General features: G+C 40.2%; 12 protein-coding genes and 3 rRNA genes (1 of these 15 only partly in view). 1 reads left to right on the top strand and 14 read right to left on the bottom strand.

Annotated elements, in window-relative coordinates:
- The 7 genes from rrf to VCHSUH04_RS09015 all read right to left on the bottom strand — a co-directional run.
- Nucleotides 1-109 (bottom strand): 5S ribosomal RNA (rrf, locus tag VCHSUH04_RS09045); the annotation flags it as partial.
- A gap of 75 nt (nt 110-184) precedes the next feature.
- Nucleotides 185-3,119: ribosomal RNA gene (locus tag VCHSUH04_RS09040) — 23S ribosomal RNA — on the bottom strand.
- A gap of 424 nt (nt 3,120-3,543) precedes the next feature.
- Nucleotides 3,544-5,106 (bottom strand): 16S ribosomal RNA (locus VCHSUH04_RS09035).
- Nucleotides 5,107-6,176: 1,070 nt separating this feature from the next.
- Nucleotides 6,177-6,977, bottom strand: a complete 801-nt coding sequence (locus VCHSUH04_RS09030) for a hypothetical protein (RefSeq protein WP_105086288.1) — start codon at nt 6,975-6,977, stop codon at nt 6,177-6,179.
- Between the two features lie 117 nt (nt 6,978-7,094).
- Complete coding sequence (locus VCHSUH04_RS09025) at nt 7,095-17,414, bottom strand: ESPR-type extended signal peptide-containing protein (protein WP_105086287.1); 10,320 nt, start codon at nt 17,412-17,414, stop codon at nt 7,095-7,097.
- 760 nt (nt 17,415-18,174) lie between these two features.
- Nucleotides 18,175-18,963 carry a hypothetical protein gene (locus VCHSUH04_RS09020; protein ID WP_105086286.1) on the bottom strand — a complete coding sequence of 263 codons (789 nt, stop codon included), beginning with the start codon at nt 18,961-18,963 and terminating at the stop codon, nt 18,175-18,177.
- A 165-nt stretch (nt 18,964-19,128) separates the two neighbouring features.
- On the bottom strand, nt 19,129-27,606 hold the full coding sequence (locus VCHSUH04_RS09015; protein ID WP_105086285.1) for an ESPR-type extended signal peptide-containing protein: 8,478 nt from the start codon (nt 27,604-27,606) through the stop codon (nt 19,129-19,131).
- Nucleotides 27,607-28,360: 754 nt separating this feature from the next.
- On the opposite strand from VCHSUH04_RS09015, the gene VCHSUH04_RS09010 reads away from it, so the two are divergent.
- On the top strand, nt 28,361-30,019 hold the full coding sequence (locus VCHSUH04_RS09010) for a class I SAM-dependent methyltransferase (RefSeq protein ID WP_105086284.1): 1,659 nt from the start codon (nt 28,361-28,363) through the stop codon (nt 30,017-30,019).
- A 234-nt stretch (nt 30,020-30,253) separates the two neighbouring features.
- Here VCHSUH04_RS09010 and VCHSUH04_RS09005 read toward each other — a convergent pair whose 3' ends face one another.
- The 7 genes from VCHSUH04_RS09005 to VCHSUH04_RS08975 form a co-directional block, all read right to left on the bottom strand.
- Complete coding sequence (locus tag VCHSUH04_RS09005) at nt 30,254-32,962, bottom strand: S-layer homology domain-containing protein (RefSeq protein ID WP_105086290.1); 2,709 nt, start codon at nt 32,960-32,962, stop codon at nt 30,254-30,256.
- A 586-nt stretch (nt 32,963-33,548) separates the two neighbouring features.
- Complete coding sequence (locus tag VCHSUH04_RS09000; protein WP_105086283.1) at nt 33,549-34,592, bottom strand: inverse autotransporter beta domain-containing protein; 1,044 nt, start codon at nt 34,590-34,592, stop codon at nt 33,549-33,551.
- A gap of 225 nt (nt 34,593-34,817) precedes the next feature.
- Nucleotides 34,818-36,197: a YadA-like family protein gene (locus VCHSUH04_RS08995; RefSeq protein ID WP_105086282.1), complete on the bottom strand. Its 1,380-nt coding sequence runs from the start codon at nt 36,195-36,197 to the stop codon at nt 34,818-34,820.
- A 260-nt stretch (nt 36,198-36,457) separates the two neighbouring features.
- Nucleotides 36,458-37,027 (bottom strand): hypothetical protein, encoded by a 570-nt coding sequence (locus VCHSUH04_RS08990; RefSeq protein WP_105086281.1) that lies wholly within the window; start codon nt 37,025-37,027, stop codon nt 36,458-36,460.
- A 359-nt stretch (nt 37,028-37,386) separates the two neighbouring features.
- Entirely contained in the window at nt 37,387-39,750 is a 2,364-nt protein-coding gene (locus VCHSUH04_RS08985; protein ID WP_105086280.1) for an autotransporter domain-containing protein, read from the bottom strand.
- A gap of 534 nt (nt 39,751-40,284) precedes the next feature.
- The gene (locus VCHSUH04_RS08980) at nt 40,285-41,493 is read right to left on the bottom strand and encodes a hypothetical protein (protein ID WP_105086279.1); all 1,209 of its coding nucleotides are present in this window, start codon (nt 41,491-41,493) and stop codon (nt 40,285-40,287) included.
- Nucleotides 41,494-41,799: 306 nt separating this feature from the next.
- On the bottom strand, nt 41,800-42,563 hold the final stretch of the coding sequence (locus VCHSUH04_RS08975; protein WP_105086278.1) for an autotransporter domain-containing protein. It continues 1,510 nt past the right edge of the window; the window shows 764 of its 2,274 coding nt (coding positions 1,511-2,274); its start codon lies beyond the right edge, outside the window; its stop codon occupies nt 41,800-41,802.

The raw sequence follows: 42,563 nt of genomic DNA, 5'->3' as shown, positions 1-42,563 counted from the left end.
GCTTCCTATCCTCCCAGGCCGTCTCCAGCCAAGTACTTTCGGCGTTTATGAGCTTAACTACTGTGTTCGAGATGGGAACAGGTGGATCCTCATAGCCATCGCCACTGAATCTGTCAGAGTTTGTACTCTGAAAACCACATAGAAGTTATATATATTTGTTTGCACATTCTGCTTAATGTTTATTTAAGTAAAGCCCTCGATCTATTAGTACCAGTCAGCTCCAAACCTCACGGCTCTTCCACACCTGGCCTATCAACCATGTCGTCTACATGGGATCTTACTAGCTTATGCTATGAGAAACCTCATCTCAAGGCTGGTTTCACGCTTAGATGCTTTCAGCGTTTATCCGTCCCGAACGTAGCTACCCAACTGTACCCTTGGCAGGATAATTGGTACACCAGCGGTTCGTCCACTCCGGTCCTCTCGTACTAGGAGCAGCCCCCTTCAAGTTTCTTGCGCCCGCGATGGATAGGGACCGAACTGTCTCACGACGTTCTGAACCCAGCTCACGTACCACTTTAATCGGCGAACAGCCGAACCCTTGGGACCTACTTCAGCCCCAGGATGTGATGAGCCGACATCGAGGTGCCAAACCTCCCCGTCGATATGGACTCTTGGGAGAGATTAGCCTGTTATCCCCAGGGTAGCTTTTATCCGTTGAGCGATGGCCCTTCCACTCGGCACCACCGGATCACTAAGCCCGACTTTCGTCCCTGCTCGACCTGTCCGTCTCGCAGTCAAGCTCCCTTCTGCCTTTACACTCTTCGAGCGATTTCCGTCCGCTCTGAGGGAACCTTTGGGCGCCTCCGTTACTCTTTAGGAGGCGACCGCCCCAGTCAAACTGCCCGCCTAAGACTGTCCGGCCGGTCGTTACTCGGCCCGTTAGAAATCAATTAATGAAAGGGTGGTATCCCAACAACGACTCCTCTAAAACTGGCGTCCTAGATTCTACGTCTCCCACCTATCCTGTACATTCATTAACTAAGTTCAATCTTAGGTTGCAGTAAAGCTCCATGGGGTCTTTCTGTCCAGTCGCGGGTAACCTGCATCTTCACAGGTACTTCAATTTCACCGGGTCCCTCGTTGAGACAGTGCGCAAGTCGTTACACCTTTCGTGCGGGTCGGAACTTACCCGACAAGGAATTTCGCTACCTTAGGACCGTTATAGTTACGGCCGCCGTTTACTGGGGCTTCAATTCAGAGCTTCGACCGAAGTCTAACCCCTCCTCTTAACCTTCCAGCACCGGGCAGGTGTCAGCACCTATACATCAGCTTTCGCTTTAGCAGGCACCTGTGTTTGTGGTAAACAGTCGCTTGCGCCTCTCTTGTGCCACTCATTCATGCTCCATGCGTTGCTGCACTTCACACTACATGAGTCCTCCTTTTCCCGAAGTTACGGAGGCATTTTGCCGAGTTCCTTAACGAGGGTTTTCCCGCGCACCTTAGGATTCTCTCCCCGCCTACCTGTGTCGGTTTTGGTACGGGCGATGTGTCTCTACCTAGAAGCTTTTCTCGACAGTGTAGGATCAATCACTTCGTCACTATCGCTAGTAACTCGTCATCACATCTCAGCTTTTAGAGCTACGGATTTGCCTATAGCTCAACCTACCTGCTTAAACACGCACTTCCAATCGCGTGCTGACCTACCTTACTGTGTCACTCCATCGATCAAACGATTCACACCGGTACAGGAATTTCAACCTGTTGTCCATCGCCTACGCTTTTCCGCCTCGGCTTAGGTCCCGACTTACCCTGAGACGACGATCGTTGCTCAGGAACCCTTAGGCTTTCGGTGGAATGGATTCTCACCATTCTTTTCGCTACTCATACCGACATTCTCACTTCTCATCAGTCCACAACTCCTTACGGTACTGCTTCAACCCAATGAGAACGCTCCCCTACCCATATACATTGCTGCATATGACACGACTTCGGTTTTACACTTTAGCCCCGGACATTTTCGGCGCAGAGTCTCTCGACCAGTGAGCTATTACGCACTCTTTAAATGGTGGCTGCTTCTAAGCCAACATCCTGGTTGTTTTGGAAATTCCACATCCTTCGCCACTTAGTGTAACATTTGGGACCTTAGTCGGTGTTCTGGGCTGTTTCCCTCTTGACAATGGACCTTATCATTCACTGTCTGACTCCCGAGTATAAGTATAGCCATTCGTAGTTTGACTAGGTTCGGTAACCGGTATGGCCCCTAGCCCGATCAGTGCTCTACCGCCTATACTCTCAACCTCGAGGCTAGCCCTAAAGCTATTTCGGGGAGAACCAGCTATCTCCGTGTTCGATTGGCATTTCACCCCTATCCACAACTCATCCCAAAGCTTTTCAACGCTCACGAGTTCGGTCCTCCACACAATTTTACCTGTGCTTCAACCTGGCCATGGATAGATCACTACGGTTTCGGGTCTACTATTACTAACTGAACGCCCTGTTCAGACTCGCTTTCGCTGCGGCTCCGTGTTTTCCACTTAACCTCGCTAGCAACAGTAACTCGTCGGTTCATTCTTCAATAGGCACGCCGTCGTCCTGATATATATACAGACTTCGACTGTTTGTAGACATACGGTTTCAGGTTCTCTTTCACTCCCCGCCAGGGGTTCTTTTCACCTTTCCCTCACGGTACTATGCGCTATCGGTCGATATCAGTATTTTGGCTTGGAGGGTGGTCCCCCCTGCTTCCCACAAGGTTTCACGTGTCTCGTGGTACTCTGGATACAGTCCCATGTATGCAAGGTTTCGATTACAGGGCTTTCACCTTCTGCGGCTGAGCTTTCCAACTCGATTCTTCTACCTCATTTACACTTGATGACTGTCCTCAACCCCGGTGCGGTTGCCCGCTCCGGTTTGGCCTCTTTCCCGTTCGCTCGCCGCTACTAAGAAAATCTCGTTTGATTACTTTTCCTCTGGGTAATTAGATGTTTCAGTTCCCCAGGTGCCCTCCTCATACTCAAAGGTATGGGTGACAGTGCATAACCACTGCCGGGTTCCCCCATTCGGAAATCTACGGGTCAAAGGTTGCTTGCACCTCTCCGTAGCTTATCGCAGCTTACCGCGTCCTTCTTCGGCTGATATCGCCAAGGCATCCACCGTACGCCCTTAAAATCTTTACTTATTTTACGCCATAATTTGCGTCTATCTTCGTTGTACTGCATTCAGCTCATCTTGCGTATACAAATACGCGGCGATTTCGCTTCATTGGTACGCCTCGATATCCATCAAATTCTGACGAAAATCAATTTGATTTTTAGACATGCATTAGATACATTGTCGTTTTTTGTAGCCGTACATTTTCATGTACGTCACCATTAAGTCAGAGAATTATTTCCTATGTGCTCGGGTCAACCTACTTAGAAATTCTAAGAGATGACCTTACAAATATATAATAATTATCTTCTATGCAGTTTTCAAAGAACAAAACTCCTGTATGGAGTTGTTTGAGAGTCTATACAGATCTCTCAAAACCGAACAATGTTAGGTGCCAAAGTGTCGACCTAAGTGACATCCAAGCTCTTGGCCTAGTGTATGTCTCCCTAGAAAGGAGGTGATCCAGCCGCACCTTCCGATACGGCTACCTTGTTACGACTTCACCCCAATCATCGACTTTACCTTAGACGGCTGGCTCCCGAAGGTTACCCCACCGGCTTTGGGCACTTCCGACTTTCGTGGTGTGACGGGCGGTGTGTACAAGGCCCGGGAACGTATTCACCGCAGTATGCTGACCTGCGATTACTAGCGATTCCGACTTCACGTAGGCGAGTTGCAGCCTACGATCCGAACTGAGAGAGTGTTTCTCGGGTTTGCTCCACCTCGCGGTATTGCTTCCGTCTATTAACTCCCATTGTAGTACGTGTGTAGCCCAGGTCATAAGGGGCATGATGATTTGACGTCATCCCCGCCTTCCTCCGCATTGTCTGCGGCAGTCTCTCATGAGTTCCCACCCGAAGTGCTGGCAACATAAGATAGGGGTTGCGCTCGTTGCGGGACTTAACCCAACATCTCACGACACGAGCTGACGACAACCGTGCACCACCTGTTTTCTGGCTTCCGAAGAAGAGGAACCATCTCTGGTTCTGTCCATCAATGTCAAGACCTGGTAAGGTTCTTCGCGTTGCGTCGAATTAAACCACATACTCCACCGCTTGTGCGGGCCCCCGTCAATTCCTTTGAGTTTCAACCTTGCGGTCGTACTCCCCAGGCGGGGTACTTATTGCGTTAACTCCGGCACAGAAGGGGTCGATACCTCCTACACCTAGTACCCATCGTTTACGGCCAGGACTACCGGGGTATCTAATCCCGTTCGCTCCCCTGGCTTTCGCGCCTCAGCGTCAGTTTTCGTCCAGAAAGTCGCCTTCGCCACTGGTGTTCTTCCTAATATCTACGCATTTCACCGCTACACTAGGAATTCCACTTTCCTCTCCGATACTCTAGATTGGCAGTTTCCATCCCATCACGGGGTTAAGCCCCGAACTTTTAAGACAGACTGACCAATCCGCCTGCGCGCGCTTTACGCCCAATAATTCCGGACAACGCTTGCCACCTACGTATTACCGCGGCTGCTGGCACGTAGTTAGCCGTGGCTTTCTATTCCGGTACCGTCAATCCTTCTAACTATTCGCAAGAAGGCCTTTCGTCCCGATTAACAGAGCTTTACAACCCGAAGGCCGTCATCACTCACGCGGCGTTGCTCCGTCAGACTTTCGTCCATTGCGGAAGATTCCCCACTGCTGCCTCCCGTAGGAGTCTGGGCCGTGTCTCAGTCCCAATGTGGCCGTTCATCCTCTCAGACCGGCTACTGATCATCGCCTTGGTGGGCCGTTACCCCTCCAACTAGCTAATCAGACGCAATCCCCTCCTTCAGTGATAGCTTATAAATAGAGGCCACCTTTCATCTATCCTCGATGCCGAGGTTAGATCGTATGCGGTATTAGCAGTCGTTTCCAACTGTTGTCCCCCTCTGAAGGGCAGGTTGATTACGCGTTACTCACCCGTTCGCCACTAAGATTGATAGAAGCAAGCTTCCATCGCTCTTCGTTCGACTTGCATGTGTTAAGCACGCCGCCAGCGTTCGTCCTGAGCCAGGATCAAACTCTCCAAGATATCTTGAAGCTATTTGAATAGCTCATTATTTGTTGTCGTTACATGTAAGTAACTTTGAATTATGGTTGGTTTTGACTTTGTCAAAACCCGCACTCTGGCATATGTTCAATCATATGATTGATTACCTATCATTGTTCAGTTTTCAAAGATCTGTACCAGTTAGACTAGATTTTATCTAGCTCCGAAGCACTTTCATAAAAAGTGTTTCGCCAACTGGCGACTAGATTATAATAACATGTTGTCACTTTCATGTCAACACCTTTTTATAATCTTTTTTAGAATTTTGTAATTTCTGTTTTAACCAGGAATTACATTTTTATTCTAAAACGATTATCAACAAACATAGATTTTATCTAGTGTTTGCTAACTAATAAACAGTCGCTTCGAACGACTGTATAGCTATTATAGTACAAAGAACCGAGGGGCGCAACCCCTAATTTTAAAATTTTGCAAACTTTTTTCTGAATCTATATATATTGTATATTTCGCTACTATATATACCATATACGGTAGTTATTAATAATATATATAATCGTTTTTACTCTATATATCCATCAATGCTTCTATCTAATCATTTATAATGTTTTCCTACTATACTTAGCCTAATTATAAATAGCTTATCCATAGATAGCTTATCTATAGACAGATAAATACTTAATAAGGCCTATATGTTTAACAGACTAATGCTTCAAATAACCTATATAGATATATAAAGCACATAATACCTCTTTAGGCACAATTATTTTTTAATGGTATATAATGCAATTGTCATTTAATAGTATATATACATATTGAGTGCACAAAACTAATTATATAGAAAATTAACAACTATATAGATATAAAAACAACGCCATCCAACCGGATGGCGTTGTTTAATAAGGATTTGTGTTCCCTAGTCGGGGGTCCAGGGTACAGGGCCCTCATAAACTCAATATAAGGGCCAATGTGTCATTTTAGATATATGTGTATGTAAGGGATACATCATATATCATCAGTATGTATTAGAGATCAACTAAGCCTTTTAACGAGAGAAGAAAAGGCTACAATATCTACATTACTATAGATATCGTTTATTGTTGAATTGCACTGCGCAAATCAACTTTGTTGTAGTCATTGCTACCCATTGGTTCGTTGATAGCTTTGCGAAGGTCTACTACGTGCTCATCAGCAGCAGTTGGTTCTTCGCTTGCTTTGTTTTTAACGGTTTCTTTAGCAGCGAACCAGATTGTTTCGTTCATGTAGTGACGAAGTTCTTCGTTAGATACATGTTCTTGCTCTTGCGCAAGGATATCCAAGATTGCATCTTCTAATGCTTGTGCTTCGTCGTCAGTCATAGGACCGCCTACTTGTTTTTGCTTTTGTACAACTTCGTTAACACGATCTACCATACCGCGCAATACATTAAATCCATAGCTATTTACAAAGCCATCTTTTTCATTGTATTTAGGCATTTCAAAGTATTCGTATTCATTTTTGTTGCGGTTTTCACCGTTCCAATTTAAAGCTGTTTCAAAGCCATGTACACGACCTAAAGAATGTGTACGGAAGTAATCAGCATAGTTATGTTTATCTTTGGAATGTAACCATTTTTTATCAGCTTTAGTCAATTGTTCATGATTGTTGCGTTTAGCTTCTGCTAAAGCAATTTTTTGTTCAGCATTTTCCCATGCTTTTACGTAATCATGAAGGGATTGTACTACTTGTGGGCTGGCCACAGGTACCAATACAACATTGCTCAAACCAGGTGCGGATGCAGGGTTAGGCAAGATCAAGTTGTCATCATATGTTGGTGCGCTTGCTGCGTGACCAGTGATGGATGCTGCGCTCATTAAAAGTGCCGCTGTGAAAGCAAGCATTGTAGATTTTTTCATATCTATTCCTCTTTTCATAGTCGAATTAATGTGCTGGTTCAGGGCTCCCGAAGGAACCCATACCAGTTGTATCCATTAGCAAACTAGGATTCCTAGTTATTTTGAAAGTTTAACTAATTACATACCCATTTTCGCCATCATTGCAGCCATTTGAGCTTTCAATACTTCTACTTCACTTTGTAGACCAGCGTTTTGAGCTTTAATTTGTTCGTTTTCATATTTCAAGTCAGATACTTCACCTTTTAATCCGGCATTTTGAGCTTTCATTGCTGCCATTTCAGTTTGTACTGCGTATGCAGAGCTGATAGGGCCTTTGCGGTAGCGATCTGCTACAGCTGCTTCAGCATCTCTGTTACCAACTTTCCAAGTTACACCAGCATTCGCCATCATATGGCTAGAACCGCCAGCCCAGGACAAGCCACCATGGAACATTGTGGATTCGTTTTTGTAATGAGCTACGCCCACTGCAATCGCGGAGTTACCACGGTAGTTACCATAACCAGCCATAATTTGAGTTGGTTCCAATGGATCGTATTGCATAGGTTTCAATGCGGACAATGCTGCACCTTGAGCACCTACACGGCCGATTTCTTCGTTCAATTGATCAACGCGAGGGTCAACTGCGCCTTTTACAGAAAGGTCATAGTTCAAGCCACCGTCAGCAGATTCAGTTTTCTTCAATACTACGGAATGATCATCAGATGTCAATGTAGTACGGGAATCTTTCAATTGTTTAACGTTTACTGCATCAGTATCATTAGTGCCTTTTTGAACATTAGTGATTTTGTTACCACCCATGTTGAGGTTGCCACCAGTGATATTTACAGTATCGCCACCGAAGGATACTTTAGGACCATTGGAGTTATTGGAAATGGAAGTGATGTTAGTGAGGTCACCTTTCACGTCGAAGGATACTTTACCGTTCGCATCAGTGTGAGCAGTAGTATTTACACCATTAGAGAAGTCTAAACCATCAGATAACATTACTGTTCTAGCGTTGCCACCATTTTCTTTATAAGTCAATGGAATTTGTTTAGCTGCTTCCTTACCATTGAAGTTAACTTGGTAGTTAGTTGTATGGTTAGTAGCATTTGGTTGAACGTCTACAGTGATCGCTTTGTTGTCACCTGTTACAGTAACTGCTTCACGAGCTGCATCTTTAACGTCATTTTTATCTACAGATACTTCGTATGTTGCACCAGCTGCACCGAATGTATCGCCAGCTTTAGGAGCTACTTTAGCGATGTTATTAGCATCAGCTTTAGCTTGTACTTTTTCAGTAGATTTTTTAGCTGCTTCTTGTTGAACAAGTTTCAATTGTTCTTCAGTTGCTGCACGACCTTTAGTTGCGAAGTCAGCGGAATCAAGAGTTTTGTTAGTTAAGCCAGTGATATCACCAGTTTTACCATCAAACTTGATTGTATTGTCGCCAGCTACGTTAACTACTTGGTCACCTTTGAATTCTAATTTGCCGTCGCCTTCGTTGTTAGTGATGGAAGTGATTTTATTCAAATCGCCTTCAACATTAACTTTGTAAGGGTTAGCTTTAGAACCGTCGCCAGTCACTTTAGTATTTTGACCGTCAACAAGGTTAGTTTTAGCTGCTTTCAATTGACGTACGTTAACCGCATCAGTGTCGTTTACACCATCTTCAACGTTAGTAATTTGTTTATTACCAGCATTGATGCCGTCTTTAGTTACGGATGGGCCGTTGTTGATTACCAAGCCACCATCAGTGATCTTAGTATCGCCAATTGTCAGGGAACCTTTATTTGTAAGATCTACATTGTTGCTCAATGCATATTCTACTTTAGCGCCGTTTTCGTCGCTAGTTTGTTTTACAGTGAGGTTTTTACCGCCGGAGAATTCAACAGTTTTACCATCAGTAATGTTCTTAGCTGTTGTTTCAGAATCAGCAGTAGTATTACCAGAAGTTTTAACGTTGAAGCTGTTCATTGTACCAAGGCCAGCACCGCTAATTGTCATTTCGCCATTAGCAGATTTGGATACTGTGATACCGTCAGCACCTTTAACATTTACTTTACCGCCGTTAGCTGGAACATCTGTGCCATTAGCTTGGATTGTCCAAATATCGTCAGTGTTAGCGAATGTTTTATCGCCGTATTTAATGCGGTCTCCATCTTTCTTAATTGTTGTGTAGTTATCAGGTGTACCTAAGTGGATTTCCTTAGTTTGGATGGAGTCGATGCCTTTGATGTTTTTATTCAAGCGAATGTTCAAAGTATCGTTACCATCAGCAGTTACAGCGATGTTACCTGCAGCAGATTCAAATGTTTTTTCTTGCTCTTCAGTAACGCCTTCACCTTTAACTTTAACTGTGGAGTTAAGTTTGTTTTTGTTTACAACGCTTTCGTTGTTACCAGTGAATTTCAAGCCGTCATCAGTAGTAGCAACTTCGTGTTTGTTGTTGTTGCTATCTTCGTAAACGATACGAGTCATACCGTTTGTACCGTTTTTACCGTCTACGCCGTCTTGACCGTTAGCACCTTTGAAAGTAAGACCATCTTTACCGTCTTTACCATTCAAGCCGATAGATCCGTCTTTACCGTTGATTACAACAGCAGAACCATCTTTACCGTTTACACCGATCTTACCGTCAACACCTGGTTTACCGTCTTTACCATCATTACCAACTTTGATATCGTCGGACAATGCATAGTTGTAAGTATGGTTACCAGTTACTTTATCAACGATTTGTTCAACAGTTAAGTTTTTACCTGCACCGAAGTTTACAGTTGTGCCAGGTTTTACGATTGTTGCACTGTGATCGCCTACTGTGTTACCAGTAACGTCACCTTTCCAACCGGAGTTGTTGATTGTATCTACTACAGTTTTAACTGTTGCGATACCATTATCACCATCCACGCCTGGTTTGCCGTCAACGCCGTCTTTCACTTTACCAAGTGTTACGTCGTATTTAACAACACCGTTTGCATCAACGGAAGCTTTAGTGTAGTTACCGTCAACGAAGTTCAAGCCTTCGGACAATTTAACTTTTTGTTTAGTACCGTTGTTAGCTGTGTAGTTAAGTTCAGCATCGCCAAGGTTAGTTGCTTTTGCATTTACTGTGTAAATGTTTTGACCATCAGCACCAATTGTTTTATCAACTGTTACGTTGTCACCAGCTTTAACTTCTGTCTTAGCGGATTTCAATTGTTTTACGTTGACTGCATCAGTGTCATTTACGCCAGCTTTCACGTTAGTGATGTTCAAGTCACCAGCATTGATGCCACCTTTAGTAATGGATGGACCATTGTTGATTACTAAACCACCGTCAGTGATCTTAGTATCGCCAATTGTTAAGGAACCGGATGGAGTTAAGTCAACTTCTTTGGACAATTGAACTTTCAACTTGCCATCTACGTTGTTCACGCCGATGTTACCATCAGTCAATTTAGACTTATCTGCACCACCAGTGATATCCAATGTTTGGTTCAATTTCTTAGCGATAACTTTAGTAGAATCAGTTTGGCCATCATCGCCAGCATATTTCATGCCGTCGTCAGTAGTTGCCACTTCGTGTTTATTGTTGTTTTTGTCTTCGTATACGATACGAGTCATGCCGTCTTTGCCGTTTTTACCGTCAACGCCGTCTTGACCGTTAGCGCCTTTAATAGTAAGACCGTCTTTGCCGTCTTTACCATTGAGACCGATGGAACCATCTTTACCATTGATTACAACAGCGGAACCATCTTTACCGTTTATGCCGATTTTACCATCAACACCATCTTTACCATCTTTGCCATCGTTACCAACTTTGATATTGTCGGACAATGCATAAGTGTAAGTATGGTCTTTAGTTGTTGGATTGATAGTTTGTTCAACAGTCAAGTTTTTGCCTGCTGCGTAGTTGATTGTACCACCGTTTTCAACAGTTGTTGCAGTTGCAGTACCTTCTACTTTACCGCCGTTAGCAGTTGCATTTGCTTTGAAAGTGAAACCATCTTTGATTTGATCTGCCAAACCGGACAAGTCGATTTTTGCTACTGTACCAGCTTGGTTAGTACCATTGCCATCGTTGTATTTCAATGTAACGGATTTGTCTGCTGCATCATAAGAGTAAGATGTAGTAGTTTCACCTGCACGATTAGTTGTAGTAGGTGCAATGTGTAAATCGTTAGCTTTAGAAATACGAGTTACGTCGCCAATGTTAGCTGCGTTATCGATTACATCGCCGCCAGATTTAAGGTTAGTGATGTTGTTGCCACCCATGTTCACGTTGCCGCCATCGAATTTGAATTCGTTGCCGCCAATTGTCATAGTTGCAGGGCCATCATTCTTAATGGAAGTGATGTTTTTCAAATCTTTGTTCAATTGAACTTCGAGAGTATCAGTACCATCAGCTTTTACGTTGATGTTACCAGAAGCGCTCTTGAAGGATGTAGAAGTTGTTTTATCTACGCCTTCACCTTGAACTTTAACAAGGCTGTTCAATTTGTTTTTGTTTACAACATCAGTGTTGTTACCAGTGAATTTCAAGCCGTCATCAGTAGTAGCAACTTCGTGTTTGTTGTTATTTTTGTCTTCGTATACGATACGAGTGATACCGTTAGTACCATTTTTACCGTCTACACCGTCTTGACCGTTAGCACCGCGGATAGTAAGACCATCTTTACCGTCTTTACCATTGAGGCCGATGGAACCGTCTTTACCATTGATTACAACAGCAGAGCCGTCTTTACCGTTTACGCCGATTTTGCCGTCAACGCCATCTTTACCGTCTTTGCCATCGTTACCAATCTTGATATCGTTAGCCAAGTCGAATTCAACTTTAGCACCATCGTTGTTGCTAGTTTGTTTAACAGTTAAGTTTTTACCTGCTGCCATTTCAACTGTTTTACCATCAGAGATAGTTTTTGCAGTAGTTTCGGAATCAGCAGTTGTATTACCAGTGGATTTCACATTCCATACGGATTGTGCAGCACCTGGAGCTACATGCAAGTCGTAAGTAACTTGGTTACCGTTTTCAGTTTTATTAACTGTTACGGAGTTATCGTTAGAAGTTACTACTGTACGAGCATCTTTCAATTGTTTTACGTTAACTGCATCAGTATCGTTTACGCCAGCTTTTACATTAGTAATGTTCAAGTTGCCAGCATTAATGCCACCTTTAGTGATGGAAGGACCATTATTAATAGTCAAACCACCATCGTTTACAACAGTGTCACCAATAGTTAAGGAACCAGATGGAGTCAAGTTTACGTTGTTGTTAAGATCGTATTTAACTACGCCATCAGCAGCTACAGAAGCTGTTGTATTGGAACCATTTGTGAAGTTCAAACCTTTATCCAATGTAACTGTTTGAGAGTTTTGGCCATTCGCTTTGTATGTGATTGCATTACCGCCTGTAGGCAAGTTGCTCAAGTCGATCTTAGCTGTTTTGTTCACTGCATTATCATTGCCATCAACATATTCCAATGTAACTGTTTTATCAGCGTTCACTGTGTATGTTTTGTCTTTGATATGAATGTCGTTAGCTTTGGAGATACGGTTAACGTCGCCAATGTTAGCCGCGTTATTGATCACATCGCCACCAGATTTAAGGTTAGTGATGTTGTTGTCGCCCATGTTCACGTTGCCGCCATCGAATTTGAATTCGTTGCCGCCGATTGTGAAAGTAGCAGGGCCTTCATTTTTAATAGTCTTGATGTTAGTCAAGTCACCAGCTAAACCAAATTCAACTTTAGCGCCGTCGTTGTTGCTAGTTTGTTTAACAGTCAAGTTTTTGCCTGCTGCCATTTCAACTGTTTTACCATCAGTGATAGTTTTTGCAGTTGCTTCGGAATCAGCAGTTGTGTTACCAGTGGATTTCACATTCCATACGGATTGTGCAGCGCCTGGAGCTACATGCAAGTCATAAGTAACTTGGTTACCGTTTTCTGTTTTGTTAACTGTTACGGATTTATCGTTAGAAGTTACTACTGTACGAGCATCTTTCAATTGTTTTACGTTAACTGCATCAGTATCGTTTACGCCAGCTTTCACATTAGTAATGTTCAAGTTACCAGCATTGATACCAGTTTTAGTAACAGATGGACCACCTGTAATTGTTAAGCCACCATTATTAAGAATAGTGTCACCAATTTTCAAGGAACCATTTGGTGTCAAATCAACATCATTGGACAATGCATATGTGTAAGTATGTTCACCAGTTGCATTATCAATATTTTGAGCAACAGTTAAGTTTTTACCTGCTGCATAAGAAACAGTTTTACCGTTTGCTACAGGTGTAACAGCATGGTTACCAACTACATTGCCTTTAGCGTCAGTGGAGAAGGAGTAACCGTCTTTGATTTGATCAGCCAAACCGGACAAGTCGATTTTTGCTACTGTACCAGCTTGGTTAGCACCGTTACCATCGTTGTATTTCAATGTTACGGATTTGCTTGCTGCATCGTAAGCGTAAGATGTAGTAGTTTCACCTTGACGATCAGAAGATGTTGGAGCAATGTGCAAGTCATTAGCTTTGGAAATACGAGTTACGTCGCCAATGTTAGCAGCGTTATTCACTACATCGCCACCAGATTTAAGGTTAGTGATGTTTTGGTCACCCATGTTGATAGGGCCATTAGTGATATTGATGGAGTTAGGACCGAATTCCATTTTTGGACCATTTGTAGTGTTGGAAATGGAATTGATATTAACTAAGTCTTTATTAACATCGTATTTAACAACGCCTTCAGCATCTACGGAAGCTGTTGTGTTTCTACCGTTTGTGAAGTTCAAACCTTTATCCAATGTAACCTTTTGTTCATTAGTGCCATTCGCTTTGTATGTCAAAGGAATTTGTTTAGCAGCTTTATCACCATCGAATGTTACTTGGTAAGTTGTATTGTGGTTTGCTTCATCTTGTACAGGTGTAACAGTGATAGGGTTGTTGTTATTGTTTGCATTGTTTACAGTAACTGCTTCACGAGCTGCATCTTTTACGTCGTTACGGGATACGTTTACTTCGTAAGTTGCACCAGCTTCACCGAATTGATCGCCTGCTTTAGGGGATACTTTAGCGATATTTTTGTCGCTAGAACCAGCTACGTCTGCTTTAGCTTGTACTTTTTCAGTAGAAGCTGCAGTAGGTGTTACGTTGTTTACATCTACAGTGTAGATAGTTTTTGTGCTACCATCTGCATTTTGAACTACATTGCTTGTTACTTTCGCAGCATTTTTACCTTGAACTTCAACAGTGCTGTTCAATTTGTTTTTAGCGCTGTCGGACAAGTCAGCCACTACATTAGAACCAGAAGCAGTTGTTGTAATGTACTCACCATTGTTAGCACCTACAACGCCGAAGCTCAAGCCGCCTTGTTTGTTCAATTTTTGTAATTCAGTAGCGCCTGTATTACCAGTCAAACCAACTGTGTTATTGAACTTGTTATTAACAATGTTCAATTGTTCTTCAGTTGCAGCACGACCTTTTTTAGCGAAATCAGGAGCATCTAAAGTTACGTTAGTTAAACCAGTGATATCACCAGCTTTAGCATTCAAGCTAATGTTGTGATCACCAGCTACGTTTACAGTTTGGTTACCACCAAATGCAATTTTGCCATCGCCAGCTTTGTTAGTGATGGATGTAATGTCAGTTAAATCACCTTCAACGTCTACTTTGAAAGTTTTAACGCCATTTACGTCACGGTGAGAAGCAGTTGTGTTCTTACCGTTTTCCATGTCGATAGCTTCTTTAGCAAGGTTTTTAATAACAGTCTTACCACCATTGTTGATGTTGGAAAGATCTTGTTTAGCAATACCTGTGATAACAGCAGTTTCATTAGGAACATCTTTGTTGTTACCATCAAGGTAAGTCATTGTTACTTTGCCGTTGTTATCTACAGCGTATTCACCAGGCTTAATGTGACGTTCGTCAGCACGAACTTGTTTCAATTGGCTAACATTAACTGCATCGTTATCATTTACGCCAGCTTTCACATTAGTAATGTTTAAACCACCAGCATTGATACCAGTTTTAGTAACAGATGGACCACCATTAATAGTCAAACCATTATCAGTGATATTAGTGTCACCAATTTTGATAGACCCATCTGGAGTCAAATCGATGTCTTTATTCAATGCAAATTCAACAGCTGCATTACCATTATTATTAGTTTGTTTAATGGTCATGTTTTTGCCAGCTTGCATTTCCACAGTTTTGCCGTCACGGATTTCTTGAACGCCAGCAGAACCTTGTGCCACTTTACCTTCTGTAGCAGTAGATTTCACGTTGAAAGAGCTCATGTCGCCAGTTTTCAAACCGCTCAAGTCGATAACTGCTTTAGGGCCGTTAACAGTTTTACCATTACCATCTTGGTAAGTTAATGTAACCTTTTTGTTAGCATCTACAGTGTATTCAGCCACATTGTTATTAGTGCCTGCTGTAGGAGCTACATGCAAGTCATTAGCTTTGGAGATACGAATAACATCGCCAATGTTAGCAGCATTATTGATTACATCGCCACCAGATTTTAGGTTAGTAATATTGTTATCACCAAGATCTAGGTTACCGCCAGTGATGCTGATGTTATCACCATCAAAGTGCATTGTAGTACCACCATTGTTAGTGATAGAAGTAATGCCACCAAGATCGCTATTTAAAGAGTATGTATATGTTTGTTCACCAATAGATTGCTCAATGTCTTGTTTAACTGTTAAGTTCTTACCAGCTGCGTAGTTAACAGTATTACCCTTTGCAACAGTTGCAGGATTTGCAGTGCCGTCTAATTTACCGCCGTTAGCTTTAGCATTTGTTAAGAAGTCATACCTAGCAGCTGTATCAGCAGCGTTGATTGTGTAAGTAGTACGACCGTCTACAGTTTTTTCGTCAACTGTAACGTTTTTACCAGCTCTCACCATGCCAGTATCGTCAAAGCCTACAGTAATTTTGGAGTCTTTCGCACCGTCATGAGCCGCTACAGTAGATACACGACCTGTACCGATAACGTTTAATTTACCGCCATCAGTTAAGAAGTCACTTTTACCAGTGTTACCAGTTACAGCAACGCCAACGTTTTTCAATTGAGCTACGTTAACAGCGTCAGTGTCTGCAGTACCTGCAGCAAGACCAGTCAATTGACGAGTCAATGTTTTGCCATTACCGATGGATACAGCAGCTGTAGTAGCCGTTTGTACATTACCTTGTAAGTTAGTATATTTACGAGTATGTAAATCAGATGGGTTGTAACCTACTACACCTTTATCTGTTGTTGTAACAGAGGATGCACCAAGAGCTACACCTTCTGCAATATTAGCATTCGTTTCATCACCTAGAGCTGTTGCTCTAGTCACATTTGCTTTAGCAATATGACCTACTGCAACGCCATATTGACCATTTGCACGAGTACCAGCACCTAATGCTACACCAGATTCACCTTCAGTTTGAGATTGCATACCGATAGCAATAGAATTTACACCCTTAGCAATTACTTTAGGCGAGCCTTCGCCACTTTGACCAATAGCAATAGCATTATTGCCAGAAGCTTCAGCACGAGCACCGATTACAGTAGCACCAGAGCCAGATGCAGTTGTTTCACGACCAATAGCAATCGTATCTAATTCTGTTGCTTGGTTGTCACGACCGATAGCAATTTGGGAATTCTCTCTATTTCTACGTGCATCACCACGATTACCAGCTGCAGAATCAGTCAAGTTATTTTTACCAATGGAAATACCACCCATTGTTTTAGCGTTATTAGATTGACCTAATGTAATTGTGTCTGCTACATGAGATGTATTTTCAGAACCAATGGCAACGGAGTTTTGACCCAATGCATTTTCTTTGTAACCAGCGGCAAAAGATCCAGGACCAGCAGAATTGGAATATACACCCATAGCAGCAGATTCTCTACCAGTTGCACTAGAATAGTTACCAACTACTGTAGAGTATGCACCGGCATTTTTAGGTGCTGTTTGCCAAGTACCTTTTGTGTAGTCAACGTTGTTATAGGAACCGATTGCAATGGCACTTTGTGCATTGGCATTGCTTACGTTACCAATAGCTACCGTTGCCGCACCAGCTGCTCTGTTGCCAGCACCAATAGCAGTGGAAGCACCGCCGCTAGATTCGTTTTGATTACCAACGGCTAAACCAGAATTACCATAAGCTTGGTTATTAGCACCAAGAGCTGTAGTGCCATCTTCATTATCAGTTCTATTTTGGTAACCTACAACGATAGAATTAACGCCAACACTGTTAGCAGGTTTAGCATTAGCATGAATATCAATTCGGCTACCTTCTGTATTAATACTGCCATCGGAGCTAACTATTGCGTGAGCTGGGTTACCAGCAACTGCACCACCAACAAGTGCCAAGCCAGCCAATACGCTAGCTAATACTTTTTTCTTGCCGTTATTATTTTTAGCAGTTTCAGGTACTACTACGTAGCAGCCTTTAGATTTGCTATAAACGACCTTAAAAACCTTATTCATAGAAACTATGAACCCCTTTCTCTCTTATAAAGAAAACACCAAATGCCTTATATACATTTTTCGTTTCATGAATTGTTTATGACACACGTTCACATACCATTCATTAAGATATTAATATGATAACAATTTATAAACTAATTGTAAATAGAAATTCCTAAAATAATTAAAATAAATTTTATATTTCTAAATAAGATAAATTGAACTTTCTAGATATGCGAAAATATCTCCACATCAGCATATAATAAGGGTTTATATTGTAATTGTATTATATATAATATAATACATTATATATATAAGAGTATAAAACAGATCATATCAGTTTATATTTACATTATATTTGTATATCTTAAACAAGTTTATCTTCATCTAAAATATATAAACTTTCTAAATTAGATGAAGATAAAGCATAGTAATAAAGCGGTTCTTCATAAATGCATAGAAAAAGGTAGTTAATATAAGCAGTCTATTATTTTATAATTGTTTATATTTGTATAGCTATTGAGCCTTAAGTAAGGACAACAATACATAAACGCAAAAAAACAACGCCATCCTTTCGGATGGCGTTGTTTTGCATAAGGATTTGTGCCCTAGTCAGGGTCCAGGGTACATCAGGCCCTCAACCAATCGCCGTATGAGGGCCTGATGTAGTTGTTCATTATATACACTGTGCGTCACACATCATTTCCTAATTCATTGTATATCGTTTATGCCGAGCTACTAGTGATCTAATGATTTATATGTAAAATTTACAACGACCTTATTATTGAATCGCAGCGCGCAAGTCTACTTTTTTAGTTTCTTGGTTAGCTGGACGATTAATTGCTTCACGAAGGTCTACAGTATGTTCGTCTTGAACAGTAGGTTCTTCACTTGCTTTGTTTTTAACTGTTTGTTTAGCTGCGAACCAAACTGTTTCGTTCATGTAATGACGAAGTTCTTCGTTAGAAACATTTTCTTGGTCTTTAGCCATTACATCCAAAATAGCATCTTCCAATGCTTTTGCTTCGTCGTCAGTCATAGGACCGCCAACTTCTTTTTGTTTTTGGACGATTTCGTTAATACGATCTACCATGCCGCGCAATACATTGTAACCATAGCTATTAGTGAAGCCATCTTTTTCATTGTATTTAGGCATTTCGAAATATTCGTATTCGTTTTTATTACGGTTTTCACCATTCCAGTTCAAGAACACTTCTTGACCATGTACACGACCGATGGAATGTGTACGGAAGTAGTCAGCATAGTTGTGTTTGTCATAGGAATGTAACCAGATTTTTTCAGCTTTTGTCATACGTTCATGGTTATCGTATTTCACTTTAGCTTTTGCGATATTGATTTCCGCATTTTGCCAAGCTTTCACATAGTCATGAACAGCAGACACTGTTTGTGGACTAGCCACAGGTACCAATACTACATTGCCCAATGCTGGAGCAGATACAGGATTAGGTAAGATCAAATTATCGTCATATGTTGGAGCGGATTGTGCACCTACAACGCCTGTAGAAATAACAAGAGCCGCTGCACAAGCAAGTAATGTAGATTTTTTCATTCTATATTCCTCTTTTCTATCGTTAGATTATGGTGAAAGTATCTCTCACGTGTTAACACGTTCATATTTAAAAGCACTGTATTGATAAACAGTAGGGAGAGGCAAGCGCTACGCTAGGTAGCGCATACCTTCCTTTGTTCATTCAGTTCTTACACTCACAAATGATTACATACCAAGTTTTGCCATCATAGCAGCAATTTGAGCTTTCATTTGTTCGTTTTCAGCTTTCAAATCAGATACTTCTGTTTTTAATCCAGCGTTTTGTGCTTTAACGGAAGCCATTTCTTGTTGCATTGCATAAGCAGAGCTGATAGGGCCTTTGCGGTAACGATCTGCTACAGCAGCTTCGCTATCACGGTTGCCAACTTTCCAAGTTACACCAGCGTTTGCCATCATGTGACGGGAACCACCTGCCCAAGCTAAGCCAGCATGCATCATTGTGGACTCGTTTTTGTAATGAGCTACGCCCATTGCAATAGCGGAGTTACCACGGTAGTTACCATAACCAGCCATGATTTGAGTTGGTTCTAATGGATCGTATTGGATAGGTTTCAATGCTGCAAGAGCTGCGCCTTGTGCACCTACACGACCGATTTCATCAGTTAACTCATCGAAACGAGGGCTTGCACCAGTAGACAAGTCGTATACTTTAGCGCCATCAGCACTTTCAGATTCACGAACACCTACGGAACCATCAGTAGATTTAACGATTGTGCGGGAATCTTTCAATTGTTTCAAGTTAACCGCATCTGTATCGTTAGTACCTTTACCAAGGTTAGTAATTTTGTTACCACCCATGTTGAGGTTACCACCAGTTACAGCAAGATCACCAGCGTTGAAGTTCAATGCAGGACCATTTTCGCTATTTCTGATAGAGTTGATACCTTTAAGGTCTTTGTTCAACTTAACAGTTAATGTATCGTTACCATCAGCTACTACGTTGATGTTACCAGCAGCGGATTGGAATGCAGCGGATTGAGCCGCAGTCACACCTTCACCTTGAACTTTAACAAGTGTATTCAACGCATGTTTGTTTTCAGTACCAGTGTTATTACCAGTGAATTTCAAACCATCATCCATAGTTGCCACTTCACGTACGATATCTTTGCCGTCAGCACCTTTAATAGGGTTGCCGTCTTTATCTTGTGGAGTGTAAACGATACGTTGAGATTTATCAGTGCCAGCTTCTGGGTTCACTAATGTTTGTTTACCATCGTTTGTGGAGATATCAACAGATTTACCGTTGCTACCGTCAGCACCTTTAGGACCAGTCAAGCCAATGTGACCTACGCCATCTTTACCAGCGATAGATACAGCATCTTTACCATCTTTACCGATGGAAACTTTACCGTCGATACCGTTAGCACCGTCTTTACCGGAGATGGATACACCATCTTTACCAGCTACGCCATCTTTACCAGGAACGCCAATGGAGTTCAAGCCGTTAAGATCTTTATCAAGACCGATTACAACTTTACCATCTTTAGTCATAGTTTTGATGTTGGAACCGCTGTAGTTGTCATCAGCTTTAGTACCTTCGCCAACGATTTCAAGTTTTTCACCCAAGTTTTTATGGATTTCACTATTAGGACCAGTAGATTGTGTACCGAAGTTCATACCTTTATTGCCGATTGCATCAGCAGTTTCTTTAAGGTCGGATACGTTTACAGCACCAGTCTTAGCATGAGGATCAGCAGCAGCGTTATTAATCTTATCTAAGTAAGTATCGCCAGCTTTATCAGCAATAGAGGAGCCAACGTTTTGTAACTTAGTAGGATCAGTAGAAGAGTTAGCAGCATTGTTCATGGATGCAATAACTTCGTTTGCTGGAACTACGTCGCCAGTACCATCAACATTTGTTGTGAAAGTACCATTTGGTTGTTTGTAAACTTTAGTGCCATCTTCTTTAGTGTATACCACTGGAATTTGAGCATTGTTTACAACACCTTGGTTATTGATCTTGATGTCATAAGCATGACCTTTAGCAGGATCAGTGTTAGTGTCTGTTACGGAGATAGAGTTATCAGAAGATGTAACAGTTGTAGCGTTATCTTTCAATTGTTTAACGTTTACAGCATCTGTATCGTCTTCACCAGCTTTAACGCCTGTGATTTTCTTATCACCAGCGTTGATGCCGTCTTTCTTAACAGATGGACCACCAGCGATAGTTAAACCATCTTTATTAATGTTAGTATCACCAATTTTTACAGAACCATTTTCAGTAAGATCAAGGTCTTTAGACAATTGAACTTTCAATTTACCATTATCGTTGTTTACACCAATGTTGTTATCAGTCAATTTAGCTTTATCAGCACCACCAATGATATCTACTACGTTGTTAAGATGTTTCTTAATAACTTTAGTATCATCAGTTTGACCGTCGTCACCAGCGAACTTCATGCCATCATCGTGAGTTGCTACTTGATGTTCGTTACCATCTTTGTCTTGGTATACGATACGAGTCATAGTTTCACCAGGTTGGCCGTCAACACCAGGAACACCATCTTTTACAGTGATGTCGGCAGTTGCATTTTTACCATCTTTACCAGCAGGGCCAGTCAAACCAATGTGACCTACGCCGTCTTTACCGGAGATAGATACTGCATCTTTACCGTCTTTACCAGAGATACCCACTTTACCGTTGTTACCATCTTGACCAGCTGTGCCAGAAGGACCAGTAATAGTTACGCCATCTTTACCATTGACACCGTCTTTACCATTAACAACTACTTTATCAAGGTTTGTTAATTCTTTGTCTAATGCGTAAGTGTAAGTATGGCTACCATCAGTACCGATTTCTTGTTTTACAGTCAAGTTTTTACCTGCACCGAAGTTTACAGTTTTACCGCTTGCTACTTCAGTTTCAGTAGAGTTACCGTCAACGTTACCAGCTGCATTTGTTTTGAAGCTGTAAGCTGCAGCAGGAGTTGGGATGTTCAAATCAGAGAAGTCGATAACTGCTTTAGTATCAGTTACAGCTTTACCATTGCCATCGTTGTATGTCAATGTAACTTTTTTAGTAGCTGCATCGTATTTGTATACGTTTTCAGTACCGTCTACTACACCGCCTTTAGCTTCAGTGCTACCAGCTTTAACTGCTGTAGGAGCGATGTGAAGCTCTTTACCGATAATAGCATCGGATGTAGATTTAAGGTCTTTAACGTTTACTGCTGCATTTGGAGTTGCAGTAGCTGCATTATCAAGTTTAGTTAAGAATGTATCACCAGTAGCTGTACCAGTTTTATCGATAGCAGAACCAACGTTGTTGATGATAGTGTTACCACCAGTTGTGTTACCATTAGAATCTTCGAAAGATACGATAACATCATTTGCAGGAACAGCAGTGCCTGTACCATCTGGTTTTGTATTGTATGTAACAGCACCTGTTGTAGGATCTACAATTTTGTATACTTTAGTGCCATCAGCTTTAGTGTAAACAGCTGGAGTTACAGCATTTACAGTGTAAGTTTTTTGGCCTGTAGTAGCATCAGATGCTTCAGTTACGTTAACGTTTTCGCCGCCTTTAACAATGGAACCAAGACCAGTGATTACTTTCTTACCATCATCAGTGATGTTGGAAAGATCTTGGTTAGCAATACCAGTAAGCTCTACTTTATCATTTGGTACATCTTGACCTTTACCGTCAACGTAAGTCATTGTTACGTTGCCTTTATTGTCTACAGCATAGCTACCTGGTTTGATGTGTTTTTCATCTTCAAGAGTAGCTACTTCATGAACTTTAGTATCACCGTCTTTAGTGTATGTAATACGGTCGCCATCGTTCTTGATTGTTGTAGTTTTACCAGTTGGATCTTGTAAGCCGATTTCTTTAGTTGTTACTTTTTCAGTAGTTACGCTTGTAAGATCTTTAAGTTCTTTATCAAGAGCGTATGCAACTTCTGTATTACCGTTACCGTCGTTAGTTTGTTTAACAGTTAAGTTTTTACCAGCTTGCATTGTAACGGATTTACCGTCTGCAATGTTTTGATCTGTGTCACCAGAATGTGTACCTTCTGTAGCAGAAACTGCACCAGATTTCAAGTTCCAAGTAGATGCTGTGCCAGCAGCTGCATTTACATGCAAGTCATATGTTACTTGATCGCCATTTTCTGTTTTGTTGATTGTTACAGAATTATCTTTAGAAGTAACAACTGTACGAGCTGCTTTCAATTGATCGTAGTTAACAGCGTCTGTACCATCAGTAGCAGGAGCTAGGTTAGTAATTTTCTTACTACCAGCATCAATACCAGTTTTAGTAACAGATGGACCACCAGTGATAGTTAAACCACCATTGTTCATTACTGTATCGCCAATTGTTAAGGAACCACCGTTAGTCAAATCAACGTCTTTGTTCAAGTCGTATTTAACTACGCCATCAGCAGCTACGGAAGCTGTTGTGTTGGAACCGTTAGTGAAGTTCAAACCTTTGTCCAATTTAACTGTTTGGTCACCAGTACCATTAGCTTTGTATGTCAAAGGAATTTGTTTAGCTGCCTTATCACCATCGAATTTCACTTCGTATGTAGTGTTATGGTTTGCATCATCTTTCACAGGGTTAACAGTGATAGGATTGTCTGCATCAGCTGTGTAGTTACCACCAGTAGTTGTACCACCGTTGTTAACTGTTACTGCTTCACGTGCTGCATCTTTAACTGCATTACGGGAAACATTAACTTCGTATTGAGCATCTGGATCATTAGTATTTTTACCACCAGCTACTGTAACGTCAGCAATGTTAGTGTCGCCAGCTGCATCAGCTTTTTTAACTACACTTTCAGTAGAGGAAGCACCACCAGGAGTAGCAGTATTAGTTACACTAATTTTGAAATCTGTGTTATCGCCAACAGTTGTTGGAGTTACAGTTACATTAGTGGAACCAGAGGATACTGTATATGTTTTATTTAATTTAGTTTTAGCGTCATCGGACAAATCAGCTACTACATCTGTACCAGAAGCAGTTGTTTTAATGTATTGACCGTTGTTAGCACCAACTACACCGAAGCTTAAACCACCAGTTTGGCTCAATTTTTGAGTATCTGTGTTGCCAGTGTTACCAGCTAATTTAACTGTGTTGTTGAAGCCATCGCTTACTTTTTTCAATTGGTCTTCAGTTGCTGCACGACCAGAAACAAACGTTGGGTTAGTAATATCCCAATCTTTGTTTTGTAAGCCAGTTACATAGCCACCTTTACCATCTAAGGAAATAGGGTTGTCGCCTTCAACTTTTACAACTTGATCACCAGCGAAGGAGATTTTACCAGAACCGTTACCATTTGTAATGGAAGAGATATCTGTTAAGTCACCTTCTACATTTACTTTGTAAGGAGTAGCTGCTGTACCATCACCTGTTACAGTAGTGTTTTTACCAGCTTCAACTTTAGAAGGATCAGTGTTACCAGTAGCACCAGTGGAGCTTACTGTGTAGATATCTTGACCTTCAGCACCTTGAGATTTAGCTACAGTTACGCCTGCACCAGCTTTAACTTCTGTCTTAGCAGCTTTTAATTGTTTTACGTTAACTGCATCAGTATCATCTGTACCAGGAGCTACATTAGTGATTTTGCTACCACCCATGTTAAGTGGACCGCCAGTAATGTTGATGGAGTTGCCACCAATTGTCATTTTAGGACCACCGTCAGCATTGGAAATGGATGTAATACCTTTCAAGTCACCTTCTACATTAACTTTGTAAGGAGTAGCTGTGGAGCCATCACCTTCAACGGTAGTATTTTTACCATTTACAAGTTTAGTTTTAGCGTCTTTTAATTGTTTTACGTTAACTGCATCAGTATCGTTTTCACCAGCTTTTACATTAGTAATGTTTTTATTACCAGCGTCGATACCAGTTTTAGTAACAGATGGGCCACCAGTGATAGTCATACCATCTTTGTTGATTACAGTATCACCAATTGTTAAGGAACCATCATTAGTTAAATCAACATCTTTATCCAATGCGAATTCAACAGAAGCGCCGTTAGCTGTGTCTGCTTGTTTTACAGTTAAGTTTTTACCTGCTTGCATTTCTACAGTTTTAGCATCAGAAATGTTTGTTGCAGTTGTAATACCGTTGTTTTTACCGTCTGTAGCAGAGGATTTAATGTTCCAGCTAGAAGCTGTGCCACCAGTAGCAGTTGCATTTACAGTGTAGATATCATGGCCATCTGTACCTTGAGTTTTATCTACAGTTACGTTAGTACCAGCTTTAACTTCAGTTCTTAAACCTTTAATTTGGCTGTAGTTAACTGCATCAGTATCATCTGTACCAGGAGCTACATTAGTGATTTTGCTACCACCCATGTTAAGTGGGCCACCAGTGATGTTGATGGAGTTGCCACCAATTGTCATTTTAGGACCACCGTCAGCATTGGAAATGGATGTAATACCTTTCAAGTCGCCTTCCACATTTACTTTATAAGGAGTAGCTGTGGATCCATCACCTTCAACGGTAGTATTTTTGCCATCTACAAGTTTAGTTTTAGCGTCTTTTAATTGTTTTACGTTAACTGCATCAGTATCGTTTACACCAGCTTTTACATTAGTAATGTTTTTATTACCAGCATCGATACCAGTTTTTGTAACAGATGGACCACCAGTGATTGTTAAGCCATCGTTGTTAACTTTAGTATCACCAATTGTTAAGGAACCATCTTTAGTCAAATCAACGTCCTTGTTCAAGGAGTATGTGAATTGTTTACCAGCTTGGTCTAATACGATGTTTTTACCAGCGCTGAAAGTAACAGTGTCACCAGGGCTTACTTTTTCAGAAGTAGTGCCGTTTGTAGTACCACCATTGTTAGCGGAAGTTACTTTCCAACCAGAGTTGTTGATCGCTTGAGTTACATTGTCAGTAGTAGCAATGCCGTTTGTAGTAGGAGCTACTGCTTTACCATCAGCATTAGTAGTAATATTTTCACCTACTTTAGCAGTGATTTTTACACCATTTGCATCAGCAGATGTGGAGATGAATTTGTCATCACCTTTAACATTCAATGTACCGTCTTTCAACAATACGTCGCTATTACCAGTGTCACCAGCATATTTTAAATTAACGTTTTTCAATTGAGCTACGTTAACTGCATCAGTGTCAGCAGTACCTGCTGCAACACCAGTGATTTGACGAGTTGCAGTTGTACCATTACCTACGGAAACGGCAGCTAATGTAGATGTACCAATTGCACCAGCTTGATCACTATATTTATTAGTACGGCTATCCGCTGGGTTGTAACCTTTTATACCTTTATCTGTAGTTGTTACAGAATCAGAACCTAGAGCAACACCGCCAGCGATAGATGCAGTAGCACTATGGCCGATTGCAGTAGCATCTTTAGCACTTACAGTTGTAGCCCAACCAATACCAGTACCGCCTGCAGCAGTTACAGTAGATTTACGGCCTACAGCAGTAGAACCATCTGCTTCAGTAGAACCATCACCAGCACTTGCACCAGGACCGAATGCAGTAGCGCCTAAACCATTAGCAACAGCTTGTGTACCGAATGCCGCACTGGAGGTACCAATAGATTTAGCGTAACTACCTACAGCTGTACCATTATTACCAGTTGCTTCAGTTTTAACACCGATTGCAATTGTGTTATTATTGTCAGCTTTTACTTCTTGACCGATTGCAATCATACCAGATGCACTTTTAGCTTTACCATCTGCTTGAGCACCGTTACCAATAGCTAGAGCAAAGACATTATTTACTTGACCTGTTGCAGGGTTTACAGTATCGTTACCACGTGCAATTGTTTGTAAATATTTACCAGCGTCACTCGCTACACTACCGATAGCAATTGTTTTACCCGTACCAGCAATTACTTTAGTACCAATACCAATACTATCTTCGCCTGTAGTAGTATTTTCACTACCAACTGCTACGTTACGTTCACCGTTAGTAACGTTGGAAAAACCACCAGCAAAGGAACCTGCTCTATTAACTGTGTTTGTACGACCAATTACAGTTGCTTGGTTAGCATTAGTTGCAATTGTATTACTAGAACCAACCGCTGTTGCTTGTTCGCCATCTACATTATTATTAACACCAAGTGCTACAGCAACATTCTTTTTAGCTTTATTTACATAACCTACTGCTACAGAACTAGAACCTGTTGCTTCAGCTTGACGACCGATTGCCAGAGCAGCGCCTTCAGTAGCGTTTGCACCAGAACCGATTGCGATAGAACGGTCACCAGATGCTGTACTGGAATTACCCATTGCTACAGATGCTTCACCAGATGCTGTATTGCCAACACCGATAGCGCTTGCAGATTTATTAGTTGCTTGGTTTTGGTTACCAACTGCTAAAGAGGACTCTCTATTAGCTACGTTATTAGCACCATAAATAATTTTGCCATTCTCACTATTAGCATATGTACCAGATGCATTATTTTGATAACCAACAACTACAGAGTTTTTAGTTGTAGTGTTACTACCATTTAATGTACCGTCTGGCGTAATATTAATAGCACTACCACCTAATGCAGTACCAGCTTGTACAGGTGTACCTGCTGTAGCAGCTACCATAGCTAAACCAGCTAATACGCTAGCAAGAGCTTTTTTCTTACCACCATTGTTTTTTGCAACTTCGGAAACTACTACGTAGCACTCTTTAGTTTTGCTCCAAACAACTTTAAAGATTTTATTCATATTACTATGAACCCCTTTCTTAACTAGACACAATTACAATCCTTATAATTAAATCATTTAAATACAAAAGAAGGAAAAGCCTAAATTTCCCATACCTTTACGCCTTTCTGAGTATCTTTCATATTTCTTTCATTTTGTGTCATGAACAGAATATCATATATCGAAAATGTTGTAAATAGTTTTCTTCATGTTTTTATCATAAATAGCAAGATTTGTTGTCAGAACCTTTATTTTGTTAAACAAAATTTAATATATGAGTGTTTTTTTACTCATTTTTTCGGCGTTTTATACGTATTTTATAAAATATAATCTATTTTTCTCTATGCAGTACTAGTTTTTTCGATAATAATATTAATGTAAGTTATAAATAAACGATTAATTGATTTAATCTCATTGATTTTTCTCGATTTTGGCATCTATTTATATATTATCTATAAAATATGGATCATGGAAAAATATGAATATAATAATCTAACAACCTTTTAAAGGTACTTTCATATTTTTTTCACATATGAACTCGCAAATGAAATAACTATGAATTTTTCGGCCGATTTTGATAAAAATTATGATATACTAAATCATAATGCGGTATAATTGGGTCATCCCATAGGAGATGATACTAACCATTTTAGAAACTGTATAAACAGGTAGTTCATATAGATATAGATATAGATATAGATATAGATATAGTTATAGATATAGTTATAGATATATAAGTTGGTATTTCTCCATAAAGAATAAGAAAGGACTCGTTATGGATACACAAACTAAAGAGCCAGCAAAAAACACTTCTAATGAAGTATATAAAGAAAATAAAGAAAATAATCATAATGAATCACAACAAATAATTAGTGCTCCACCGCATCAAAAATCTGCGGATCAAGAAGGAATTGATGCATTGAAGGACTCTTACAATGATTTTCTTTATGTATCAAAAGCATTTTCTAATTGTGCTATCAACTCTTTAATCGCCAAAGCACGTCTATACGGTCTCAATCCAGCACCAATTAAGGGTGCCCGTGTCCTCGAGCTGGGTTCCTCTTGTGGTGGTAATATCATTCCTCAAGCGCTGTACTATCCAGAAGCAACTTTCACAGGCATCGACCTATCCCCTGTCCAAATTAAGCATGGTAACGAGTTAATCAAATCTATCGGCCTCACTAATATCACACTGCTAGAAAAAGATATTATGGACATCGATGATGATTTCGGCACCTTTGATTACATCATCGTTCATGGCATCTGGTCTTGGGTACCAGATATTGTAAAAGATAAAATCCTATCCATTTGTAATCGCAATTTATCAAATCGTGGTATCGCCTATGTATCGTACAATACATATCCTGGTTGGAAACGATTGGAACAAATTCGCGATATTATGCTCTATTCTGAAACACAGGCTAAAAAAGATAGCTTGCAAGAACGTACGATTTACACAAAGAATGTGCTAAAGCTAATTGCAGAAACCATGAAGATGGATGAAGAAATTCAAAAACAGTCAGGTTATAAAATCGATAATATCAATCGCGTGTTGCAATCCAATAACTATTATGTAGGCCATGAATATTTAGAAACCTTTAATGATCCTGTTTATGTGGCTCAATTTATTGAGCGTGCAGAGCATCAAGGCTGCGTATATATAGGTGATGCACGATTAGAAAAATCCTTTATTACTTGGTTAGATGACAGCATCGTAGATAATATTAAGGTCCTCTCTAATAATGATTACAAGGCAAAGGAGCAATACTACGATTTTGTTTACGATACACAATTCCGCATGGCCTTATTAACTAAACAATGCAATGCAGGTGCAATCGTACGTAATGAAACAGTAGAGAAAGATATTCTTGAAAGCATTTACTATTGCGGGCTTGCAGAGGATAGACTTGGTACACCAAATGGTTGGACAGATCCTTTACATCAAACTATCAAGTATTTTATGAATACAAAACAACTATTTACTATAGAGGATATTCAAAAATATATAGAAGAACATTATCCAAACGAAACCTTTGATATGAATAAGCTATATGTACGCCTATTCCACCTCTCTATCCTCAACCACCTCAATGCATATGGTGAGAATTATGAATGCTTACCATTTGTAGAAAATGTGAGCTATATTCCTGAGCGATTTATTAATTATGTTTCCACACTAATTGAAGGTAATGGCAAACAGTACATGACGTTAGGTAATATGTTTAACCAAGAGGACGCTAGTGTAGATGAAGGCTTACTATATGTAATGAAGCAAATGGCAAAACCAATCTCTCGCGCAGAGCTAATTGCAATTCTAGATGAAACACTAACGATTACACGCACTCGAAATGGTGAAACATTTACGGTGCCTAGTGAACAATATTTAGACGAATCAATTCAACATATCACTGCTTTGGGATACTTCAGACAATAGATATACCTATATATATATATCTAAGTATAAATCTAAATCTAAATATAAATGCAGATATAGATTGATACATTGATTCATATTTATATCTGCACATAATAAAAGCGTAACTGATAAGAGTGCCGTCTCATCAGTTACGCTTTTTATATTCACTACTATGCGACCTCGGGGTGGAGTTGAGGTATGGCATAGTAGCTACTTATTAAGTTGTGTGAACACTATAAACTAATAGTATCCTTATTTTTTATTAACACGAACGCGTTCGATTGTTGGTTCCCCTTTAGCATTTTTCGCAACTGTATCTACACGGAATAATGCCATTTCAGGGCTGAATTCTGTTACAAGGCGATCATTAACTGTTACGCCGTCTTGAATAGCACGGTATACGATTTGAGCAAATTCATAACGTGTTAACATACGGTCGCCACCAAATGTGCCATCTGGATAGCCTTCTACTAAACCACGGCGAGATAAATCGCTTACAGCTTCATATGCCCAATGGTTTGTAGGGATATCTGGGAACAATGTTGTGTGATCGGCTTTCATCTTAGTACCCGCAACACCATTCAACAATGTAGTCAATTTTTGAATTTGAGCATTTTGTTCAGCTACTGTTTTCTTAAGAGCTAATACTTCTTTACCAATTGCTACACGAGAACGAGATACATTGCTATGAGCGCCTACTTTCACAGATAAACCAGCATTAAATACTGTTTCATCACTGCCTACAGTAGAGCCTACGCTAAGTTGTACATCTTCATTAGGACGATAGAAAGCGCCTAATGCAGCAGCATTACCACTGCGGTAATGGCCATAGCCTGCAGCAAAGTCCCATTTAGCATCTGGATCGAAATCAAGTGGATGCAATGCTGCCAACGCTGCTGCACCTGCTACAGATTTATCAACACGTTTGTCAATCTTAGATAGATTACCTTTGATATTTTTGATATCATTTGTGTTTTTGCTGATATTTGTTGTGTTATTTGTAATTTGGTCAGCAATATCATCTGCAAGAGATACTTTATAGTCGTGAGTATTACCATTTACAGTTGGTGTAACCTTAATATGGTCACCAGCTGTTACAGTTGTAACTTGAGTGGATGCTGCAATTTGATCTTGTACGCGTTTAAGTTGAGATACATTGACTGCATCAGTATCTGCTACACCAGCTTTCACATTATTGATGATTTGGTCGCCTGCGCTGATACCATTTGTAGTGTAGTAAACAGTTTTACTACCTTCACTTGCATACATACCGTATTTAGTGAAGTTCGCTTGTTCTAATGTATCTGTATTTTCGATTTGGATACCTTTAGGTGTAACACCGATATTTTCGCTGCCGTTGAAGAAGCGAGCACTGTCTTTATCGATACGAGCACGAACGTCGTCAGTAGCTTTGCCGAAGTTAGCAGAGCTCATTTCTACTAGGTCTTTATTTACAGATACTTTGTATTCCGCACCGCCATTAGCATTTGTGCCAGATGTAACAGTTGTATTATCACCTGCTACTACAGTAGTATGTTTTTTAGCATCTGCCTCAACAGTAGAGATTTTAGTTTCTACCTTTTTAAGTTGTGCTACGTTTACTGCATCAGTATCATTTGTACCAGCTGCAACAGATGTAATTTGACGTGTTACATCATTAGCTACATCACCAACGGATACAGCTGCCGCAGTCGCTTTCCAGGTAGAACTTGTATCAGTAGATGCTGCTTTGGTGCTGATATCATAACCAGCTGCTCCTTTATCTACTGTCGCATTAGATTTATAACCAAGAGCTACACCGCCTTCAACAGAAGCTTTTGCATCATAGCCAATAGTTGTTGTATTGGCAACAGAGCGGGTTTCACCAGAAGAAAGTCCTCCTATAGCAATTGTATTATCAGCAGTAATGGTATGATCGTTACCCATTACAATATTATTAGATGCATTAGTAATTGTATTATTGTACCCAGTTACGTAATTCAATTTTGCAACATTACCAGCAGTCCCTGTAACAGTATTATTAACACCTGTCATTGATGTCAATTGTGTATAATCGGCTTTATTACCGCCACCAATAGCTAATGTAGATCCACCAGATTTATTATCTTTTACTAAATTACGCACATCTTCTGATAATTTAGTTACAGAGGATGGACCTCCAAAAAGACCTGGTGTTATTGCACCCGCATCTATATTAGTAATAGAGTTAGTAATTTCGTTACCTGCACCGAAAATCAAAGAACCATTAGAATTATTGGTTCTATTAGCAGTACCAACAACAGTGTTGCTTAATCCAGAATAGTTATTAGTAGCTGTAGCGGACTCAATGGAGTTCAAAGAGCCATTAATAGTAGCCCCAAAATTTCTAGTTGCATTAGCAATATTATTGCCATCATAATTGCTGGAAATAACATTTAAAGCACCTGTAGTAGTTGCAACAGTACCATTGGTAAAGCTATTTGAGCCTAATGTTGTTGAATATAAGCCTAGTCCAGCTTTACGCTTTTCTGCGTAAGTGTCAGTATTGACAGTAATATCACCGATTTTCCCACGATAGTTATGAGACCCAATCATGGTACCACCAGTACGAACATACGTATTATCACCTATTGCTACACCAGTAACAACTTTATCTGGTTGTTGTGGAAGACTTCCCATACCAAACGTATTAAAAGTTGTTTGATTAAACGCAAATAACTTTTCTTGTCGCCCAATCGTATTTTCTACATACGCATTCTTACCAATAGCTACTGAGCCAGATTGATCATAATAACTATGAGTTGTTGCATTTTCGCCAATAGCTACATCACCATTAACTTTAGCATAGCCAGACCCGCCAGCATAATTGGTGTGTGCACCTTTACCAATAGCAACTACGCCATCTCTTTGAGCATTAGACCCTGTGCCAATAGCTACGCCACTACCTGCCCCAGCTACATTATCTGCAGCATTAGCTACCATACATAAACTAGATAGCAGCACACCATTGATTAACAAAGTTAATAAACGTTTCCGTTTGTTCATAGTTTAGAACCTCCATTTACAAACTACAAAACCTATCATGCTCTCTTTGCATTAAAATTCACTTTTTATTCATGAGTTTTATATGAATATTGTAGCACGTATACGAATTTTGTAAACAGTAATTTATATATCTATTAAGAGAATATAAAAAAGGATAGTTAATCGATGAGAATTAACTATCCTTTTTTTGGTAAGAGGAAGGCGAACCCCTTACCGGTGCCGTATGATATAGGTTTGTTATTAAGAGAGAGATTTCGAAGTAAACACAACACAAAGATTATCACATAGTTGGAGAGTAACTAAGATGAACGGGCGATCACACGGCATCAAATAATAAGATAATGGCTTTTATAAAAAGCCATTATCTTAAAGAACAATTGATATGAACACTAACGTTTCCCTTACCTAGAGTATATCACTTATATAGGAACAATAGTAGGTTATTTTTCATTTAATTTTCATTAAAATAAAATGAATGCAGGAAATGGCATGACCATTCAATTTGTCTATTCAGTTATCAAAATTATTGTTCAACAAAAACCGTATTAGTTCGTCTTACGAGGTTGAGCATCTTATCGCGAACCGTTGCAGATTGTTCTAAACGATGCTTGCCACCATACCAAGCCATCGGAGTTCCCGCTAAACGGAATGTAATTTTACCATATGCACCGCCAGAGCTATGTTCCGGCTTATTGTATCCCATATCTACAGATACACGCGGCGTAAGTTGCATCTCAGAGCCTATACGCAAACCATTCTTATCAGCTTGTCTATCCTGGTTCCAGTGATAGCCTTCAACATAGACTCTAGCCCAGCGCGCATTTTTAAAGGTTTTACCATATTCTAAGGTATAACCATTAGATACTCGCTCTAAGGTATGCTGGTTCGCATCCAAAACACGCTCATCGGAAGCAGAACCATACCAGTTAAAACGAAACTCGCTTTCACCAGACATATATTCAAGACCAGCACTGAGCCGATCGTGACGATTCAAGAAACGATGGTCATAGAATAGATGAGCCCCATAGAGACGACGGTCGTCCTTGGAAATACGACGGTACCCAACACCTACATTAAGGGTAGTACCCGTATCAGAGGCGCGAGAAATGCGCTGCTGCGTAAACCACACATCACGAGAGGTATTATCGTAATGACCTAGAGGCTGAATAGTCTCCGCAGAATACAGCGGCTTCCACCCTTCTTGGAACTGAAAACTCAGCGTAGTGCGTCGCATCCACGGCTTACCTTTGGCACCATACATAGCATTAGATACATTGGACATAGCCACTGCATTAATGGCGCGGTTCACTGCATCCACATTGCTATACTGCACGGTCTTAGTATCTTGCCGATCCATGATGAGCGGCCCACCTTGGCCAATCACATGGTCTGGTGTGGCAGCAGGCGTAATGTGAAAGCCCTCTGATGCGGCCTTCATGCGCTCTGTTTGAGCATCAGTTTTTGCAGACACTACGCCCTTATCATTATGTAATTGTTGTTTTTCTGCCTCAGCTGTACCCACACAACACAATAGGGCGCTCAAGGCGATACACACAATACGTTTCATTACTCTCTACATTTAAAATTCATGAACAACAAATGAAATATATACTAGTGTATCGAATAATGTTTATGTATGTCAAGATAAGAGGTCACTAGAAACGTATTATATTACTATTATATGTATATAAAAAGAGGTAATAACCATGTTATTACCTCTTTCATATCCTTTATCAATATTAAAGCTTATTCTATATTACTACACTGAATATTAAATATTTGATATTAGATTCTATTTTTCATTAAGTTTTTGCACAAGCATATCTACTGTTTCTTGTAGTTTTTTGTTTTGTGCTTCTAATGTATCTACCCGTTGTTCCAATGCGTTATAGGATGCAGGGGAAATCTTAGGCAATGTTTTATTTTCACCGAATTTATAGGATACGCCTACATTAGTCATCAAATCACCACTTACAGTTGTACCTGCTGTAAGGAGTAGGTTTTCTTTCGGATAGTAACCTACGCCAAGAGCCAATGCATTTTCGCCCTTGTAGTGACCATAGCCACCCATAACTTGAACCTTGTGATCAGGATCAAATTGTAGTGGATGCAATGCAGCTAGTGCTGCGGCGCGAGCATCACCGCGGTTGGATTCTTTTTCCACGTGGCGTACATCTCGATGCAATACATCAATTTGTTGGTTTGTACCATATAATTGGGAGCCGTTAACCACATCTGTAGAATCCGCTGTAATACGACCTGCTGCAACATGAGTGATAGTGCGTTCTTGACCTGCTGCACCAACGGATACAGTAGACACAGGAGCAGTACCGGCGAATCTTTCAGTAACACCATTATTGTAGGTATAACTTGGAGTGCTCACTACATCACTACTTTCAGCAGTAGAATTATTACCTAATACAACTGCATTGTCTAGAGATGTTTTCACATTATTACCAACTACGAATGTATTATTAGCACTCACTTGGTTCTTATTACCAACACTGTAGGAATTATCGCCCTTAACAGTATCTACATTATACGTACCTACACCAAAGGCGCCTGATTGGTTACCTTCAATTTTGTTATATGCGCCAATAGCGGAGTTCTTATCGCCTTTAAAGATAACACCATGACCCATGCCATAGTTAAAATTACCATTTACAGTAGAGTTAGAACCAATTAATACAGTGTTATTCCCCTTACTAGCGGCAGCTTGAGAAGCGCCGAGCCATACGTTTTTATTACCTTGAGAGTAGGAACCTGTAAAGTAGCCTATAGCAATTGTATCGGAAATGGTTGAATTATAACCTGCTGCAAAGTTACCTAAGAAGTTATAATCACCTTTACCGCCTACAAATGTCTTAGAGCTAAGCGCTACGTTACCACCACCTTGAGAACCATTCAAAGCAAGACGACCGATGGCAATATTATTCCCCTTTGCATTTGGATCCCCTGCATGGGCATAGGGATCGCTATTAGCCGCCCCAGTTTGACCACCAAGATGTACATTATCTGAGTTAGTGAAAGATGACCAGCCTTGTAAACCAATGTTATAAGTGGCACCACCACTAGAAACAACAGGAATATCTGCAGCCTGTACCAAGCTAGCAGAAGATATAGTCAAAACTCCGAGTACTGCTAATAATTGTAGTTTCTTTGCGTGATTCATAATCATACGCCTCCCTTGTTACACTACAAAACACTTCTCCTTCATACTTTCCTCATAATTCTACAAGTAGATTATACTGCTATCGAAAAAATATGTAAATAATATAAATAATAATTCATAAAGAATAAATCAGATAATATAATTAATGAATAAACAAACCCCCGTGGAATTTGTTCCTACGAGGGCATTTGTTTTGAAAACAAAAGAGGTAACGGCCTATGCCGTTACCTCTTTCATAGATATATAGTTGTATATACCGATTAGCGGATGCGTTTAACGCGGTTATTACCGTCACGCATAGCTTCTTTCAAGCTGTAGATTACCATTTCGTTCATGTAGAAACGCAATTCATCATTAGACATGTTAGCTGTATTCTTTTCAAGAATTGCCAAAATTTGGTTTTCATATTCAGCTTGATTCATGTCAGACACAGTTGTGTGGTTTGTGAAGAATTCTTTGTAATCTAAGTACAAGCGGTCTAATGCTACGCGAGCATAGCTATCTTTTTTATAGCGATGGCTTGTAATATACCAGTCACGACGAACATTCATGTAGTACAACACGTTATTAGTATAACGTTGTTGACCAGACATTACGCGATTGTCGTCTTTGATTAAAGCATTGCTCATCCCCAATTGGAATGCTGCAAATTCAGATACTACAGCTTTTACCTCTTCACTAGGAACAGCTAGAGAGATTTCTTGTTGTTCTGCAGTCAAAGGAGCCGCAGGTTGTTCAGGCATCATCAAAGGATCTTGTGCCGCATGTACTTGACCAGCAACACATACAGAAGCAATTGCCATAACTGGTAATAATTTAATTAGTTTCATAAGTCTCCTCTCTCGAAGTGCCCTCCCCAGAGCTACTTCATTTATCATGTAATAGATATTATCTCTTGAGGAACTTTTATCCCCATAGAGACCCCCATACTAAGCATGGTAAATTTATTAATACAGTGTGCTTCAATCAATAATGATTCTAGTAGCTTACATTTTCATTAGTATACACGATATATCGTATTTCGTCTATATAGTTTTTCATTAAGGTTAGAAGAAAAATGCATAGGTGGCTATATAGTTAGTTCTATACTCCATACAATAAAAGCCTCCTAATAATAAAGTCATGACTCTATTATTAGGAGGCTATATATGTTAGCTATTGTACAAAAGATTATTTAATAAATCTACACTTAGAACTTATGTGTAAATCCTGCGTTTACGCCCCAGTCTGCTTGGTAGTCACCAGACAAACCTGTGGCAACGTCAGCAAATACGCTATTGTTGCTATTAAAGCCATAACGGCCGCCGAAAGCAAGTTCAGTCCAAGTACCTTTAAGGTCTTGCTCTGTTAATTTCGCAACACTGCCACTAGAGAATGCGGTTTTTACATTGCCTGTGAAAGCATGACCTGCTGCAAAACGTGTATAAAGGTTACCATTACCGAACTGTTTACCCAATTCAAGGCCAAGCTTACCAGTAGTACTATTTACGCCAGATTGGTTAACAGATACATTATCTACAGTAAAGTTACGGCCACCAAAGTGTGTAAAGTTCAATTGTGCTTGTGGTTCTACATAGAAACCATTAGCGTATTTCAATGTTTTACCATAGCGAACACCGATGCTGTACGCATTGGATTTTGTATTGCCAGACATAGCTTCGCCAATTTCATTACGAGCTGTGAAGTCATTAGATACGCGACCAACTTGAGTTTCTACATGAACATATTGATCTTTGCCAAGGTCTTTCAAACCATAAGCACCAACGGAGAAGGATTTCACCTTGCCGGAACCATCGAATACATAATCTTCGGAACCGCGAAGGTAGGACACTTGACCACCTACAGTCCAGCCACGGCTGATTTTAGCATCATAACCACCTTGGATGCGTGTATAATCTGTAGCTGTATCAATACCACTGCCAGAGTAGCTGTACTTACCACCACCGATGCGAGCCCAAATACCAGTTGGTTCACCTTGTTGCAATACGCGAGGACGATACATATCGTCAGCTACTGTACGCCATACATTGATATTACCTACTACAGCGGAACGAATACCACGCATATGAGGTGTATCATAAGCACCGCGAATAACAGGGTTAGGATTTGGAGTTACAGGATTAACAGGTTTTGGATCCGGAGTTACTGGTGTAACTGGCTTAGGATCTGGAGTTACAGGTGTAACTGGTTTTGGATCTGGAGTCACAGGTGTAACCGGTTTAGGATCCGGAGTTACAGGTGTAACTGGTTTTGGATCTGGAGTTACTGGTGTAACTGGTTTAGGATCCGGAGTTACAGGTGTAACTGGTTTTGGATCTGGAGTCACAGGCGTAACTGGTTTAGGATCTGGAGTTACAGGTGTAACCGGTTTAGGATCTGGAGTCGGTGTAGGTTTTGGTTCTGGCACCACATAGGAGCCTTGGCCATTACCGTCTTTCCATGTAATATCCCCTTCTTTTTGGTCTGTAGTCAACGCTTTTTTGTAGCTAGACACAATACCTTTAGAAGCAATAGATACTGTACCAGAAAGGTTTCTTTCACCGTTTACATAGTTTTCATAATAGAATTTGTGGGCCAAGTTATCTAAAATCTTGTTTACATTGCTTTCAGAAGAAGTATCAAGATGATCGCCTGTTACATAGCCATGCACGCCGGAGCCAGCTGCAGCAGATTTCACGATGAAGTTACCACCCTCGATATCAGCCGGATCAAGACCATTTTTCTTGGAGCCTTGTTTAGCGAAGTTCAAGCCCGTGCTATCACTCATGTCATAAATAACATTGATATGGCCGTCCAATTTATTTACATGAATGTCGCTGCGAGAATCTTGCGCAATACGGCTGAAACCTTCGCGCGTACGAGTACCTGTGAGGTTGTTAATACTACTACGTTCTGTTTTACCATCAATTTTGAAAGATTCCAAGCCGCCCATGCTATCATGGCTCCACATGCCACCATCAAAGGTCATGTTGATTTCGCCACCTTTATCCTCTAAGGTGTTCACAGCTTTACCGGAGAACTGGTTAGGACTGTTATGTGCACGACCTAGACCGATATTAATCACAGATGGTTGCTGTTCTTGATGAGGAGGCATCATTTTATCAGATACCAGCACATCACCTTGCATATTAAACACTTTGTGTTTTACAGTACCCGCATCATCAATGCCGAGATTAATTTTACTATTATATGCAAACGCTACTGGATATGGAGACTTCCATGGTGCAGTAGTCACGTCCATAACACCGCCATCTACTTGAATGGAACTGTTATTTAGCATGCCTGTAATGAAAGCTGGTTGACGATAGCGTTTAGGCAATTGAGATGCATCAGGAGTATCCAAAGAGCCAATTGTAACTTGACCACCATCAGATGCGACTACACCATTCGCAGTCGTATTACCAGTACTTTCAAATTTACTTTCAGAACCTACGGCAAATACGCGGCCATCAGAATTAAGACCTGCTGCAGCCCATGTACTTGGCACGGCCATCGTAGATGACAATAAAGTCATCATAACAGCAGATAATAAAATCTTATTTCTACCTCTCATCCTCTTACACCTCAACTATTAATACAATTACACTCAAATTTGTGAAAGTCTCTTCATAAACGAATATATCTATAAGTTGATTTATCAGTCGTTATTTATAGAAAAAGATAGATATATACTCACTTTATTAAGAACTCACGTCTAACACTTTTTAAAATATATTTAAAATATTACACTATTTTTTGTGAATTGTAAATGAATTTCTATATTTTTATTTAAAGTTATTTAAGACATTAATATTTGAGTTATAAAACGAGAACATAAAAAAGCAGTGACTAGATCACTGCCTTTACTAATTCAAATTTATTGAAATCTATAGTATTATTCATCGTAATTTGACGATATATATGATTATATCTATAATATAAACAGATAGCCAAACGAGTGGTTCCGTCGGGCTCATCTCAAAAGGATTAAAAACATGATGAAATGGCCTTTCAGTTATCGAGTTATTGGTAACGAAGGGCTATTTGTCTTTTCCAAGACAAATAGCCCTTCATTATCCTAGGATCGCTATTAAATTCAAGTCACATCTTAGGCTTTAAATATAACACCATTATGCTCTAGTTGTTCCACTGTTTTTTTACCAATGCCCGGTAGCATCAATACTTCTTGTTTAGTAATTGTTTTAAAATCATCTACTGTGTATAGGCCGGCTTGTGAAAGTGTAATTTGTGCACCGAACCGTATATTGTCATATACCGGATTTCCACGCAAAGCCCCACCTTTAGCAACCTCTACGGGGTTCATATGAGCGGACTCGCGTTTTCCCATATAACTATCATTAGAGTACCGATTTATAACAGTTCGACCGGTAACACGTTCATACGCATCATATAGAGTCTGCCATAGTGGACTTTCAAAATCCACTAATTGAGTTGGTAAAAATGAGATAGCAGTATATAAGCTTATTAATTCTCGTGGGTCAGAATCTATGTTGCTCACTTGGTCTACCATATACATAATAGCCTCTAAATGATCTTCTACAAAATCGTTCCAGCGCGTTGCATCTTGTAATAACCAATCAATATCTTCATATTCATCAACAAGATCTGCTAATACATCATGGGCTATCTTGCTTTCACCACACTGCAAAGCCAATAGAATATACAGCATATGCATAGGCAACATGATATCCGGAGCCTGATTAAATGCATTTTGTATATCATCGCAACATGCAAGATATCGCTGATATACCTTGCGGCCGCGATCCCAGTTGGCAGCGCCACAACAAGCAACCATCATATACACAAGAAATCCCGAATGATCTTGCTTGTCTCCGTGAAAAACTGGCATAAAGCAGGTAATCGCATCATTATACATATTATATTCTAAATATATCATCCCCATGTCGATGAGGCAACGCATATAAGGACGCGTCTCTATTATATTCCAATCTATTTTCTTTGGTTTTTTCAACGATTCTACTAGCTGTTTCAACTGATAAATTTGAAAGCTTGGATGTAACTCAAGGGCTATGAGTTCTCGTTTAGCATCTACTTCATCTGGACATAATGCAAGGATTTCATTGTATAACTTCCTTGATTTCTCATTCGTATCAGCCTCTTCTGCAGCCTCATATAAATCACGTAATTTCATTTCTATCGTATTATTAAAATCACCACGATTATATTGAGTCATAAATGCTTCTAACAAATCCTCAATAGATTTGAAATCAGATTCATGTTCGGATACAAATTGTTTCTGTAAACGTAATAATAACTCACTATAAAAGTTAAACATAGAGTATCTCCTTATACATATGAACGTAAAAATACTACTCATATGTAATATAGCACGAGGGAATATATTAATTCTAGAGGTAATACCTCGACCTATTAATATCTCATCTGAAAATGGGTTGGCAACTAGACGATAAAAATGAGACACCGATTATAGTCGATGCCTCATTCTTTTGGGGGTCTATCAATATTAGGGTTATAGAAATATACGAAATATATTATAAAAGCCCCATGTATTAGATTGTTACATCCAATACATGAGGCTCTTTTTTTATGAGTGCTATATATTTATATAGTAACTATTATATTAGAATTTATGTGTAAATCCTGCATTTACAGACCAACCTGCTTTATAGTCGCCAGATAGACCTGTGCTAATATCAGCGAAGATGCTGTTATTTGCATTGAAGCCATAGCGGCCACCAAATGCGAGATCTGTCCAAGTACCTTTAATGTCTTCGGATGTGTATTTAGTAGTAGCACCACTTGTGTAAGTAGTTTTTACTGTACCAGAGAAGGCATGATTTACGCCAACGCGAGTATAGATATTACCTGCACCGAAGTTTTTACCGATTTCAAGGCCAAGACCACCTGCGGTGCTGCTCACACCAGATTGCTCTACATGCATGCTGCCAGCATTGAAGCTATCGCCACCAAAGTGAGTGTAGCTTAATTGTGCTTGTGGTTCAATATATGTACCATTTGAAAGCTTCACAGTTTTACCATAGCGTGCACCGATAGAGTATGCATTAGCTTTAGTCTCGCCAGACAGTCTTTCACCAATTTCATTACGAACAGTGAAGTCGTTAGATGCACGACCTACTTGAGACTCGATGTGGATGTATTGGTTATTACCAAGATCTTTCAAGCCGTACGCACCAACAGCAAAGGCTTTTTCTTTGCCAGTACCGTTAAATACGTAATCATCATTGCCACGAAGGTAAGACACTTGACCACCTACTGTCCAACCGCTGCTAGTTTTAGCATCGTAACCACCTTGAATGCGTGTATATGTAGTATCTGTGTCGATACCTGTTGCATTGAAGCTGTATTTACCACCTCCAACGCGAG

The sequence above is a fragment of the Veillonella sp. T14073-2 genome (genome assembly GCF_002959875.1).
Taxonomy (GTDB): Bacteria; Bacillota; Negativicutes; order Veillonellales; family Veillonellaceae; genus Veillonella; species Veillonella infantium.
This window is presented reverse-complemented; position numbering and strand designations above follow the sequence as displayed.

Excerpts from the sequence above, each read along its gene's own strand:
- VCHSUH04_RS09025 (WP_105086287.1), bottom strand. The coding sequence starts at position 17,414 with ATGAATAAGGTTTTTAAGGTCGTTTATAGCAAATCTAAAGGCTGCTAC.
- VCHSUH04_RS08980 (WP_105086279.1), bottom strand. The coding sequence starts at position 41,493 with ATGTTTAACTTTTATAGTGAGTTATTATTACGTTTACAGAAACAATTT.
- VCHSUH04_RS08995 (WP_105086282.1), bottom strand. The coding sequence starts at position 36,197 with ATGAATCACGCAAAGAAACTACAATTATTAGCAGTACTCGGAGTTTTG.
- VCHSUH04_RS09010 (WP_105086284.1), top strand. The coding sequence starts at position 28,361 with ATGGATACACAAACTAAAGAGCCAGCAAAAAACACTTCTAATGAAGTA.
- VCHSUH04_RS08990 (WP_105086281.1), bottom strand. The coding sequence starts at position 37,027 with ATGAAACTAATTAAATTATTACCAGTTATGGCAATTGCTTCTGTATGT.
- VCHSUH04_RS09000 (WP_105086283.1), bottom strand. The coding sequence starts at position 34,592 with ATGAAACGTATTGTGTGTATCGCCTTGAGCGCCCTATTGTGTTGTGTG.
- VCHSUH04_RS09005 (WP_105086290.1), bottom strand. The coding sequence starts at position 32,962 with ATGGTAGCTAATGCTGCAGATAATGTAGCTGGGGCAGGTAGTGGCGTA.
- VCHSUH04_RS08985 (WP_105086280.1), bottom strand. The coding sequence starts at position 39,750 with ATGAGAGGTAGAAATAAGATTTTATTATCTGCTGTTATGATGACTTTA.
- VCHSUH04_RS09030 (WP_105086288.1), bottom strand. The coding sequence starts at position 6,977 with ATGAAAAAATCTACAATGCTTGCTTTCACAGCGGCACTTTTAATGAGC.
- VCHSUH04_RS09020 (WP_105086286.1), bottom strand. The coding sequence starts at position 18,963 with ATGAAAAAATCTACATTACTTGCTTGTGCAGCGGCTCTTGTTATTTCT.
- VCHSUH04_RS09015 (WP_105086285.1), bottom strand. The coding sequence starts at position 27,606 with ATGAATAAAATCTTTAAAGTTGTTTGGAGCAAAACTAAAGAGTGCTAC.